At 41.6% G+C, this 57,671-nt stretch carries 54 protein-coding genes, 3 tRNA genes and 1 pseudogene (1 of these 58 running past the window's edge); 32 read left to right on the top strand and 26 right to left on the bottom strand.

Annotation, left to right across the window (positions count from 1 at the left end; all coding sequences use genetic code 11):
- On the bottom strand, window positions 1-108 hold the start of the coding sequence (trpS, locus tag ACF8FD_RS04500) for a tryptophan--tRNA ligase (protein ID WP_126037504.1). Its footprint begins 906 nt before the window's first position; only the first 108 of its 1,014 coding nucleotides appear in the window; its start codon is at window positions 106-108; the stop codon falls past the left edge of the window.
- 197 nt (window positions 109-305) lie between these two features.
- Here trpS and ACF8FD_RS04495 point away from each other — a divergent pair, with 197 nt between their 5' ends.
- A complete protein-coding gene (locus ACF8FD_RS04495; RefSeq protein WP_114836765.1) occupies window positions 306-1,232 on the top strand; it encodes a DUF808 domain-containing protein in 927 nt (308 codons plus the stop codon).
- A gap of 41 nt (window positions 1,233-1,273) precedes the next feature.
- A complete protein-coding gene (locus ACF8FD_RS04490) occupies window positions 1,274-2,179 on the top strand; it encodes a neutral zinc metallopeptidase (RefSeq protein WP_004695581.1) in 906 nt (301 codons plus the stop codon).
- A 53-nt stretch (window positions 2,180-2,232) separates the two neighbouring features.
- Here the strand turns inward: ACF8FD_RS04490 and ACF8FD_RS04485 are convergent, their stop codons facing one another.
- Window positions 2,233-2,790 (bottom strand): hypothetical protein, encoded by a 558-nt coding sequence (locus ACF8FD_RS04485; protein ID WP_005400421.1) that lies wholly within the window; start codon window positions 2,788-2,790, stop codon window positions 2,233-2,235.
- Between the two features lie 223 nt (window positions 2,791-3,013).
- Between ACF8FD_RS04485 and ACF8FD_RS04480 the strand changes: the two genes are divergently transcribed.
- Window positions 3,014-4,513, top strand: a complete 1,500-nt coding sequence (locus tag ACF8FD_RS04480) for a sodium:proton antiporter (RefSeq protein ID WP_004695584.1) — start codon at window positions 3,014-3,016, stop codon at window positions 4,511-4,513.
- A 114-nt stretch (window positions 4,514-4,627) separates the two neighbouring features.
- Complete coding sequence (locus ACF8FD_RS04475; protein ID WP_005400422.1) at window positions 4,628-4,951, top strand: MGMT family protein; 324 nt, start codon at window positions 4,628-4,630, stop codon at window positions 4,949-4,951.
- Window positions 4,952-4,994: 43 nt separating this feature from the next.
- Here the strand turns inward: ACF8FD_RS04475 and ACF8FD_RS04470 are convergent, their stop codons facing one another.
- Window positions 4,995-5,435 carry a universal stress protein gene (locus ACF8FD_RS04470; RefSeq protein WP_004695589.1) on the bottom strand — a complete coding sequence of 147 codons (441 nt, stop codon included), beginning with the start codon at window positions 5,433-5,435 and terminating at the stop codon, window positions 4,995-4,997.
- Window positions 5,436-5,830: 395 nt separating this feature from the next.
- Between ACF8FD_RS04470 and ACF8FD_RS04465 the strand changes: the two genes are divergently transcribed.
- Window positions 5,831-6,106, top strand: coding sequence for a hypothetical protein (locus tag ACF8FD_RS04465; protein ID WP_180079446.1), 276 nt, complete (start codon window positions 5,831-5,833; stop codon window positions 6,104-6,106).
- A 51-nt stretch (window positions 6,107-6,157) separates the two neighbouring features.
- Here the strand turns inward: ACF8FD_RS04465 and ACF8FD_RS04460 are convergent, their stop codons facing one another.
- The 5 genes and pseudogenes from ACF8FD_RS04460 to carA form a co-directional block, all read right to left on the bottom strand.
- A complete protein-coding gene (locus ACF8FD_RS04460) occupies window positions 6,158-6,802 on the bottom strand; it encodes a CatB-related O-acetyltransferase (protein WP_234304631.1) in 645 nt (214 codons plus the stop codon).
- 369 nt (window positions 6,803-7,171) lie between these two features.
- Window positions 7,172-7,285, bottom strand: a pseudogene (locus ACF8FD_RS04455) (antibiotic acetyltransferase); the annotation flags it as partial.
- 211 nt (window positions 7,286-7,496) lie between these two features.
- On the bottom strand, window positions 7,497-7,973 hold the full coding sequence (greA, locus tag ACF8FD_RS04450; protein WP_004695598.1) for a transcription elongation factor GreA: 477 nt from the start codon (window positions 7,971-7,973) through the stop codon (window positions 7,497-7,499).
- A 93-nt stretch (window positions 7,974-8,066) separates the two neighbouring features.
- Entirely contained in the window at window positions 8,067-11,300 is a 3,234-nt protein-coding gene (gene carB / locus ACF8FD_RS04445; RefSeq protein ID WP_010327274.1) for a carbamoyl-phosphate synthase large subunit, read from the bottom strand.
- 14 nt (window positions 11,301-11,314) lie between these two features.
- Entirely contained in the window at window positions 11,315-12,457 is a 1,143-nt protein-coding gene (carA, locus tag ACF8FD_RS04440; RefSeq protein WP_234304632.1) for a glutamine-hydrolyzing carbamoyl-phosphate synthase small subunit, read from the bottom strand.
- A 308-nt stretch (window positions 12,458-12,765) separates the two neighbouring features.
- Here carA and ACF8FD_RS04435 point away from each other — a divergent pair, with 308 nt between their 5' ends.
- The gene (locus ACF8FD_RS04435; protein ID WP_234304633.1) at window positions 12,766-13,212 is read left to right on the top strand and encodes a hypothetical protein; all 447 of its coding nucleotides are present in this window, start codon (window positions 12,766-12,768) and stop codon (window positions 13,210-13,212) included.
- Window positions 13,213-13,298: 86 nt separating this feature from the next.
- Here the strand turns inward: ACF8FD_RS04435 and ACF8FD_RS04430 are convergent, their stop codons facing one another.
- Window positions 13,299-13,838, bottom strand: a complete 540-nt coding sequence (locus ACF8FD_RS04430; RefSeq protein WP_004695605.1) for a DOMON-like domain-containing protein — start codon at window positions 13,836-13,838, stop codon at window positions 13,299-13,301.
- 12 nt (window positions 13,839-13,850) lie between these two features.
- Window positions 13,851-14,174, bottom strand: a complete 324-nt coding sequence (gene yhbY / locus ACF8FD_RS04425) for a ribosome assembly RNA-binding protein YhbY (RefSeq protein WP_004695606.1) — start codon at window positions 14,172-14,174, stop codon at window positions 13,851-13,853.
- Window positions 14,175-14,368: 194 nt separating this feature from the next.
- Here yhbY and rlmE point away from each other — a divergent pair, with 194 nt between their 5' ends.
- The 4 genes from rlmE to ACF8FD_RS04405 all read left to right on the top strand — a co-directional run bounded on the left by rlmE (window position 14,369) and on the right by ACF8FD_RS04405 (window position 18,503).
- On the top strand, window positions 14,369-15,019 hold the full coding sequence (rlmE, locus tag ACF8FD_RS04420; RefSeq protein WP_004695608.1) for a 23S rRNA (uridine(2552)-2'-O)-methyltransferase RlmE: 651 nt from the start codon (window positions 14,369-14,371) through the stop codon (window positions 15,017-15,019).
- A 132-nt stretch (window positions 15,020-15,151) separates the two neighbouring features.
- The gene (gene ftsH, locus ACF8FD_RS04415) at window positions 15,152-17,044 is read left to right on the top strand and encodes an ATP-dependent zinc metalloprotease FtsH (RefSeq protein WP_125273227.1); all 1,893 of its coding nucleotides are present in this window, start codon (window positions 15,152-15,154) and stop codon (window positions 17,042-17,044) included.
- Between the two features lie 135 nt (window positions 17,045-17,179).
- Window positions 17,180-18,031 (top strand): dihydropteroate synthase, encoded by an 852-nt coding sequence (gene folP / locus ACF8FD_RS04410; RefSeq protein WP_058870062.1) that lies wholly within the window; start codon window positions 17,180-17,182, stop codon window positions 18,029-18,031.
- Between the two features lie 160 nt (window positions 18,032-18,191).
- A complete protein-coding gene (locus tag ACF8FD_RS04405) occupies window positions 18,192-18,503 on the top strand; it encodes a DUF5713 family protein (RefSeq protein WP_004982696.1) in 312 nt (103 codons plus the stop codon).
- 55 nt (window positions 18,504-18,558) lie between these two features.
- On the opposite strand, the gene ACF8FD_RS04400 is transcribed toward ACF8FD_RS04405, so the two are convergent.
- Together ACF8FD_RS04400 and ACF8FD_RS04395 are read right to left on the bottom strand one after the other, a co-directional pair.
- Complete coding sequence (locus ACF8FD_RS04400) at window positions 18,559-18,927, bottom strand: hypothetical protein (RefSeq protein ID WP_234304634.1); 369 nt, start codon at window positions 18,925-18,927, stop codon at window positions 18,559-18,561.
- Between the two features lie 97 nt (window positions 18,928-19,024).
- Window positions 19,025-19,110: transfer RNA gene (locus tag ACF8FD_RS04395), tRNA-Leu, on the bottom strand.
- A 213-nt stretch (window positions 19,111-19,323) separates the two neighbouring features.
- On the opposite strand from ACF8FD_RS04395, the gene ACF8FD_RS04390 reads away from it, so the two are divergent.
- Window positions 19,324-21,093, top strand: coding sequence for an alkaline phosphatase (locus tag ACF8FD_RS04390; protein ID WP_234304635.1), 1,770 nt, complete (start codon window positions 19,324-19,326; stop codon window positions 21,091-21,093).
- A 38-nt stretch (window positions 21,094-21,131) separates the two neighbouring features.
- On the opposite strand, the gene ACF8FD_RS04385 is transcribed toward ACF8FD_RS04390, so the two are convergent.
- Entirely contained in the window at window positions 21,132-21,860 is a 729-nt protein-coding gene (locus ACF8FD_RS04385; protein ID WP_234304636.1) for a hypothetical protein, read from the bottom strand.
- A gap of 174 nt (window positions 21,861-22,034) precedes the next feature.
- On the opposite strand from ACF8FD_RS04385, the gene ACF8FD_RS04380 reads away from it, so the two are divergent.
- A complete protein-coding gene (locus ACF8FD_RS04380; protein WP_148825660.1) occupies window positions 22,035-22,547 on the top strand; it encodes a hypothetical protein in 513 nt (170 codons plus the stop codon).
- 48 nt (window positions 22,548-22,595) lie between these two features.
- Here the strand turns inward: ACF8FD_RS04380 and ACF8FD_RS04375 are convergent, their stop codons facing one another.
- The 4 genes from ACF8FD_RS04375 to ACF8FD_RS04360 all read right to left on the bottom strand — a co-directional run bounded on the left by ACF8FD_RS04375 (window position 22,596) and on the right by ACF8FD_RS04360 (window position 27,025).
- Entirely contained in the window at window positions 22,596-22,880 is a 285-nt protein-coding gene (locus ACF8FD_RS04375; RefSeq protein WP_148825661.1) for a hypothetical protein, read from the bottom strand.
- Between the two features lie 121 nt (window positions 22,881-23,001).
- On the bottom strand, window positions 23,002-24,342 hold the full coding sequence (locus ACF8FD_RS04370; RefSeq protein WP_234304637.1) for a CitMHS family transporter: 1,341 nt from the start codon (window positions 24,340-24,342) through the stop codon (window positions 23,002-23,004).
- Window positions 24,343-24,578: 236 nt separating this feature from the next.
- Window positions 24,579-25,907 carry a hemolysin family protein gene (locus ACF8FD_RS04365; protein ID WP_114393054.1) on the bottom strand — a complete coding sequence of 443 codons (1,329 nt, stop codon included), beginning with the start codon at window positions 25,905-25,907 and terminating at the stop codon, window positions 24,579-24,581.
- Between the two features lie 128 nt (window positions 25,908-26,035).
- The gene (locus ACF8FD_RS04360; RefSeq protein WP_005400438.1) at window positions 26,036-27,025 is read right to left on the bottom strand and encodes a LysR family transcriptional regulator; all 990 of its coding nucleotides are present in this window, start codon (window positions 27,023-27,025) and stop codon (window positions 26,036-26,038) included.
- A 646-nt stretch (window positions 27,026-27,671) separates the two neighbouring features.
- Here ACF8FD_RS04360 and ACF8FD_RS04355 point away from each other — a divergent pair.
- A complete protein-coding gene (locus ACF8FD_RS04355; RefSeq protein WP_178928302.1) occupies window positions 27,672-29,276 on the top strand; it encodes an isocitrate lyase in 1,605 nt (534 codons plus the stop codon).
- Window positions 29,277-29,379: 103 nt separating this feature from the next.
- Here ACF8FD_RS04355 and ACF8FD_RS04350 read toward each other — a convergent pair whose 3' ends face one another.
- Entirely contained in the window at window positions 29,380-29,754 is a 375-nt protein-coding gene (locus tag ACF8FD_RS04350) for a diacylglycerol kinase (RefSeq protein ID WP_178928303.1), read from the bottom strand.
- Between the two features lie 214 nt (window positions 29,755-29,968).
- Complete coding sequence (locus tag ACF8FD_RS04345; protein WP_279678632.1) at window positions 29,969-31,108, bottom strand: glycerophosphodiester phosphodiesterase; 1,140 nt, start codon at window positions 31,106-31,108, stop codon at window positions 29,969-29,971.
- A 256-nt stretch (window positions 31,109-31,364) separates the two neighbouring features.
- Here ACF8FD_RS04345 and ACF8FD_RS04340 point away from each other — a divergent pair, with 256 nt between their 5' ends.
- The 4 genes from ACF8FD_RS04340 (at window position 31,365) to ACF8FD_RS04325 (ending at window position 37,032) form a co-directional block, all read left to right on the top strand.
- Window positions 31,365-34,469, top strand: a complete 3,105-nt coding sequence (locus ACF8FD_RS04340; RefSeq protein WP_279678630.1) for a multidrug efflux RND transporter permease subunit — start codon at window positions 31,365-31,367, stop codon at window positions 34,467-34,469.
- 135 nt (window positions 34,470-34,604) lie between these two features.
- Window positions 34,605-35,951 carry a magnesium transporter gene (gene mgtE / locus ACF8FD_RS04335; protein ID WP_234304642.1) on the top strand — a complete coding sequence of 449 codons (1,347 nt, stop codon included), beginning with the start codon at window positions 34,605-34,607 and terminating at the stop codon, window positions 35,949-35,951.
- Between the two features lie 115 nt (window positions 35,952-36,066).
- Complete coding sequence (locus tag ACF8FD_RS04330; RefSeq protein ID WP_234304643.1) at window positions 36,067-36,660, top strand: DUF4112 domain-containing protein; 594 nt, start codon at window positions 36,067-36,069, stop codon at window positions 36,658-36,660.
- Window positions 36,661-36,666: 6 nt separating this feature from the next.
- Window positions 36,667-37,032 carry a bleomycin resistance protein gene (locus tag ACF8FD_RS04325; RefSeq protein WP_234304644.1) on the top strand — a complete coding sequence of 122 codons (366 nt, stop codon included), beginning with the start codon at window positions 36,667-36,669 and terminating at the stop codon, window positions 37,030-37,032.
- A gap of 72 nt (window positions 37,033-37,104) precedes the next feature.
- Here the strand turns inward: ACF8FD_RS04325 and htpX are convergent, their stop codons facing one another.
- Both htpX and ACF8FD_RS04315 read right to left on the bottom strand, forming a co-directional pair.
- Complete coding sequence (htpX, locus tag ACF8FD_RS04320) at window positions 37,105-38,010, bottom strand: protease HtpX (RefSeq protein WP_004695643.1); 906 nt, start codon at window positions 38,008-38,010, stop codon at window positions 37,105-37,107.
- 117 nt (window positions 38,011-38,127) lie between these two features.
- Window positions 38,128-39,000 carry a lytic transglycosylase domain-containing protein gene (locus ACF8FD_RS04315; RefSeq protein ID WP_234304645.1) on the bottom strand — a complete coding sequence of 291 codons (873 nt, stop codon included), beginning with the start codon at window positions 38,998-39,000 and terminating at the stop codon, window positions 38,128-38,130.
- Between the two features lie 502 nt (window positions 39,001-39,502).
- On the opposite strand from ACF8FD_RS04315, the gene ttcA reads away from it, so the two are divergent.
- Together ttcA and ACF8FD_RS04305 are read left to right on the top strand one after the other, a co-directional pair.
- A complete protein-coding gene (gene ttcA / locus ACF8FD_RS04310) occupies window positions 39,503-40,426 on the top strand; it encodes a tRNA 2-thiocytidine(32) synthetase TtcA (RefSeq protein ID WP_004695645.1) in 924 nt (307 codons plus the stop codon).
- Window positions 40,427-40,652: 226 nt separating this feature from the next.
- Window positions 40,653-41,036 carry an SCP2 sterol-binding domain-containing protein gene (locus tag ACF8FD_RS04305; protein ID WP_178928629.1) on the top strand — a complete coding sequence of 128 codons (384 nt, stop codon included), beginning with the start codon at window positions 40,653-40,655 and terminating at the stop codon, window positions 41,034-41,036.
- Between the two features lie 66 nt (window positions 41,037-41,102).
- Here the strand turns inward: ACF8FD_RS04305 and ACF8FD_RS04300 are convergent, their stop codons facing one another.
- Window positions 41,103-42,215 (bottom strand): transglycosylase SLT domain-containing protein, encoded by a 1,113-nt coding sequence (locus tag ACF8FD_RS04300; protein ID WP_159127311.1) that lies wholly within the window; start codon window positions 42,213-42,215, stop codon window positions 41,103-41,105.
- A gap of 365 nt (window positions 42,216-42,580) precedes the next feature.
- On the opposite strand from ACF8FD_RS04300, the gene greB reads away from it, so the two are divergent.
- The 5 genes from greB (at window position 42,581) to ACF8FD_RS04275 (ending at window position 45,600) form a co-directional block, all read left to right on the top strand.
- Complete coding sequence (gene greB / locus ACF8FD_RS04295; protein ID WP_168158123.1) at window positions 42,581-43,075, top strand: transcription elongation factor GreB; 495 nt, start codon at window positions 42,581-42,583, stop codon at window positions 43,073-43,075.
- 89 nt (window positions 43,076-43,164) lie between these two features.
- Window positions 43,165-43,254: transfer RNA gene (locus ACF8FD_RS04290), tRNA-Ser, on the top strand.
- Between the two features lie 219 nt (window positions 43,255-43,473).
- Window positions 43,474-43,563 (top strand) — tRNA-Ser (locus tag ACF8FD_RS04285).
- Window positions 43,564-44,119: 556 nt separating this feature from the next.
- A complete protein-coding gene (locus ACF8FD_RS04280; RefSeq protein ID WP_234304646.1) occupies window positions 44,120-44,698 on the top strand; it encodes a TetR/AcrR family transcriptional regulator in 579 nt (192 codons plus the stop codon).
- Entirely contained in the window at window positions 44,695-45,600 is a 906-nt protein-coding gene (locus ACF8FD_RS04275) for a DMT family transporter (RefSeq protein WP_242759423.1), read from the top strand. Before ACF8FD_RS04280 ends, ACF8FD_RS04275 begins: the two co-directional genes overlap by 4 nt.
- 122 nt (window positions 45,601-45,722) lie before the next feature.
- On the opposite strand, the gene ACF8FD_RS04270 is transcribed toward ACF8FD_RS04275, so the two are convergent.
- Entirely contained in the window at window positions 45,723-46,871 is a 1,149-nt protein-coding gene (locus tag ACF8FD_RS04270) for a DUF1624 domain-containing protein (protein WP_234304648.1), read from the bottom strand.
- A gap of 171 nt (window positions 46,872-47,042) precedes the next feature.
- Between ACF8FD_RS04270 and ACF8FD_RS04265 the strand changes: the two genes are divergently transcribed.
- The 3 genes from ACF8FD_RS04265 to ACF8FD_RS04255 all read left to right on the top strand — a co-directional run bounded on the left by ACF8FD_RS04265 (window position 47,043) and on the right by ACF8FD_RS04255 (window position 49,076).
- Window positions 47,043-47,675, top strand: coding sequence for a TetR/AcrR family transcriptional regulator (locus ACF8FD_RS04265; protein ID WP_234304649.1), 633 nt, complete (start codon window positions 47,043-47,045; stop codon window positions 47,673-47,675).
- A gap of 3 nt (window positions 47,676-47,678) precedes the next feature.
- Window positions 47,679-48,656 carry a zinc-binding dehydrogenase gene (locus tag ACF8FD_RS04260; RefSeq protein WP_234304650.1) on the top strand — a complete coding sequence of 326 codons (978 nt, stop codon included), beginning with the start codon at window positions 47,679-47,681 and terminating at the stop codon, window positions 48,654-48,656.
- A 66-nt stretch (window positions 48,657-48,722) separates the two neighbouring features.
- Window positions 48,723-49,076: a DUF1304 domain-containing protein gene (locus ACF8FD_RS04255; protein ID WP_224468609.1), complete on the top strand. Its 354-nt coding sequence runs from the start codon at window positions 48,723-48,725 to the stop codon at window positions 49,074-49,076.
- A 78-nt stretch (window positions 49,077-49,154) separates the two neighbouring features.
- Here ACF8FD_RS04255 and ACF8FD_RS04250 read toward each other — a convergent pair whose 3' ends face one another.
- The 3 genes from ACF8FD_RS04250 to ACF8FD_RS04240 all read right to left on the bottom strand — a co-directional run bounded on the left by ACF8FD_RS04250 (window position 49,155) and on the right by ACF8FD_RS04240 (window position 52,357).
- Window positions 49,155-49,850 (bottom strand): pirin-like bicupin family protein, encoded by a 696-nt coding sequence (locus ACF8FD_RS04250; protein ID WP_279678629.1) that lies wholly within the window; start codon window positions 49,848-49,850, stop codon window positions 49,155-49,157.
- 122 nt (window positions 49,851-49,972) lie between these two features.
- Complete coding sequence (locus ACF8FD_RS04245) at window positions 49,973-51,034, bottom strand: hypothetical protein (RefSeq protein WP_279678628.1); 1,062 nt, start codon at window positions 51,032-51,034, stop codon at window positions 49,973-49,975.
- 81 nt (window positions 51,035-51,115) lie between these two features.
- Window positions 51,116-52,357 carry a L,D-transpeptidase gene (locus tag ACF8FD_RS04240; protein ID WP_279678627.1) on the bottom strand — a complete coding sequence of 414 codons (1,242 nt, stop codon included), beginning with the start codon at window positions 52,355-52,357 and terminating at the stop codon, window positions 51,116-51,118.
- Window positions 52,358-52,559: 202 nt separating this feature from the next.
- On the opposite strand from ACF8FD_RS04240, the gene hemE reads away from it, so the two are divergent.
- The 5 genes from hemE to ACF8FD_RS04215 form a co-directional block, all read left to right on the top strand.
- The gene (gene hemE / locus ACF8FD_RS04235) at window positions 52,560-53,630 is read left to right on the top strand and encodes a uroporphyrinogen decarboxylase (protein WP_125273252.1); all 1,071 of its coding nucleotides are present in this window, start codon (window positions 52,560-52,562) and stop codon (window positions 53,628-53,630) included.
- A gap of 36 nt (window positions 53,631-53,666) precedes the next feature.
- Entirely contained in the window at window positions 53,667-54,464 is a 798-nt protein-coding gene (locus tag ACF8FD_RS04230) for a DUF817 family protein (protein WP_279678648.1), read from the top strand.
- 146 nt (window positions 54,465-54,610) lie between these two features.
- Complete coding sequence (locus ACF8FD_RS04225) at window positions 54,611-55,081, top strand: DUF3015 family protein (RefSeq protein ID WP_004695672.1); 471 nt, start codon at window positions 54,611-54,613, stop codon at window positions 55,079-55,081.
- A gap of 69 nt (window positions 55,082-55,150) precedes the next feature.
- Entirely contained in the window at window positions 55,151-57,034 is a 1,884-nt protein-coding gene (locus ACF8FD_RS04220) for a DUF4105 domain-containing protein (protein WP_279678626.1), read from the top strand.
- Between the two features lie 196 nt (window positions 57,035-57,230).
- The coding region (locus ACF8FD_RS04215) for a protoglobin domain-containing protein (RefSeq protein WP_392453239.1) at window positions 57,231-57,671 on the top strand (441 nt) is incomplete at its 3' end.

Below are 57,671 nucleotides of genomic sequence, written 5' to 3'. Positions count from 1 at the left end.
CTGCAAACCCACACGTGAACGTAAAGATCCGACAAAGTGCCCTAAATGAAGTTGTCCCGTTGGACGGTCGCCTGTCAAAATAACAGGACGGTTGTCTTGATTACTCATTATCTATTTCCAAAGTCGTCGTAGCGACATGCTATTTTCAAAGAATGCAGACATTGTACGGCATAATCTTTTTCAATGTCAGTCTTAAAAAAACTGCAGTGAAAAAATTATAAAATCAGTTAAATTTCAAAAAACAAATATTCAAAAGCTTAGATCACAGATTAAAATGTCAAAATTCTCAAGATGGATAAAAATAAATGGCGAGTAGCTTATTAATATTACTAGATGATATTGCCACGATATTAGATGACGTTGCAGTCATGAGTAAAATGGCAGCAAAAAAAACGGCGGGCGTTTTGGGCGATGACTTAGCACTGAATGCCCAACAGGTGAGTGGGGTTCGTACTGACCGTGAGCTGCCTGTGGTTTGGGCTGTGGCTAAAGGCTCTTTTGTTAATAAATTGATTTTAGTCCCTGCAGCGCTGTTGATTAGTGTGGTTGCACCGTGGCTGATCACGCCACTGTTGATGATTGGTGGTTTATTTCTATGCTATGAAGGGGTAGAAAAAGTCCTGCACAGTTTGCATCACAAAAAAGCCAAAACCGAAGAAGAAGCCAGCCAAGAATTAACTGCGATTGAAACCGATATGGCGACTTTTGAAAAAGATAAAGTCAAAGGGGCGATTCGTACCGACTTTATTTTGTCGGCAGAAATTGTGGTGATTTCACTGGGGACTGTAGCGGCAGCAACTTTTTCAACCAAAGTTATGGTGTTGTCTGTAATTGCTATTTTAATGACTGTCGGTGTGTATGGTTTTGTGGCGATGATTGTCAAAATTGATGATTTAGGGCTGTATCTAACTCAGCAAGCCTCTTCATTTAAGCAAACTATTGGCCGTGGTTTACTGGCTTTTGCACCAAAGCTGATGAAGACCTTAACTATCGTGGGCACTATCGCGATGTTTTTAGTGGGTGGCGGTATTATTTCCCACGGCGTGCCTTTATTGCATCATTTCACTGAAGGTTCAGTGGATTATGCTGAACATATTCCAACTGTGGGCAGTATCATTGGAGCATTAACCCCAACACTGATTAATTTAGTGATCGGTTTTGTGGCTGGTTTGATTGTATTGGCTATTGTGAGCTTGATTAAAAAAGTTTGGCCGAGCTCAAAAAAGGCATAAACTGGATCGGGTCAGCATGAATTAGAAGAAGGAAGAGTGCTATGCGTTGGAAGGGACGTCGTGTCAGTAGCAATGTCGAGGATCGTCGCGGTGGTGGCGGTGTCAAGGCGGGTGGCATCAGTATTTTAGGGCTGATCGTGGCCTTTGTGGCATGGAAATTTCTAGGAGTCGATCCGCAGCAAGCCTACCAAGCCACTAAACAAGTGACCGCACAAACTGGAGCGGCAGAAACTCAAGGTTTGGATAACCCAACGCCTGATCAGCAGGAAGCGATGGACTTTGTCGGTACTGTACTGGCCGATACTGAAGACACATGGAGTCAAATTTTCCAACAGCAATTGGGACAACAATATGTTCCGCCCAAGTTGGTGATGTTTTCAGGAGTGATCAATTCGGGTTGTGGTACCGCTCAGTCTGCAATGGGGCCGTTTTACTGTCCAGCAGATCAGAAGGTGTATATCGACACCGCTTTCTTTAAAGACATGCGGACTCAAATGGGTATTGGCGGTGAGCAAAACCAAACGGAGTTGGCGCGCCAAGATCAAGCGGGTGACTTTGCTCAGGCTTATGTGGTGGCACATGAGGTTGGACATCATATTCAGACCATTTTAGGTATTTCTGAACAAGTACAAAAAGCTCGTGCACAGGGCTCAAAAGCGCAAGGCAATGCTTTATCGGTACGCCAAGAGTTACAGGCTGACTGTTTAGCAGGAGTATGGGCGCATCATAACAATCAACGAACTCAGTTCTTAGAGCAAGGGGATGTTGAAGAAGCGATGGATGCGGCACATAAGATTGGTGATGATTACTTACAAAAGCGGGCAACAGGGCAAGTGGTCCCTGATAGCTTTACCCATGGAACTAGTCAACAGCGTATGACTTGGTTTGGCACGGGCTTTAAGTCGGGTCAAGTTGAAAGTTGTGATACTTTTAATCAAGCCATTTAAGCTATAAAAAAGAGGCGATTGATCGCCTCTTTTTTTATTTCAAGCAATTCATTCTAGCGGTTTAAGAACTGCTTAAAGTTTCGAGCAATACGGACACTCACATATAACGCAATACAGGCAAATAACAATACCCCAAACACCACATACTTTAAGTTGCTCATATCTGCGTGGTAAAACTGCTGAATTTGCTCAGGCGTATAACGCAATGTTTTAACATCTTGTGTCCGTGTATCGAGATAACTGACTTGCTGAATATAGTTAAACTGCCCCGCTTTGAGTAGTTCAATTGACTGAATTTGGCGGGTATGTTGTTCGTTGTAGTCATCTACACAAATGTCAGTTAAATAATGATCACAGCTGAGTTTGGCGATATAACCCTGATTGGCCACATGCAAATAAATATGATCATCGGGAGCTTTATTGTTTGAAAGTAGAACCAGTGTTTGATCGGGACGAGAGTTCATTTTAAAACTTTGGGCTGAGGCAAAAGTTTGCTCAGCCTGTAAAATTTCTTTGGTTTTCGCAAAGCAGGTTAGAAACAACGCAAAGGTCGTGAGGAAAATAATCAGTGCGAAGAACATCCGAAAGATGGTTTTAAAAGTGAATTGCATAGGAGATCAAACTTGGCCAAAGGGAAAGTTCACGCATAAAAAACATGCATATGCCCTATGTTAATTCATCATCAGGAGAAATGTTAAAAAAATTATTTTTTTCGGGCGTTGATGTGAAAAATGATTAAAATATTTCGAGCATCAATGTGTATGAAGTGAATTTTTATTCCATAGATAAGCACTGAAAGCCGCCATCTCCCCAACCGCCCAATTTGGAAGTTCAATGGGAAATTATTTTTTTCTACAAGTTTTTACCGTTATTTTTGCATTATCTATTGCAACGACTATTTTTAATAAACGTATTTTAGGTTTTCCTCAAGCCATTGGCGTACCCATCGTTTCCGCCATTTTTGTCTTTATTTTACAGTGGGGCGCGAGCCTGCTGAGTGGTAATCAGTTTATTACCATCAATATTCATAACATTGAAGAAGCGGTTCGTCACATTGATTTTTATGACTTTTTAATCAATGGCGTGATTTGCTTCATTTTGACCTCTTCTGCACTGAAGTTCAAAGTCTCAGATTTACGTAGTTATTGGAAGCCGATCAGCATTTTAGCCAGTATTGCGTTGGTACTGTGCGCCGTGTTCTTTGGGGTGGTGCTCTACGGTTATCAGTTCATTATTGGGCAGCATGTCGATTTATTGGTGCTTTTGCTGTTGGGGGCTGCATTGGGTGCAACGGACCCGATTGGGATCAAAGGCGTACTCAGTTCGGTACGTGCGCCACATCATTTAATGGTCAAGCTCGAAGGAGAATCACTGTTTAATGATGCCATGTGTATTGCCTTGTTTATGACGCTTTTAAACGTCTTACAAGGTGAAAACTTTACCGTCATGGGCGTGTTGCAGACCTTGCTCTATGAAATTTTTGTCGCCGTCATTATTGGTTGGGCCTTTGGTTTAGGGATCTTGCGACTGCTGCGTGGTAAGCACGAAATGGAGTCTCTCATTTTGACCACAGCACTCTTGGCCTGCGGTTCGTACTTGGTTGCACTGTTTGCGCATGCTTCAGCACCGATTGCATGCGTCATCGGTGGTTTGATTGTGGGGAATAAATGGAAAGAAATTTTACAAGAACGCGAAATACGGGAAGTAAACCATTTTTGGCATACGGTTGAAGGGATTATTAACTCGTTCTTATTCACCTTAATTGGCTTGGAACTGTTTATTTTAGATCTCAGCTTTAGTCTGATTTTTGGCGGCATCGTCGCTTTTATTATTCTGCATGCTTCACGTTTTGCAGCGAACTATTTATCTTTTGCCTTTTTTCCCTCTTTCCGTAAGAAAAGTTATAACGGAAGTTTGGCGATTTTGTCATGGGGCGGAGTACGGGGAGGGATTTCCTTAGCACTGATCTTAGCGGTAGCTAACGTACCTGAGTTAAGTGAATACAGCAGTATTTTGATTGGTTATACTTTTATCGCCGTGTTGCTTTCAGGTATGGTCTGCGGTCTAGGATTACCTGCTGTAATGAATGCGTTTTACTACAACCCGAATGAAGAAAAGACAGGTTTTAAAGGTTGGTATCAACGCCTGTGTAATAAAATGAACCGTAAAGGTTTCAAGTATATTATTGGTGAAGATGCACAGGGCTATGAAACCATTATTGTCTATCAACCTGAAGCATTGATTGATGTTAAAGCGGATGACGGCATTGCCGCGGTGCATAACCCTGAGCGAGTTCAGGAAGTGAAACGGCTGGAAAGTCCTGATAATTTTTAGTGATTTGCTCAATCAAGAAGCCCCTGTATTGGGGCTTTTTAGAATGAATGAGCTGGTTTATTTGAATCAAATAATGATGTCATTATGGAATACTTAGAATAGGGCACATTTGAAATGGCAGAATCGATAGTCAAAGAACTAGCCCCGATGATTTTTCAGGTGATCGCTCAGATTCCTTATGGGCGGGTAGCCAGTTATGGACAAATTGCACGTTTAGCAGGCATTCCCAAACATTCGCGTTTAGTGGGTTATGTGCTGAAACATATGGATGCAGATAGTAGTTTACCTTGGTATCGGGTAATCAACTCCCAAGGGAAAATTAGCCTAAGTAAACTGAATGATCAGGGACAGAACATTCAAGCACAGTTACTTATGGCGGAAGGTATTTTAGTGATTGGGGACAAAGTGAAAATGAAAGAGTTTCAATGGAATATTTAAAATAGAAATGCCCTACCTCCGTAGAAGTAGAGCACTCGATGTATTACTGGCGAACAACTAAAACAGGAATGTGCGCTTCACCTAAAACACTTTGTGCAACACTGCCTAGGAATAAACGTTTTAAACCTGTACGACCATGAGAGCCAATGACAATCAGGTCTGCTTTAGATGTTTCTGCTTCTTTGATAATTTCACGGTGCACCACCTGACCTTCAAGTAGTTTTGCTTCAACTGGAATGCCCAGATCGCTAAATTTAGCCGCAGCTTCCTCTAGCGTTTTCAAAACTGAAGTACGCGCACGTTCAATTAAGTCATTGGTTTGAGTTGCAGAAATGTATTCAGCCGCAATGTAAGGGTCAAGTGCAAGTACTTGAACGACTGTGATTTTTCCGCCAAATGCTTTAGCAAGTTCAGCCGCTTGCGCAACGGCTGCATATGATGTTTCTGAACCGTCTACAGGGACTAAAATGTTTTGGTATGCCATGGTTGTTTCTCCTTATTATCAACTGATTATACGTGCAGATTTCTGTTCTAATGTATTACGGGTTAAATACAGCTTATACCTTGATATTAGCTGTATTTTTTAAAGAATAAAACCTAGTAAATTCATATGGATATTTGCATATGAAATGCTAATTTCTCACTTCTAAATTAGCACAAAAGCGTGTGAATAATAATCAATTTAACACGGCTTTGTTGCACAAAGATTTCATAACTATATGATTTTAAAAGTTTTGATTATTTTTTGATCCAAAATTAAATTTATTTAAATCAGATGCTTACATATTTATGCAACAAAGCCAGTTCAAACTCAATGAGTAAATCTCATAGTAAGGAGTTTTTTATGAAATCAATAAAATTTATAGAGATGGAGAACCTATGAGGAAGCCCAAAGGTAAATTCCGTTGTATATCACAAACTTCTATTTGTCCTACATGCAAAGAAGCACTGCTAGGCAATCTCATTGTCTTAGGTGAACATTACCAAATCATACATGGCCGATTACCGACTGATGGGGAAATATATCAATTTAGAACATACAAAAAGAAAGAAATTCCTTTAGATAAATATGCTGAATATTCAGGAGCATATTGCAAAAATAGTTTTAATGAAGTTAGTGGTGGATTACCCTCATTAGGAAAAAAAAGGCGATGAGAATAAAACACTAATAAGTAATTAGTCAAAGGTTGTTAGATAAGCAAAAAATCACCTTACCAGATTATTTACAGGCTCTTCTAGAAAGTATTTTTCTAAAGCATCAATATCATTTGATTGAAACAAATGGCGTAAGCTTAATAATTTTTTTTCATCCAAGGCATAAATATTTAATCTTAATAATCTATCGATTTGCTCTGGAGAAAATCGAGTTTTTATAATTTTAGCAGGCACTCCCCCAACTATTGTATACGGAGGCACATCTTTAGTAACAACAGCACCTGTTGCAACCACAGCACCTTCACCAAGTGTGACACCTTGCATAATCATTGCACGAGAGCCAATCCAGCAACCATCTCCAATGACTGTATCGCCAGCAGGTACAAAACTGCGTGTATCAAACGGAAACGATGAAATCCAGTCGGTACGATGTAACTGGTTACCACCCATCATAATCACGCATTCTGCGCCAAAACAGACGAAATTACCGATATAAAGCTGGTCAATAGGCTTTTCTGGTGTAGCAGGCTTGTCATGCAAATATCGAACAACACAACGCTCAAAGCCAGAATCCCAATAAGCACTATAGTAACTATAATTACCTTTAATATGGATATTAGGATTTTTAACTGTTTTGGATATGAACTCAAATTCACACCAATGTTTTACTGGACTGTCACACAAGCTTCTATTCATAAAATCAAAAGTAAGTCGTCAATAGTGAACCGTACCGGGTTTGTCGGAGACTTTTTATTTAAGTTAGGCCACCTGACCTAACGGGTTAATCTTATCATAGTACATTGCTTCAAACTCAAAAGGCGACTTGTAACCCAATGCACTGTGTACACGCTTTTTATTGAACGGCTTTGTTGCATAAATATGTAAGCATCTGATTTAAATAAATTTAATTTTGGATCAAAAAATAATCAAAACTTTTAAAATCATATAGTTATGAAATCTTTGTGCAACAAAGCCATTTTGAAGTATAAAAATTTAATTTATTAAATTGTATAAAAAACAAAAGGATATAAGAAATTCCATATTTCTTAGTAATGTTTATTTTTTTGAATAGTAAGAGTAATTCCCTTTAATGTGAATATTCGGATTCTTCACCGTTTTAGAGATGAACTCAAACTCACACCAGTGTTTGACAGGAGAATTAATCAGGGGCTCAGACATAAAAAGACAGCGTTGAAGAGTGTGAGAAATTATAACAAATAAAAGTCTTGCTTTGAAAAAGAGGGGAAATGAATACCTTAAATCTATCTCATTCTTGGAGTGAAATTTCCCACGTGCATAAGAAGAGAGCAAAGGAGAAGTATTTGGGAAAATACAAAAACAAAAAACCCCTCAATCGAGGGGTTTCTACAGCCGTAAATATCAAAGAAACTTAGATATATGCAACTTTCACAATTTCGTATTCAACTTCACCCTGTGGAGTTTGAATTTTTACTTCATCACCTTCGCTTTTGCCCAAAAGGCCACGCGCGATAGGAGAGTTCACTGAAATTTTATTGATTTTAAAATCAGCTTCGTCATCACCCACGATCATATAGGTCTTTTGTTCTTCGGTGTCTAAGTTTTCGATAGTGACTGTCACCCCAAAAACCACGCGACCGTTCTGTTCAAGTTCTTTTACATCGATAACTTGAGCCGCACCCAATTTACCTTCGATGTCTTGAACACGACCTTCACAGAAACCTTGTTGCTCACGCGCAGCATGGTATTCCGCATTTTCTTTTAAATCCCCGTGCTCACGTGCTTCAGCAATTGCCGCAATAATACGTGGACGTTCAATACTTTTTAATTGATGTAATTCTTTCTCTAAGGCTAATTTGCCTTGGGGAGTCATAGGATAACGTTGCATTGTTGTCCCTCAAGTCTGTGAGTGTAAAAAATATAGGTTTATAAATGAAAAAAGCCCGCCACCGAGAGGTGACGGGACTTCTCGGTAAACGAATTAACCTACAGTTTGTAAATCTTGCAAACGGTATACATCCATTGGCAATTGAATCGCAAAAGCTTGGCATACAGCATCGGCACCGTTCAAGGTCGTAGTGTTATACACTTTCGCTTGAAGTGCTGAACGACGAATCGAGAACGAATCTTGTTGAGCTTGTTTGCCTTCAGTTGTATTGATAATGAGGTGAACTTCGCCATTTTTCAAGCGGTCCACGATATTAGGACGGCCTTCAGTGACTTTATTTACACGTTCACACTCAATACCCGCAGCTTTAATGAACTCATAAGTACCGCCAGTTGCAAGTACTTTGAAGCCAAAGCCTACCAGTTGCTTCGCAATACCAACAGCACGAGGCTTGTCTGAATCACGCACAGAGATAAATGCATGCTTCACTTCGCCTTCTGTAGGAAGACCTGGTACGCGTTCATTCGAGCCTAACACAGCTTTGTAGAATGCTTCACCAAATGTTTTACCAACACCCATTACTTCGCCTGTAGATTTCATCTCAGGGCCAAGAATAGGGTCAACACCCGGGAACTTGTTGAACGGGAACACCGCTTCTTTTACAGAGAAGTGAGTCGGGATGATTTCTTTAGTAAATCCTTGAGATTCTAAAGACTGACCCGCCATACAACGCGCAGCCACTTTCGCTAAAGACTCACCGATACATTTAGAAACGAATGGCACAGTACGAGACGCACGTGGGTTCACTTCTAGGATATAAACGTCTTCGCCTTTCACAGCAAACTGTACGTTCATCAAACCAACAACGCCAAGCTCTTTCGCCATAGCAACGGTTTGACGACGCATTTCGTCTTGGATTTCAACTGAGAGCGAGTACGGAGGTATCGAACATGCTGAGTCACCTGAGTGAATCCCTGCTTGTTCAATGTGCTGCATAATACCGCCAATCACAACGTCTTTACCGTCAGATACACAGTCTACGTCAACTTCGATCGCATCATCTAAGAAACGGTCAAGAAGTACAGGTGCTTCATTTGATGCTTGAACCGCATCACGTAAGTAGCGTTTAAGCTCTTCGTCGTTGTATACGATTTCCATCGCACGACCACCGAGTACATAAGAAGGACGTACCACAAGTGGGTAGCCTACTTTCGATGCTTCAGCCATACCTTCTTCAGCAGATTTTACGATGCTGTTGTTTGGCTGACGAAGTTGAAGACGTTGAATCATTTGTTGGAAACGTTCACGGTCTTCTGCGCGGTCAATCGCATCTGGTGATGTACCGATAATTGGCGCACCTGCTTCTTCTAAAGCACGAGCCAATTTAAGCGGAGTCTGACCACCATACTGAACGATAATGCCTTTTGGCTTTTCAGTACGAACGATTTCAAGTACATCTTCCAATGTGATTGGTTCGAAGTACAAACGATCAGAAGTGTCGTAATCCGTTGAAACTGTTTCAGGGTTACAGTTCACCATGATGGTCTCGTAACCATCTTCACGCATTGCAAGCGCAGCGTGTACACAGCAGTAATCGAATTCGATCCCTTGACCAATACGGTTAGGACCACCACCGATCACCATAATCTTATCTTTATCAGATGGGTTTGATTCACACTCATCATCGTAAGTTGAATACATGTATGCAGTGTCAGATTCGAACTCTGCTGCACAGGTATCCACACGTTTGTAAACTGGCGTTACGCCCAAGTTCCAACGGTGCTTACGGAATTGTTTTTGTGAAATACCCATCAAGTTCGCGATGCGAAGGTCAGATAAACCTTTACGTTTGAACGAACGGATGTTGTCTGCGTTTAGATCACCAAAACCTAAAGTTTTGATTTCATTTTCAGTTTTGATGATGTCTTCGATTTGGATCAAGAACCATTTATCGATTTTCGTCGCTTGGAACACGTCTTCTAAGGTGAAACCATGACGGAATGCATCAGCCACATACCAGATACGCTCTGGACCCGGAACTTTAAGTTCAACCAAGATCTTTTCTTTCGCGCCTTCAGTTCCTACAGCGATTTTTTCATCAAAACCACACGCACCCACTTCAAGACCACGAAGCGCTTTGTTTACAGACTCTTGGAAGTTACGACCAATGGCCATTACTTCACCCACAGATTTCATCTGTGTGGTCAGTGTTGCGTCTGCTTGTGGGAATTTTTCGAAGTTGAAACGTGGAATTTTTGTTACCACGTAGTCAATTGCAGGTTCGAACGAAGCAGGAGTCGTTCCGCCTGTGATGTCATTTTTTAATTCATCAAGGGTGTACCCAACTGCTAGTTTCGCTGCAATTTTTGCAATCGGGAAACCAGTTGCTTTTGAAGCCAAAGCAGATGAGCGAGAAACACGCGGGTTCATCTCGATGATCACCATACGGCCAGTATCTGGGCAAATACCGAACTGAACGTTAGAACCACCTGTCTCAACACCAATTTCACGAAGAACTGCTAAAGATGCATTACGCATCAATTGATATTCTTTGTCTGTCAATGTTTGTGCAGGCGCAACAGTGATTGAGTCACCTGTGTGCACGCCCATTGGGTCAAAGTTTTCGATCGCACAAACGATAATACAGTTGTCGTTTTTGTCACGAACAACTTCCATCTCGTATTCTTTCCAACCAATTAAAGATTCATCAATCAATAATTGTTTGGTTGGAGAAAGATCGAAACCGCGTTCACAGATTTCAAGGAATTCTTCTTTGTTATAAGCGATACCGCCACCTGAACCACCCATCGTGAATGACGGACGGATAATCACAGGGAAGCCGAAGCGCGCTTGAATCTCTAAAGCTTCTTCCATGTTTTCAGCAATCGCAGCTTTTGGACATTCAAGACCAATTTTACGCATTGCTTCATCAAACAGTTTACGGTCTTCAGCTTTTTCAATCGCTTCTTTGGTTGCACCAATTAATTCAACATTGTATTTTTCTAAAATACCGTTGGCATCCAGTGCAAGCGCACAGTTCAATGCTGTTTGACCACCCATTGTAGGAAGGACAGCATCTGGACGCTCTTTTTCAATGATTTGTGCAACAGTCTGCCAAGTGATTGGCTCGATATAAGTTGCGTCTGCCATCGCAGGGTCGGTCATAATGGTTGCTGGGTTAGAGTTCACCAAAATAACACGGTAGCCTTCTTCACGAAGAGCCTTACACGCTTGCGCACCTGAGTAGTCAAACTCACATGCCTGTCCGATGACAATCGGACCTGCACCAATAATTAAGATACTTTTAATGTCTGTACGTTTAGCCATGATCGCTTCCTTAATTACTTCTTAGATGCTTCGATAAGTTCGATGAAATGATCGAACAATGGTGCGCAGTCATGCGGACCAGGGCTTGCTTCAGGGTGACCTTGGAAGCTGAACGCTGGTTTGTCTGTACGATGAATCCCTTGAAGAGTTTGATCGAACAAAGACTTGTGCGTAGCTTTCACGTTTGCAGGAAGTGTTTCTGCATCCACTGCGAAGCCGTGGTTTTGAGAAGTAATCATCACTGTGCCTGTTTCCATGTTTTGAACAGGGTGGTTAGCACCGTGGTGACCATGCGGCATTTTCACTGTTTTTGCACCTGAGGCAAGTGCAAGAATTTGGTGACCCAAGCAAATACCAAAGACGGGTAGGTTGCGAGCGTCTTCTACAATTGTTTTTACAGCTTCAATTGCGTAGTCACATGCAGCTGGATCGCCAGGGCCGTTCGATAAGAACACGCCATCCGGATTCAATGCAAGCACGTCAGCAGCAGGAGTTTGTGCAGGCACGACAGTGAGTTTACAACCGCGGTCTGCAAGCATACGTAAGATGTTGGTTTTGACACCGTAGTCGTATGCAACAACATGGAATTTAAGTTCAGGTTGTGTGAAGCCTGTGCCTAATACCCAAGAACCTTCTGTCCATTCGAAACCAGTTGGGTCACAGCATTCTTTAGCTAGGTCTAAACCATTTAAACCACCAAATGCGCGTGCTTTTTCTAAAGCCTGCTCTTCAGTAATATTTTCACCAGCAAGGATGCAACCGTTTTGCGCACCTTTGTCACGTAAAATACGGGTTAATTTACGCGTATCAATATCTGCAATTGCGACAACATTATGTTCTTTTAAGTATTCGCCTAAAGATTGCGTTGATCGGAAGTTGCTATGCAATAAAGGTAGGTCACGAATGATTAATCCGTTGGCCCATACTTTATGAATTCGACCTGACTCAGCGTCTTCATCATTACAACCTGTGTTACCGATATGAGGGTAAGTTAAAGTCACAAGTTGCTGTGCATAACTCGGGTCAGTCAAAATTTCTTGATAGCCAGTCATGGCAGTGTTGAAAACGACTTCACCAGTCGTACTACCCGATGCACCAATAGACGTTCCTTTAAAGATCGTACCATCGGCAAGGGCTAAAATTGCTGGGGTGCTCAAACCAAAGCTCCTGAAATTTAGGCTGTAAAAAAGCGAGTAGACGAAAAAAAAGGAAGGCTATCTAAAAACCTACCCTCCCTATGTCTGCTCGCTTGAACTTAACATGGCACTATACGCAACTTCACTAACAAAGTCCATGCCAATAAGATGGAATTAACAAGATAAAGTGCTTTTATTTTGTAGCGGATACTGTTTCTAAGTTTTGTAAAGAAAAATGTAACAACAAATAATTGTCTAACAAATCAAAATCTAAATTTTATCGAATCACGCTAAGCTGTCGCTGTGTATATAACAACAGGAATAACATCATGACTGAACAAGACAAAGTGACCAAACCAAAGCCAGCGTTGAAAGAAGTTGTTGCAGAAAGCACTGAAAAGCTTGAGCAAGTGGCGAAAGAAGCAACAGAGCAGGTCACTGAAGCGGTAGTTGAAAGCAAAGAAAAGCTTGAAGCTGAAGCGAAGCAGTTAAATGCCAGTGTGCAAGAGCAACTCCGCCAATTTAAACAAGATCTTTTACTGCGCTTAGAAACCATTAAAGGGCAGCTATCGAACTCTCAAAAAGACTTAACTGAACTAAAAGAGTTTGTTAAAACTGAGTTTACGGCCGTTTTAGATGACTTGACCAAACTAGGTAAAGAGCTAAAAGGTGATGTCAGCGAAATTTCAGTAAAACATAAAGATCAGTTGACTGAAACTTTCAAACGTTCAAAAGAACACACCATAGATGCGTGGAATAAAGTTTCAAGCAAGTAATCTCGCTGTACGAGGCTCAAGATTAAGTGCATAAAAAAGTGAGGTCATGGCCTCACTTTTTTATTGTTCTGGTTTATTTGTCTGGATTAAAACTGATGCAACCAATCACGTTTATTGTGAAAGTCAGCTTGTTGACCACTATGCTGCATGGCATAGAACTGTTGACCTTGTGAAGTATTCAACACAGCGGATAAACCCAGATATAGGTCAGCCCATTTGAGTTTGTGTTGCAGCATAAATTCAGTCAGATCAATGCTGACATTTAAACCATAGTGGGTGCGCTTCAATTGATTGAGTTCAATATCGTAAGCGACCTGTGGCGGCATATCTTCAGGATAGCGATATTCCTCAAACTGATAGGCCTGCCAAGCTTGCGAAGGGGAGAGATTGATCTCGCGATAATAATCTTCGCCTTTTACCCCGATAAAGACTTCAAAACAGGTGTTTTCCCATAAAAAGTCTTGACGAGGATTTGCATTCACGACTTCGGGCCAGTGCATGTACAAATTGGGATCGCGTAACCAAAAGCCGATATTGAGAGCATATGGGCTTTGTTGTTCAATCGCACCAACAAGCGAAATTGCTTGAAAGCGACGATCAAATGCACTGAGTTCGTAACTTGCCATAAAAAACTACAATTATTTTGCTGCGTGAGCGAAACGAACTAAATTAGACAATTTGGCATTTTGTTTCGCCGCTTTTTTGTAAAGCAACGCAATTTTACCAATGGTCTGTACAATTTCTGCACCTGTAGTTGAGGCAATTTCTGCAATGATTGCAGCGCGCTCTTCACGGTCTTCACCCGCGACTTTGACTTTAATCAATTCGTGGTCGTTTAAAGCACGTAAAATTTCTTCAACGACATTTTCAGTCAGACCTGAACCGCCAAGCATTACCACAGGGTTTAAAGCATGACCGATTTGACGCAAACGCTTGCGTTCCTGAATGGATAAAGTCGCCATAAAGATAACCTAATTTTAAAAACGGCTTAGTATAACAAACTGCGAAATTAAACGCTTTATATTCTGTGGAAATAATCGATTTAGATAATAGAAAAAAACAACTAAAACCCAAGATTTGGATACAGATGTATACTGCAAGCCTAGAGAATTTAACGTACAATTAAGTTTAAGAAATTTTAATGTTTTAGAGAGATATGGCAACACGCATTACCAACCAAAAGTTATCCAAAAGTAGCCGTGCGTGGATGAGAGAGCACCTTGATGATCATTTTGTGAAAAAAGCGCAAAAAGAAGGTTATCGAGCACGTGCAGCTTATAAGTTACTTGAAATTCAAGAAAAATATAACATCATTCGTCCTGGCATGACCGTGGTTGACTTGGGTGCTGCACCTGGAAGTTGGTCACAAATTGCAGGAAAGCTGGTCGGTGATCGAGGATTGGTGGTTGCATCTGACATTTTGGAAATGGATGCACTTCCAGATGTGACCTTCTTGCAAGGTGACTTCCGTGAGCAAGAAGTATTCGATAAATTGTTAAATATTTTAGATGGACGTAAAGTAGACGTTGTAATTTCAGATATGGCCCCCAATACTTCAGGTAACAAGGCTGTAGATCAACCTCGCCAGATTTACCTCTGTGAATTGGCCATCGATTTTGCTACGAAAGTGCTCGGTCCAAATGGTCAATTTGTTGTAAAGGTATTCCAAGGTACAGGCTTTGACGAGTTCCGTAAGCAAGTAGTCGACAACTTTGATGTGTTAAAGACAGTAAAACCTGCTGCATCACGTGCCCGATCTAAGGAAGTATTCTTAGTTGGGCAAGGCCGTAAGAAGGCTTTCAAATAAAGTTTACTTGCCAAGTCGTTAAAAATTGTGCATTTTGTACCTTTTTATTATTTTGCGAAGCTGATCTTCAGCAGAAACTTTAAGGTCACCCGATAGGGCATGATCAAATTAGATTGATATGGGAATAAAGCTTTGAGCGATCTCTTCAAGAATGCCATATTGTGGCTAGTGATACTGGGCGTACTGATCCTCATTTTCAGTAATGTCAGTAGCAATGAAAAGCCGACAGCGATGAATTATTCAGAGTTTGTTGCTGCGGTGAATGCTGGTCAAATTAAGCAAGTGACAATTGATGGCGAACGAATTCATGGCCAAAAATCAAACGGTTCAGAGTTTGAAAGTATTCGTCCTGCGGTTCAAGACCCAGAGCTTATGCCTAATCTGATTAAAAATAACGTTGTCGTTGAAGGTACTGCACCTGCACGTCAAGGTTTATTGATGCAACTTTTGATCGCAAGCTTCCCTGTACTTTTAATCATTTTGTTATTCATGTTCTTTATGCGCAACATGGGTGGCGGAGCAGGTGGTAAAAACGGTCCAATGAGTTTTGGTAAGTCAAAAGCAAAAATGTTGGCAGAAGACCAAATTAAAGTGACTTTTACCGATGTCGCTGGCTGTGATGAAGCAAAGCAAGAAGTTGTAGAAATTGTTGATTTCTTAAAAGACCCTTCAAAATTTAAACGTTTAGGTGCAACGATTCCTAAAGGCGTGTTAATGGTGGGTCCACCGGGTACAGGTAAAACTTTACTTGCAAAAGCAATTGCAGGCGAAGCGAAAGTACCATTCTTTAGTATTTCTGGTTCTGACTTTGTTGAAATGTTCGTGGGTGTGGGCGCGTCTCGTGTCCGTGACATGTTTGAACAAGCGAAACGCCATGCACCATGTATCATCTTTATTGATGAGATTGATGCTGTGGGTCGTCATCGTGGTTCAGGTACAGGTGGTGGTCACGATGAGCGTGAGCAAACCTTGAACCAAATGTTGGTGGAAATGGATGGCTTTGAAGGCAATGAGGGTATTATCGTCATTGCTGCGACAAACCGTGCCGATGTACTGGATAAAGCTTTACTCCGTCCAGGTCGTTTTGACCGCCAAGTTATGGTTGGCTTACCAGACATTAAAGGTCGTGAGCAAATCTTAAATGTTCACATGAAGAAACTTCCTTCAGTGACTGGTGTCGATGTACAGGTGCTTGCACGTGGTACACCTGGCTTCTCTGGTGCACAATTGGCGAACCTTGTGAACGAAGCTGCATTATTTGCTGCACGTCGTAACAAGAACACTGTCGATATGCATGATTTTGAAGATGCAAAAGACAAGTTGTACATGGGCCCTGAACGTAAGTCGATGGTGATTCGTGAAGAAGAGCGTCGTGCAACCGCGTACCATGAAGCTGGTCATGCGATTGTGGCTGAAATTCTACCGGGTACAGACCCTGTGCATAAAGTGACTATTATGCCGCGTGGTTGGGCATTGGGTGTAACTTGGCAGTTGCCTGAACATGACCAAACCAGCCACTATAAAGACAAAATGTTGAATGAACTTTCAATTTTGTTTGGTGGTCGTATTGCTGAAGAAATCTTTATCAACCAAATGTCGACAGGTGCTTCAAACGACTTTGAACGCGCAACTAAAATGGCACGTGCAATGGTGACCAAGTACGGTATGTCTGACAAACTTGGTGTAATGGTGTATGAAGATGATTCTCAGCAATCATTCATGGGCAGCATTGGTAGTCGTACTATTTCTGAAGCAACACAGCAACAAGTAGATGCGGAAGTTCGTCGTATCATTGATGAGCAATACCGTGTTGCACGTGATATCTTGGAAAATAACAAAGATATCGCGCATGCGATGGTAAAAGCTTTGATGGAATGGGAAACGATTGATCGCGAGCAAATTCGTGACATTATGGAAGGTCGTGAGCCACAACCACCAAAAGTATATGTTGCAGAAAATCCTGTGATTGATGTAACTCCAACGGATGGTCCAAGCACACCACCACCATTACCATCTGCGATTTAATTTTAAAAAGTTAAAATAAAAAACCACCTTCGGGTGGTTTTTTATTGCACAGATTTTTCACTGTCGATGAAGAAAAATAGGCACTTAAAAGTGGGAACGCGTTAAGATAATGTAAATTGAACTGGAGAATATCACATGCAATTGATGGCTTTGCCGAAGAAAATCCTACGTTGTGGTGAGCTATCACTCGATCTATCGGTACCGCATGTGATGGGTATTTTAAATGTGACGCCAGACTCGTTCAGTGATGGCGGCAAACATAATGGCAAACTACAAGCGATTGCACATGCTCAGCAAATGATTGCCGATGGAGCGACAGTCATCGATATTGGTGGTGAATCGACGCGTCCAGGTGCATCTGTGGTTGAGGTTGAGGAAGAGATTCGTCGTGTCGTTCCAGTGGTGGAAGCCTTGGCTGAACTTGATGTGGTCATTTCGATTGATACCTCTCAACCTGAAGTAATTCAAGCTGCGGTCGCAGCAGGCGCACATATCTGGAATGATGTGAGAGCATTAACACGCCCGAATGCTTTAGAGATGGCAGCTGAACTGAATATTCCAGTGATCATCATGCATATGCGTGGTGAACCAACCACTATGAATAGTTTAGATCAATACGATAATGTCACTTTAGATGTGATGGCTGAGCTTTCCCAGCGTGTGGCGGATGCACTCAAGGCAGGTGTCAAAGCTGAAAATATCATTATTGATCCGGGTTTTGGCTTTGCTAAAAATGCAAAGCAGAACCTTAAGCTTTTAAACGAATTCCATCAGCTGAATCAGCTCGGGTATCCCATCTTGTCCGCATTGTCACGGAAGCGCTTTATCGGCGAAGCCTTAGGTGGGGCGGATGCAGGGCAGAGGGCTGTGGGTTCTGTAGCGGGACATTTGCTGAGTATTCAACAAGGCGCGTGTATGGTGCGCGCTCATGATGTCAAAGCCATGAGTGATGCGATCAAGGTTTGGCAAGCGATGAATATTGCTTAATGCGGCGGCGGAATGCTGGGCTAATGATTTAATTTGAAAATTTGATCTTTATCTGATTTTTAGACTAGCAGCATTTTGAGATGCTGCTTTTTTATTTGGTGATTTGTTCGGTTTATGTTATACAGACTCGTTTTTTAAGTTTCTCGTTTTGAGTGCCTGTATGTTTGCAGATTTACTTCTCCCTATGTTTGATGATGAATATTATCCCGATATTCTTGTTGCTGAAGTGAAGCAGCATGTCGAGACTTTTGCTAAAAAAATTGTAAAAGCAAAATCTGAGGGTGATATTTATCAATATGCCAATGCCACAGTGGCTGAAATTAATGAAATGAAGCCACATTTTGAAGATCTGGATTCGTCGTTAGATGATTCTGCTGCCGATTTTATTGCTGAAGCGATGATGATGGTGGTACAAGATGCTGGGTTTATGGATATTGAAATGGAAGAATTGGTGGTGAATAGAGAGTGGTGAGTCACTCTCTCATTTCAAGTGCAGTTGGTTTTTGTTTTAGACGCTGAGATTGCTGTTACAGTTCATCTAAAAGATCGGTGAGATGACAACTTTGGTTTAAATGCTCATCTTTAATCGTATCGACCGTCATCACGTATTCACCATCGACCATTTCAGCATTTGCACTGAGATTCAGCCAAAATTTTGGATGCTTTTTCATGAGCTCACGAATATGTTGCTCATCTTTAGTATGATTAAAGCTTAATTTAAAATGAGCATTTACTGATTTACACGCATGTAAATAGAGTTGACGGTCTTTTTCAATAATCGTGCCTGCAAACAAGTCATAAAAGGTATCGCTATCTGTTTGCTGTGAGGTGGGGTTTGCATGGCTGACGTTTGCAAAAACTAGGCTCAGGATGATAATGAAGATATTCTTTTTCATATTGTGATTGTTATGTGCTTCGATGCATAAATTATAGACATAAAAAAACCAGCATATTGCTGGATTTTTTATTGCACCATCTTAATTAGCTTAAGAATGGTGCCCGAGGCCAGACTCGAACTGGCACGCTTTGTGGGCGGGGGATTTTAAATCCCCTGTGTCTACCGATTTCACCACTCGGGCATGAGCGCAATAATAGAGGACGAAATAAAAGTTGGCAAGTCTATTTGTGATTATTTGCTTTCTTTTCAATCAATTCAGCGGTTTATGTTTAAAAAATAGCAAAATTATCTGTGCTGCACTCGTTCAGGCTTCATAAAAATGTCATCGACTTGAGATATGGATGTCATCTTTTTCGCATAAATTTCAAGTCCATATCGTCTTTAGGCAATCCACATGACAAAAAAAATGAACCGCCGAGAACTTATTCAAAAAACTTTGGCAGGATTTGGTGCTTTATCTTTACCTATTTCACTGACCGCTTGTGGTGATGACGCCGATTCAAACACACAGCCCACTACGCAAGTGCAGTTTTTGCATGGGGTTGCCAGTGGTGATCCTTTACAAACTCAAGTTATCATTTGGACACGCGTAACATCATCGGATAGGAGTGCGCGTTTAGAGGTGCTCTGGGAAGTGGCAAAAGATGCAGACTTTAAACACATTACAGCAACAGGAAAGGTGCTGACTACAGCTGCACAAGATTTTACGGTGAAAGTGGATGTGACGGGACTTGCTGCGGGGCAAGTTTATTTCTACCGTTTTAAATCGGCGTCGACATATTCAATCACAGGGCAAACCAAAACTTTGGCAACGCAAGTACAGTCGGTACAGTTTGCCGTATGCTCATGTTCAAATTATCCAGCGGGTTATTTCCATGTTTATAAAGAAATGGCCAAACAAGATGTGGATGTTGTGATTCATTTGGGGGATTACATTTACGAATATGGTATGGGCGGATATGCAACGGAAGAGGCTGTAGAGATGGGGCGTGCACTGGCGGATGATAATAGCTTAGAAATTATTCGCTTAGATGACTATCGCAAACGTTATGCTTTATATAGACTAGATCAGGATTTACAGGCCGCGCATCAACGCCATCCTTTTATTGTGGTATGGGATGACCATGAACTCGCAAATGATACATGGGAAAAGGGTGCTGAAAATCATCAGTCAGATACTGAAGGCGATTTCCTTGAACGTAAACTTGCGGCACTGGCGGCCTATTTTGAGTGGATGCCAATCCGTCCGCTTTCTGAAAAAGATCATTTGAATATTTATCGCCAGTTTAACTTTGGTAATTTAGTGCAGTTAAATATGTTGGATACGCGTATTCTAGCGCGGAGTAAACAGTTAGATTATGCAGATTATTTAACCGCATCGGGTTTGGATGCTGTGCGCTTTACTACAGATATGCAAGACCCAAATCGAACGTTACTGGGGTTGAATCAACGCGCATGGTTAACACAGCAACTTGCGAGCTCTAAAGCCACATGGCAAGTTTTGGGTCAGCAGGTGTTGATGAGCAAAATGCTTGTTCCAGCCGAGATGTTACAAGTGCTCAGTGCAATCAGTAGCGGCGCGGTGACTCCAGATGTTTTGGCGCAGGTGAATCAACTCATTAAAGAATTGGTGGAAATAAAACTTCGTTACTTAAATCATGATCCATCTTTAACAGTAGAGCAGTTGTCTCGTATTAAAACTGTGGTTCCTTACAATTTAGATGCATGGGATGGTTATGCGATTGAAAGGGAGACGCTGTACGGCACACTGCAGTATTTAAATAAAAAAGTCGTGGTCTTGGCTGGTGATACACATAATGCATGGGCATCGGACTTACACGATTTAACAGGGCAATTTGTGGGTGTGGAGTTAGCGACAAGTTCAGTTTCCTCGCCAGGTATGGAAAAGTATTTGTCTATTCCAATGCAACAACTCCAAGAGTTTGAGTTTGCTTTTACAACCTTGATTGATGAGCTGAGTTATTGCAATTTAAATCAGCGCGGTTATTTGAAAGTCCGTTTTACCGCAGAGCAGGTGCAAGCGGATTGGATTTTCGTAGATAGTATTAAGCACAAAGAATACATCGTTGACGAAACTCGCTCGCATCAAGTGATATTAGACTCGACATTATTGCCAGTCAGTGCATTAAAACAAACGGCATAAAATGACCTTAGAAAAACCGAGCATCATTGCTCGGTTTTTTATAATTTTTCATCGATATAACTGTCGAGATCGATGTGCTTAATCTGCTTACAGTAAGCATGCTCATACTTCAGCAGTTGCACGTATAAATCTGCTTCACGCCCCAGCTGAAGTTTTCGTGCCTGATAATCTTCAGATTGATGGGAGCTAAAGCGTAATTGGAGTCGAGATTTGACCGTTTGCTTATAGGCCCAAAAACAGACACGTCTGAGTTGTTGTAACTGGTGATGTTCAACCGACTGGCTGTGGTCTCGAAATAAATTTTCTTTATAGAAGCGCACAAAACCAAAGTTCACCCCAAAATAAAACAAGATCCACATCAGCAAACTGCTTTCAAGGAACATCAGATTTAGTCCACTTAAAAGAATCACTGTAGCGAGTTTGATGGGCGCATGGCGTTGCAGTTGATACAGGGAGTTTGATGAATGTTTAATTTGTTTAATGACAAAAGGTAAGACCCACATCAGCACCAATAAAATACTGATAATGGCATAACTATGACTTTGGAGCGGATCGATATTCTCCAAGTGAGTTAAGTAAAAATCTTTCAGAATTAAGCTGATTGGAATAAAAATCATCACCGCCAAAACCCACGGAATAATTTCACGTTGGTCATCTAAAATACCGCGTGTTTTGATTTGACTATAAAGCAAGTAATTACGTTTAAATGCGGCAGGGTAGCGGGTCTCTAATTGTTGCAGTAACAGTTGAACTTGTTTGGATTGCATCGTCAAAAAAGAGCGTATGAGAAAAATAGCCTTTACTATAGTAGATTTGGAAGGGGGATGGCTCAAAAAAATACGTGAAACAGAATATTCACAGAGAAAAGTACAACAATTTCGCTTTTTCGCTCTGAATTATGCGAAAATGTCGGATTCAATTTTTTTGTCTAAGGGCAGTTCATGACTGATCATTCTCCTGAATCTTTAAGTGATATCGAAATTTTAGACATTTTGCAGTCTATGAAAGACGATGAGCTTGATACAGAGGCAAAAGAAGAGATTCTTAAGGGTGGTAAAGCGGGTCGTCAAGAAGCACATAAACTTGCGATTGTGGCTTTAAACCAATCTTTTGAAAGTAAATTTGTTGAAGCTGTAGCTTTGGCGTTGGGTCTGAATGAAGGTCAAGCCAAAAAAATTCGTTATAAGAAAGACCGCATCCGTATTTTAAAAGTACGTGGGATTGATTACATGGCGATTGATGGTGCGGAAACAGCACAAGTCTTGTCACAAGTTGCACAAGCAATTGTACGTGAAGATGCGACCGTGACACATGATTTGCATAACATCTTCCCATTTTGGAAAGAAGGCTGGCCAATGGTTCAGTTTGACAGCGCATATAAAATTTTATCTGAAGATATTAGCATTCACTATCAAGCGACTTTAGATAAATTACTTGAATTGTATGGTCGTTAAGATCGCAGCACCAAAAGCACCTTCGGGTGCTTTTTTATGGGCTTCTATTTAACTATGGAAAATCCAAGACAGTAATAAGCTGATGGGCCAAATGAACAGTCGCCACCATGTAATCAGTGGATTCCAGAAATACTGTCCAAAAGACAGAGTCTCGTTAAAGCTTCGTTGCCCACGTTCATAAGCATAAGGTGTAATCCGCCATGCTAAAATCAGCAAAACAATCGCAGTTACGATCAGCAGCGTGTGGCTGTATTGGGCAAAATAATAATAAATCAGATAGAGCGCAGAATAAAAGAAAGTACATGCCAACACAGCGGGCAATGAAAAAGACATAAGCTTGACTCTATTGTATTGTTATATCAAGGCATTATAAATGAAAATACCCGATGTATCACATCGGGTATTTATCGGTTGTTGAGCTTAAGGTTCGTTATAACTCAGTGTGGGTATTTGATTAACCCAGCGTTGAGTAAAGTGGGAAAATACCAAAGACCATTGCTGTAACCAGCATCACTAAACAGGTAATCACCGCCCACTTGATGGTAAATTCTTGGTGTTCACCGAAGTTAATTCCTGCCAACCCACAGAGTAAGTAAGTTGATGGAACCAATGGAGACAGTAAGTGTACAGGTTGACCAACAATCGATGCACGAGCCATTTCCACAGGCGTGATACCATAGTGTCCAGCGGCTTCAGAGAGTACAGGCAGTACACCAAAGTAGAAGGCATCGTTTGACATAAAGAATGTCAGTGGCATACTAATCACAGCCGTGATTGGTGCTAAATACGGCCCCATACTTTCTGGAATAATGGCAACCAGTTCTTGAGACATGGCCTCAACCATACCTGTGCCTGACAAAATACCGGTAAAAATACCTGCCGCGAAGATAATCCCGACTACAGCTAGGGCACTGGCAGAGTGGTTACCAACCAAACGCTTTTGCATGTCTAAATCAGGATAGTTCACCACCAAGGCAATACACAGCGCTACCATGAACAGAATAGCCGCAGGTAAAACACCCATCACTAAGCAGACCATCAAGACCAAAGTCAGTAGTGCGTTAAACCATCTTAAGTGGGCACGGTTAGCTTCTGGTTCTTGCGAAATCTGAATACTGTCACCATGGCTAATATCTAATTTCACAATACCAATGCGTTTACGCTCCATACGGCCATACATAAAGCCGAGGAAGTATAACCAGCCAATTGCAACGAGCATTGGTAAAATCATCGGAACAAAGACATCGTTTGGATCGACATGTAATGCAGTTGCAGCACGTGCCGTTGGTCCACCCCATGGCGTTAAGTTCATGATTCCGCTCGCAAGCATCATCAGACAGGCCATAATTAAAGGGCTCATACCAATACGCTTATACAGCGGTAGCATTGCGGCAACACAGATCATATAAGTGGTTGAGCCGTCACCATCCAAGGAAACAATTAAAGTCAGCGTAATGGTGCCGAGGGTCACTTTTAAAGGATCGCCTTTAACCTGCTTTAAAATCCACTTCACTGAAGGGTCGAATAGACCCGTGTCGATCATAATTGCAAAATAAAGGATTGCGAAAAGGAGCATTACGCCCGTAGGAGCGAGCTTTTTAATGCCTTCCATCATTATATTGCCAAGTTCAGCAATATCAAATCCAGCAAGGTTGTCAACAAAGAGACTTAAAACATAAGTAAGTAATGCAAAAATGATAGGGATTAAAGTTAAAGCAACAAGAGCGCTCAGTCGTTTGGACATGATTAAGTACATGAAGCACATAATCATGCCTAAACCTAAAATGGTCAGCATGGATCAATCCTTTGAACGTGTTAAGTCTGTTTATTCAGCAAGTGACAGCGATAGTATGCAATTCAGCATGATTTTTAAATGCTCTTAAACATATGTGATTTTTCATTCTATTTTTCTAATAAATAATATATATCTGTAAAGTATGGTTAAGATACTTATTTTGTATAACTTCATATGGTTAAATCTGAAGCAAAAAAAACCTTGCAGTTGCAAGGTTTTAATTCAAGGCGATGTTTCTATTCCTCGACTGTTTGGGTTGCAGGCTGTAGTGTTTCTTCAAGTAAGCGCGTCACTAAAAGTTGGTCAATCTTAAAATGATCGACATCAACCACTTCAAATTTAAAGCCTGCGTATTCTACGGTATCGGCAGGGCGTGGAATTTTGCGTAGACGGTACATCATAAAACCAGCCAAGGTTTCATAATTTTCTTCATCTGGCATTTCATCAATGGCCAGTGCATGCTTCATGTCTTCAATCGGCGTGCTGCCATCAATCAGCCATGAATTATTATCACGTTTAATGATCTGTTGTTCGGCTTCAATTGGAGTAACCCAGTCGCCCATGACCGTAATCATAATGTCTGACAGGGTAATGACGCCCACGACCAAAGCATATTCGTTAATCACAACAGCAAACTTTTCTTTGGTGGAGCGGAAACGGTCTAATAACTCAGACAAGGTTAATGTGTCTGGAATGGTGAGAACATTACGAATGGTGCTTTCATTGAGTTGTAGTAAAGATTGATTATTCAGGATACGGACCAGAATGTCTTTGGCATCGACATAGCCAATTACATCGTCAATATTTTCACTACAGACTAAGAACTTAGAATAAGGATATTCAGCCAATTTTTGACGAATGCTGGCTTCGGATTCATTTAAAGTAAAATACACCACGTTTTCACGCGTGGTCATACTTGAAGGAACGTTCCGCTCTTCAAGTTCAAATACGTTTTCAATGAAATGGTGCTCTTGCTTTTGCAGCACCCCAGCTTGCGCACCCGCATCCATCACTGCAGAAATATCATCAAAGGTAATGTTGTCATCACGGGTGGTATTCACTTTAAATAGGCGGAATAACAAGTTGGCAAGAGCATTAATAATCCAAGCCAAAGGTTTGCAGACCTTAATAAATACCTGAATGGGGTTAATCACCGCAATAGAGATTTTCTCTGGGGCAATCATGGCCAAACGTTTTGGCATGAGGTCAGCAAACAAAATAAATAGAGAGGTGACTAAAGTGAAAGATAGAGCAAAGCTAATGGTTTCAGACCAAGGGCCAGTATAAAAACGAGAAACAAAGCTCATGAAGTAAGGACGAAAAGCCCCTTCACCTAAAATACCGCCCAAGATTGCCACTGCGTTTAAGCCAATTTGTGAAGCGGCAAAGAAGTCAGCAGAATTTTCTTGTAAATTCAAAACTTTCTGTGCGCGATCCTCACCCGACTCAGCCAAGATTTTCAGCTTGACCTTACGTGCTCCCGCCAGTGCAATTTCTGTCAGAGACAAGAAACCTGCCCCAGCAATCAGGACTAGAATGATAACTATGTTTTGAAAAAGGCTCACCGAATCCACCTGTGATTCATCGTTATTATGAATATTTTTAACACAAAAAAATAAAGACAGTAATTAGTTACTGTCTTCTATCATACCTGAGTTATTGATATGAATATGAATTATTTAGAACTGAATGCTTAATAATGTGAGAATTGCGAGTTATTGCCTAAAAACTCTCGATTTTCTTCCTCAATCATTTGACGTGCCACATACAAAATCAGCTGTCTGAGCCAGCGATGTGCAGGATGGTGATGCAACAGTGGGCACCATGCCATTTTCAACTCAAATTCTGGAATATAAAAAGGTGGATCTTTAATCAGGAGATTTTGACTTTTGGCTTGTAGGCGTGCAATACGGGTCGGTAAAGTCGCGACTAAGTCTACATTTGAAGCCAATAGTGCAGGCATTTGATAATGTCGAGTGAAGACCGAAATTTTACGTTTTTGGCCAATACGCTCTAACGCTTGATCAATCCAACCGAGACCTGCTTGTTTTTCAGGGTTAACGCCGAAACCAACGCCCATACCTGTTTTAGAGACCCAAATATGCTGTGCATCAAGGTAACTTTTTAGGTTTAAGTTGCTGGCAGCGGGGTGTTTACCGTTCAGCAAACATGAAAAACTGTCACGCCAGACTAAAACTTGATGGAAGCTTTGTGGAATTTCATTGAATCGGTTAATGGCTAGATCAACTTTACCCTGTTCCATATCACGATATGACACATCACTTGGAGTTAAGAAGTCTAAAACCACATTGGGTGCTTCAGACCGTAATGCTTTAACGAGGCGTGGAACTAAGGTTGCTTCGGCATAATCCGAAGTCATAATACGGAAAACCCGATTTGAGGTATAAGGACGGAACTCGGTACGAGGTTCCAAAATCATGGAGAGATCAGAAAGAGCGTCACGTATGCGGGGTTGTAACTCTAAAGCCCGTTCGGTCGGTGTCATACCTTCAGAAGAGCGAATTAGCAGGGGATCATTAAATAAGTTACGAAGACGACGTAGAATATTACTCATTGCTGGTTGGGTGACACCCAATTGTTCAGCTGCTCGGGTTACATTTTTTTCGCGTAAAAGTACGTCCAAGTAAATTAAGAGGTTTAGATCAACCCGCTCCAGATTCATAAAATAAATACCGAGAATAAAATCATGAAATTATTTGCATTATGCCATAAGCCACCAGTCTTGTGTAATAAACTGACGAAAAAAAAAGCATCGGGTTGTATAAAGAATACCCCCTTCATTTTCTCAGAAAATGTTTTTTATTTTTAAAAGCGGAGAGGATATTAGTCCTAAGCAATGTTTTAATATGTGTGAATTGAGGCTTAGAGTATCGCCTAGAAAATGGCTTGAGATGGCTTATTGTTGGTGGAATAAAAGCGTGATAAATACTCTTTTTGCTGAATATTGAACTTTTGTCATTTCGGTCACATTAAGTATTGATTTTCGGTTGGGACTCTTTTTTTCAACGGCCGAGACTTAAGTCTAATGAAGAAATATTCGACAAAGTATGTATTTTTTACGGTTTTCTTATTTTATTTAAGTTTAATAATAACAAATACTTGGTTTTAATTTGTCGAAATATAATTAGACTTTTATCTATGTATTTTTTAAATAAATACTGAAAATTAATGCAGAATATTGGATTAATTTTTTCTGTCAATCTAATCTGTATTCATCGCAACGAAGCGCTCTAAATCTAAGCAAAAGCTTGAGGGTCTGATTTTAGCTTTTCGTTGAAGAAAATCCTAATATTATTACAGGAAATATCATGACTACATATCAAACAGCGATTGATGCAATCCGCGAATTAAAAGCAAAATTCGGTAGCACTTGGGCAGACATCAGTCCTGAAGATGCTGCGCGTATGCAAATCCAAAACCGTTTCAAAACTGGTTTAGATATCGCTAAATACACAGCTGCAATTATGCGTCGTGATATGGCTGCTTATGATGCTGACTCTAGCAAATACACTCAGTCTTTGGGTTGCTGGCACGGTTTCATCGCACAACAAAAAATGATTGCGAACAAAAAATACTTCGGTACGACTGAACGTCGTTACATCTACCTTTCTGGTTGGATGGTTGCTGCACTTCGTTCAGAATTCGGTCCACTTCCTGACCAATCTATGCATGAAAAAACTTCAGTACCTGCATTGATCGAAGAAATCTACACTTTCTTACGCCAAGCTGATGCTAAAGAATTAAACGACCTATTCCGTGCGCTTAAAAAAGCTCAAGAAGCTGGTGATACTGCAAAAGCTGCTGAAATCACTGCGCAAATCGACGGTTTCCAAACTCACGTAGTGCCAATTATTGCGGACATCGACGCTGGTTTCGGTAACGAAGAAGCAACTTACTTACTTGCTAAGAAAATGATCGAAGCGGGTGCTTGTGCACTACAAATCGAAAACCAGGTTTCTGACGCGAAACAATGTGGTCACCAAGCTGGTAAAGTAACAGTTCCACACGAAGACTTCATCGCGAAAATCCACGCGCTTCGCTATGCATTCCTAGAAATGGGTCTTGACGACGGTATCATCGTTGCACGTACTGACTCTGAAGGCGCTGACTTGACTCAAAAAATCCCAGTGGTTAAAGAGCCAGGCGACATCGCTTCTCAATACATCAGCTACTTAGACACAACTGAAATCGACATTTCAGAAGCTCAAGAAGACGAAATCCTGATCAAGCGTGATGGTAAACTTCACCGTCCTAAACGTCTTGCTTCTGGTCTATACCAGTTCCGTGAAGGCACGCAAATCGACCGCGTTGTACTTGACTGTGTAACTAGCCTACAAAACGGTGCTGACCTTCTTTGGATCGAAACTGCGACTCCAAACGTTGCTGAAATCGCTCACATGGTTAACCGTGTACGTGAAACAGTTCCAAATGCGAAACTTGTTTATAACAACTCGCCTTCGTTCAACTGGACTTTAAACTTCCGTCAACAAGCATATGACCGTTGGGTTGCTGAAGGTAAAGACGTTTCTGCTTACGACCGTGCTAAGTTAATGAGCGCTGAGTACGATGCAACTGAACTGGCTGCTGAAGCTGACGAAAAAGTTCGTACATTCCAGGCTGATGCTGCTCGTGAAGCGGGTGTGTTCCATCACTTGATCACACTTCCGACTTACCACACAGCTGCGCTTTCTACTCATGAGCTTGCTCAAGGTTACTTCGGTACTGAAGGTATGTTGGCTTATGTTGCTGGCGTACAACGTAAAGAAATCCGTGGTGGTATCGCTTGTGTTAAACACCAAGCAATGGCGGGTTCTGACATCGGTGATGATCACAAAGAAATCTTCTCTGGTGACAACGCTCTTAAAGCGCACGATGATGCTAAAAACACAATGAACCAATTCGCTGCTCACTAAGCACTGAACTGATTCAAAAGAAAACCCTGCGAAAGCAGGGTTTTTTTATGACTTAATTTTAAGCTTGTTGAACAGCTTGAGTGTGAAATATTGAACAAAAATGTTAAGGCATCAGAATCAGTAGCCAAACAATAAAGATAATACTTAAAGAAACAAACTGTGCAGCACTGCCCATGTCTTTGGCATTTTTTGAAAGTTCATGCCGCTCCAGTGAAACACGATCCACAATCGCCTCAATCGCTGAGTTGAATAACTCAACAATAATTGCAAGTAAACAGACGGCTACCATGAGGGCTTGTTCTAAGCGACTGACATCACAGAAAAAACTTGTTGGAATCAGAATCAGGTTAATCAACAGGACTTGGCGAAAAGCAGCTTCGTGCGCAAATGCGGCCTTAAAACCTGAAATAGAATAATGTGTCGCATTAAAAATACGTCTAAAACCTGACTTGCCTTTGAGTGGGGAATATTGGCTCATACCATCAACCATTTTAAAATTTCAGCCACAATACATGATCTATATTAAAAGTCACTTAATTATAGTATTCAAAAAGTGCTTAATCTATGTATACCTAAAATAAGAGAAAAGAGATTAAAAAGCCTGCTTTTTAATCTCTATAGTTAAAGGGTGGATATGGGTTGGAAGTAAACGAGATGCTCAGTTGTCTGGTTTGCTTCGTAGATGATCTATTCTATTTTTTCAAAAAAGCATCGGCGGCTTGACGACCTAAAGCGGGATCATCGGTAAAGACACCATCCACTCCCGCTTTAAATAAAATCTCAAACTCTGCCAGTGCGCCTTTTTCGCACTTTTCAGCGGCAATGGCGCTACAGTCTAAATAGTCTGGCAAGGAATTGTTTTCAGGGCGTAGGGTATAAGGATGTACTTTTAAGCCCACTGCGTGTGCATCGTTCACAAAACTGGACGGGGTCGCTGGCTGAGTATTCGGCACGATATAGGTTTTGCTTGGTCCGACACCATGCGCATAGCTTGCGACGTCTTTCAGTCCTTGAGGTGTTGCCATATCACTATAGCGGAGTGTTGATTTGGCAAGCACAGCATCGGCAGGTTGTTCGGACTTGCCACCATAGAGTTGAATAATTTTGGCATGTCGAATCGATTTTAATTGATCCAACTGTTGACGCATCTGTTTTAAGTTGCTGACTTCAAACGACTGGATATAGACTGGCGCAATGTCACGACTATAGGTGTGTTTGGCCAGCGTGGTTAATAAGCGTTGCTCCATGGCCAAATTGAGACCTTGGAAATAGCTGGGATGTTTGGTTTCGATATACAGGCCCACAATTCTTCCTGTCTTTTTATAGTGCGCATCTACGAGTTCAATAATTTCATCTAAAGTAGGCAGATCAAATTGATCATTATATTGGGCATTTGCTGGACGAATCTCTGGAATACGTTCTCGTGCCTTCAGTTGCTTCAGCTCGTTTAAAGTAAAGTCTTCAGTAAACCAACCTGTGTAAGTCACGCCATCAACGACTTTACTCGTCTTCCGTTCTGCAAACTGCGGCAAGCTGCTGACATTGGTGGTTCCTCCGATTTCATTTTCATGGCGAGCGATTAAATAACCGTCTAGAGTTGGCACCAAATCAGGCTCAATAAAATCTGCACCATCATCAATTGCTTTTTGATAAGCGGCTAATGTGTGTTCAGGGCGTAGCGCGCTGGCGCCGCGATGTCCAATGATAAGCAATGTAGGCTCAATGTATTCGGCGTTGTTTGGCGGTGCTTGGGACGCGGCATTGTCTTTCTCATCATGATGACAGCCCAATAAGCCTAAAAAAATCAAACTCAATAATGTTCTTTTTAACATGTGTTCCTCAACATTTTATTGTGGTGTTGCGGATTCAGTGTTCAATTTTAATATCTCAGATCAATGACAAATTGCGAAAAATTACAGGATGTCATCAATTGGTCAAAAAGCTTTCTTCATAGTTTCTTCATATTTAGCTCTAATGTTCTATTTCATGTTGTTAAGTCTTGTTTTTTAATGATTCGTCATAGAAGATCAAGCATAAAGTGATACCAGTTTCTAGATCTAGCCTCAGACCCAAGAGTACCGCAGACCCATGCTGTCTAAATTTTTTATTCATCGTCCAATTTTTGCTGGTGTGCTGGCGATTATCGTGATGGCATTTGGTTTATTTGCCACCTTTCAGTTGCCTGTAGAGCGCTACCCCGATATTGCACCTCCGCGAATTACGGTGAGTGCAACATATACAGGCGCGTCGGCAGAGACGGTGGAGGAGAGCGTTACTCAGGTTTTAGAACAGCAAATTAAAGGGATTGATCATTTACTGTATTTTAGTTCGAGCAGTGACTCGAATGGCCGTAGTCGAATCAGCATTAGTTTTGAAAATGGAACTGACCCAGATACCGCTCAGGTTCAAGTTCAAAATGCCATCAATGGGGTGATTAACCGCTTACCAGAAGATGTGCAGCGTCAAGGGGTCAATGTTTATAAGTCGCTTGGCGATACGCATATGGTGATTGGTCTATATGACCAAACAGGCAAAAGTAGCAATATTGCACTGTCTGATTATATGATGACGCATTTGGAGCAAGATTTAGCCCGTATTGATGGGGTTGGTGAGGTTGATGTCTTTGGCGCACAGTATGCCATGCGCTTATGGCTGAATCCGCACAAATTGCGTCAATATGGACTGATGCCGAGTGATATTCGTGCGGCGGTTGAAGCGCAAAACACGCAAGTGGCCGCAGGGGCAATTGGCGAGTTACCCAGCCTGTCAGACCAATATTTAAATGCGAAAGTCACCTCTGGTACACGTCTAAAAACCGTTGAAGAATTCGAAAACATCATTGTCAAATCGACCCGCGATGGCAGTTTTATTTATTTAAAAGACGTCGCACGGGTGGAACTAGGCGCGGAAAATTACCAGTCGTTTAATACCATTAATGGTTTTCCTTCAGCGGGGATGGGCATTTCACTGTCTTCAGGGGCTAATGCCTTAGCGACGTCTGCATTGATTAAGCAAGAGGTTGCCCGTTTATCTTCTATACTGCCTGAAGGCTATCAAATTGTTTATCCACGTGATAACACGCCTTTTGTGCAAGAGTCGATTAAGGAAGTGGTCAAAACACTGTTTGAAGCAGTGCTTTTGGTGATTGTGGTCATGTTTGTATTTTTGCAAAATTGGCGTGCAACGTTGATTCCGACTATCACAGTACCTGTTGTAATTTTAGGTACGCTCGCCATTCTGTATGTGCTCGGGATGAGTATCAACACCTTAACCCTATTTGCATTGGTCTTAGCCATCGGGCTTCTGGTGGATGATGCGATTGTGGTGGTGGAAAATGTTGAACGGCTGATGCATGAACAGCAGATGAGTGCTCAACAAGCCTCGATTGCATCGATGCAGGAAATCAGTGGGGCATTAATTGGGATTACTTTGGTGTTAACCGCAGTGTTTATTCCCATGGCCTTTTTCGGTGGCTCGACAGGAGTGATCTACCGTCAGTTTTCAATGACTTTAGTTGCTGCCATGGCGCTATCGCTGCTGGTCGCATTGATTCTGACGCCAGCGTTGTGCGCCTTAATTTTAAAACCCAATGATAAATCGGCACGATGGGCAACTTGGTTTAATCTGAAGCTAGATCAGCTAAAACAGCGTTATTTAAAGTTGAGTACTCAGACCATTCAGCACAGTAAAATCATGCTGGTGGTTTTTGTGGCGTTAATTGCCGTCTTTGCATTATTTTATCGTGCTTTGCCGACCAGTTTTATTCCCAGTGAAGATCAGGGTATTTTAAGTGTCCAGTTTAAACTGGCCGATGGTGCACCGCTGAGTCAAAGCCGTGTAGTTGGGGAAGAAATTCGCCAATATTTTTTAGACCAAGAACAGGCCAATATCAATTTGGTGATGATCCGCTATGGTCGTAATTTCTCAGGGACGGGACAAAATTTAGGTCAGGGTTTTATTGCATTGAAACATTGGGATGAACGTAAGGGGAAAGAAAATTCCGCACAAGCGATTCGAGAACGAGCGATTGCTCATTTTAGATCGCATCGAAATGCGCAAATTAATGTAAATATGCCGTCTTCAGTCAGTGGCTTAGGGCAAACCGATGGAATGGAGTTTTGGATACGTGATATCAATGGCGAAGGTCGTGCCTATTTAGAAGCACAGTTCAAAACTTTGCAGGACGCATCCAAGCAGTATTCTAGTTTTAGCAATTTAGATAAACGTTCTAATCCAGATAAAGCGGAACTCAAAGTGGATGTGAACCATAAGCAAGCTTTGGCTAATGGACTCAGCCAGACCGCCATTAATAGCACTTTATCTAGTGCTTGGGGAGGAAGTTATATCAATGACTTTATTGACCGTGGTCGGATTAAGCGGGTAATTATGCAAGGGGATGCCGAATTTCGTTCAAAACCTGATGATCTTCAAGCGTGGACCGTACGTAATGATCTGAACCAAATGATTCCTTTTACAAATTTTGCTCAAGTATCTTGGAGTGGAGGCCCTGAGGTGGTGAATCGCTTTATGGGCTATACCGCACTAGAAATGGAGGCGGATACAGCACAAAATGTCAGTTCGGGACAAGCCATGCAAGACGTACAAAACATGGTACGAGGGCATGATGGTATTGATCTAGCATGGAGCGGGTTATCGTTCGAGGAAAACAAGTCCAATAACCAAGCATTGCTGCTGTATTTGGTCTCCATAGGCTTTATCTTTTTATGCCTTGCTGCACTTTATGAAAGTTGGAGTATTCCAACTGCAGTCATGAGTACGATTCCACTTGGTATCGGTGGCAATATTCTATTCAGTTATCTGACGGGTTTTCCGAATGATATTTACTTTCAAATTGCCTTGCTGACCACAATTGGTTTGTCCTGTAAAAATGCGATTTTAATTGTGGAATTTGCTTCATTGGCGCAGCAAAAAGGCCAAACCGCAATTGAAGCAGCGTTGGAAGGAGCAAGCTTACGGTTACGCCCGATTTTAATGACGTCTTTGGCTTTTGGCGCGGGTGTTACACCTCTGGTCTTTGCCTTTGGTGCAGGGGCCGCAAGCCGTAAGGAAATTGGGGTGAGTGTACTCGGTGGCGTGATTTTTGGTACGGTGTTGGTATTGCTGTTTATTCCTTTAATGTATGTCTTGGTTCGCCGTGTGTTTCATGGACGAACACCTCAGGAGGAAGTCTAAGATCGAATCTGAAACATTCGTGTGCAGTATGAATAGGCAAAGCGAACCTTTAATCCAATCAGGCTGAAAGGCCTGACATTTAAAGGTCCTTTGCTATACTCGGACAGATAAAGAAAAACAATATTTGAGTGGTGTATGCCAAATCCGTCATTTTCACAGCAAGATTTCCAAGCGCAATTAAATCAGCCCGATAACCATGCTTTTATCCAAAGTTTGAAACAGTACAGCACTGCGGATTTAGCTGATATTTTAATGGCCCTGCCTATAAATGACCAAATTCGGCTATTGGAACAATTACCACAAGCCAGTTATGTCTTTGAGTTTTTAGCATTAACCGAGCAGCAGCAGCTAGCAGCGAAATTGCCTCAGGCTTTGTTGCTGAAGCTACTGGCTCATATGCATTCGGATGACCGTACCGATTTATTTCAAAGCTTGGCACAAGAGGTTCAAGGTCAGATTTTTCCGCAGCTAGATGCGCATGTTCAAGCTCAACTGAAGATCTTGATGGATTATCCAGCCGAGTCTGCGGGTGCAATTATGAGCACCGAGGTCATTACGGTACATGCCGAAATGACCATGCAAGAGGCGATTCAACATATACGACAGCATGCAGCGGAAAGTGAAACTTTATATCTCATCTATGTGACCGATGCCTCGCGTTATTTACACGGTGTGATTTCGTTGCGACAAATTATCCAGTCTCCGCCTGAGCAATTGATTGGACAGGTTATGACCAGCCATGTCATCACGGGTTTAGTCAGTGAGGATCAGGAAAGTATTGCACAGAAACTGGCTCATTATGATTTTATGGCTTTGCCCATTGTCGATGAGCAGCAGCGTCTATTGGGGATTGTGACTTATGACGATGCAATGGATGTGGTGCAACAAGAAACCACAGAAGATATTCTAAAAAGTAGTGCGGTTGCGGCCAGTCCGCAGATGAGTATTAAAACGGCTCCAATCCTCTTACTGTATCAGAAGCGGGTGTTTTGGTTGGTGTTTCTGGTTTTTGGCAGTTTACTCTCGGGGCTAGGAATTGCACACTTTGAAGACTTGATTGCGGCACATATCGTTTTGGTATTTTTCCTTCCTTTACTGGTGGGAAGTGGGGGAAATGCGGGGTCACAGTCCGCCACTTTAATGGTACGTGCACTGGCAACTGGCGACGTACATTTTAAAGACTGGTTTTATTTGCTAGGGCGTGAAAGTCTGGTTGCGCTGTGTCTAGGCGGAACTATGGCAACAGCTGTTTCCATTTTGGGCTATTTCCGTGGGGATATTCTGGTCGCTGTAGTATTGGCACTGAGTATGATGGGCATTGTGTTGATGGGTTGTTTGATTGGTATGAGTCTGCCGTTTATCTTAAACCGCATGAAACTCGACCCAGCCAGTGCATCCGCACCTTTGGTCACCTCAATTTGTGATGCGTCAGGCGTGGTGGTATATCTGCTGATTGCGTCGCAAATTCTGACCTTGTCTTAAGCTTGTAAGCAATTGTTTCAGCACAAAGTTAGCACAGAAAAAAGTCATAAAAACCAGCATAATTCAGCGGATTTATGATGTTAATGTGGTTGAAATGGTGGAGGTCAGTAACAACATGCCTGAATCCTTAGAACAAAAAAAAATGAGCCAGCAAGATGTCATTCGTTTAGAGCGTGATTTGGCCAAATATGCCAATATGATGGATTCTGTGGTGCGTATTCCATTCACCAAGCAGGGTGTCGGTGTCGATGCTGCGTTGAGTACTGTTCCGATTGCTGGTGATATCGCAGGTTTTGCCCTAACGTGTTATGCCATTTATAAAGCCAAGCAAATTGGCGTGCCGCAAGAAAAATTGAGCCCTGTATTGAAGCTGGCTATGATTGACGCTGTGGTCGGTTTTATCCCTGTGTTAGGGACATTGTTTGATATTTTTATACGTCCGAGTCGTAAAGCACTGGATGTGGTTCATGACCATATTCGGGAAGAATACCAAATCCATTCCGAGCATCATGTGACTCATCCTTTTCTCCATGAAAAATTGGAAAAGAAACAGCAACAGTCCGCATTTTGGCGAAACCCAGTAGTGGCATGGCTTTGGCTACACATCCCCGATTTGTTTGGCCTGATCTTTTTGGTGTGTTTTATGGGCTTATTGTGGTGGGGTGGCAGTGTGATGTGGCATTGGTTACAGGGACTAAACTTAGGATAGCCACTCATGAAATTTGAAGGTCAGATTACGGCAAATTTGCCAGCGATTGATTTGGCGTGCACTGCTTCATTTTATCAAAGCTTGGGCTTTAATCTGGTTTATCAGTCCGCAGAGTGGATGATTCTGCGTTTGGGCGAAATGACACTGGAATTTTTTCATCATCCGCATTTAGCCCCAAATAGTTCATGGCATAGTACCTGTATTCGCGTAGCGGAAATTCAACCTTATTATGAATACTGGTCTAAAGTGAATTGGTCGTTGTGGGAAAGCGCTCGTATGACCGATATTCAGGATTTTGATGAGATCCGCCAATTTTGCATCATTGACCCAAATGGCAGTCTATTGCGCTGTATCCAAGTGACGATTGAATGAAAATGTTCTGTTATGCCGAGTCACAAAAAAGCCTCCAAGTGGAGGCTTTTTAAAATCTTGTGAACAAATTGTTTATGGACAATCGAGCTGTTGTAAAGCAGCAACACGTTGTTCAATCGTCGGGTGAGTTTGGAACAAAGCGGCTAAACTGAAGCCTTGCTCTTGACCTGCCGCAATCGCAAATGCTTTCATTTCTTTAGGCATCGCATCTGGAAGTTGTGACTCCGCTTGTAAACGCAACAAGGCAGAAATCATTGCTTGTTTGCCTGCAAGACGCGCGCCTGCTTCATCTGCACGATATTCGCGGTAGCGGGAGAACCACATCACGATTGCAGAAGCTAAAATACCAAAGACAATATCAAGCACGATGGTAATGGCAAAATAAGCTAAACCTGGTGCTTCACCGTCTTCACGACCAAAGACATTACGATCAATAAAATCACCTGCAACACGTGCAAAGAACATCACAAAGGCATTCACGACACCTTGAACGAGCGCTAAAGTCACCATGTCACCATTGGCCACGTGACCAATTTCGTGAGCCAAGACTGCACGAAGCTCGTCTTTATTCATACGCTCAAGTAAGCCGGTAGAAACGGCAACTAATGCATCGTTCTTGTTCCAACCTGTAGCAAAAGCATTAGATTGGTAAGACGGGAAAATACCGACTTCTGGCATTTTAATACCAGAACGTTGCGCCAATTGAGCGACTTCTTGTAACAACCATGCTTCTGCTTGGTTACGCGGGGCATTTGGGTCAATTAACTCTGTACCAGTTGTTTTTTTCGCCATCCATTTTGACATGAATAGAGAAATCATTGAGCCAACCATACCAAAGACAAAACAGATAACCAGTAGGTTACCTAGATTTAAGCCACCCGCGCCATGGTAACTACCGACACCGAAGAGTGACAAGATAATGCCAGCTACAACCAGTACCGCGAGGTTGGTTAGCAAGAACAAACCAATCCGCATCATTGAGAAAATCCTCTTATAATAAAAAAATAATCTGATTTATAAATCGAAAATCATTGCTCTCAATATGAGGTGAAATTCTTCAAAATTCAAGAAAAAATAATAAAACTGCTATAAAAATTATTCTGAAATTTGAATGCGGGCAGAGGCGGTTGCATTGGCTGTGGCATAGGAACCCGGCGCATCAGTAAAACTGCCATCGGCTGCGAGGATAATTTGGCGTGAAGGTGCGCTACGATTCACACTGAGTTGTGTGCTTGAGGAAGAGTCTGCATTGTAATGTGCAGATTGCGCAATGACTTGAGCATTGGCTGGTGTGTTATTCGAGCCTGCAGAGATGTTGATCCCGCCCGCATATAGATTGCTATAACGGCTACTCACCCGGCGAACATAGTCTTGAGTTTCACGGAAGGGTGGAATACCGCCGTACTTTTGTACATTGCCTTCGCCAGCATTGTAGCCTGCAAGCGCAAGACTGGTGTTGCCGTTAAAGCGTTTCATCAGCCATGCCAAATACTTGGCACCTGCATTTATGTTCTGCTGTGGATCATACGCATTAGACACATTAAAGCGCCGTGCTGTCGCAGGCATGAGTTGCATAAGCCCCTGAGCCCCAACAGGTGAGCGTGCATTCACATTAAAGCCTGATTCGGTATGCATAACCGCTTTAATTAAGCCTTCAGAAACGCCGTGGGTTTGAGCCGCTTGGCGAATAATGTGGTCAAAAGCATTTTTGTTGCGACTATAACTGGGCAACACGGAAGATTCAGAAGCCCCCCAGTTACTATAACTGTGGATATTACTGTCTGGATAATAGGTTTTCTTTTCGACTTTTAAGTTGCTATAACGACTTTGTTTATTGGTTAACAAGGTCGTGCCGTTGGAATCTCTCAATTGGTAGATGGTTTGACCCGCGTGACAATCTAGTGCCATGAACGAAATCGTCATACACCCCAAAACGTAAAAACGACTCAAAAGCAGCTTATTTTTCATTATCTATTATTAATCGTAAAAAAATCGATTTCAGTGACTAGAAATGAGTTTAGCAAAAAAAGAACCGTCTGAAACTATTTTAAGTTCAAAAAATCCATGTCTTTGTAAAAATCAAGTCAAATTGTTGAGCAAGTAATCAAAAAAAATAATTAATTTATTTTTAATGAGGATTGCTTGACTGGGTTAAGTTGTTGAAATTTAATGGTAAATAAATTGATCAAAAAATGATCAATTTAAATAGAAGCCTTAAAGAGTGGGGGGAACACCCTGTCAAGTCGATTAGAATCCACAAAGTTATCCCCAGCTTTTGTGGAAAAATGTGGAAAAGTCCAAAACATAAGCAGTTCAGCTAAAATATGAACGCAATCGTTCAAAGTTAAACCGATTTCAATACATGAATATGACAGCAATGACAATTTATGAGAATTTACATTCTTTAGGTGCGAGATAGCTGTGAATCGGATAAAATTGCGCGGTATTTTTTTTAAGGTTTAACTCGTCTATGTTCTCGCCAGTTGAGTCCAATCAGGGATTTAATTTTAAACCAGAACTACCCACTAGCTCTGCGTATTATCGTCTGTTGAAAAAGTTACGCCGTCAGGTGGGTCATGCCATTCGCGATTTTAAAATGATCGAAGAAGGCGATAAAGTGATGGTCTGCATTTCCGGTGGTAAGGACAGTTATACCTTGCTCGATATTATGTTGCAGTTTAAACGCATTGCACCGATCAATTTTGATGTGGTGGCTGTGAATTTGGATCAGAAGCAACCAGGTTTCCCTGAGGACGTGTTACCACGTTATTTAGAAGAGAATAATATTCCCTACTATATTTTAGAAAAAGACACCTACAGCATCACCAAACGGTTAACGCCTGAAGGCAAAACTTACTGTGCAGTTTGTTCACGCTTACGCCGTGGCTCTTTATACGGCTTTGCGCAAGAAATTGGCGCGACCAAAGTGGCGTTGGGGCATCACCGTGATGATATCTTGGCGACTTTCTTCTTGAACTTATTCCATGGCGGCAGCTTAAAGGCGATGCCTCCTAAATTGTTATCCTCAGATAAAAAGAATATCTTGATTCGCCCACTGGCTTATGTGGAAGAAAAAGACATCATTAAATATGCTGAAATGCGTCAGTTCCCGATTATTCCGTGTAACTTGTGTGGTTCTCAGGAAAATCTGCAACGTGCCATGTTAAATGACATGTTGCGCGAGTGGGATAAAGCACATCCAAAGCGTCTACACAGTATTTTTGGTGCTTTACAAAACGTCTCGCCATCACAGTTGGCGGATCGTGAGTTATTCGACTTTGAAGCGTTAGATAGCGAACGTGAATTCGACTTTAAAGGTGAAAGTTGTTCAACGGAAGATGAACCTGAGAACAAACGCATTAACATGGTTAATCTTGGCTTTGCAGCAGACTAATTTTGTCAGTTAGGCCAATGCAAAACACCAATCAATGATTGGTGTTTTTTTATGTGGATGATTTTGATAAACTTTGTATAAGAAATATAAAATATGAACGGTACGTACAAAAAACTTTAGGCACATGTAGGATATACATGCTATAACAATCTCCGAGCATATTTAGCTTCACAATGATGCCGTCTGGATAGGCAGCACACAACGAACAAAGAATTGAGGAAACATCATGCCTGCTTTTTTAACTGATGATTGGTTTTCAACTGTAGAAACATTAACTGCTCAAGCGGGTAATCTGAACCTGCCGCCAGCACTTGCGAATCTTGCAATTAACTTAGTTGTTGCTGACAATGCGGGTAATACCGAATTATCTTTAGATGGTGGCGCAATTAAAAAAGGATTGTCTTCAAACGCGAAAACAACCTTGAACATGGATGCTGAAACACTACGTAAAGTGTTCCTTGAGTTTGATATGGCTGCAGCAATGCAAGCATTCATGACGGGTAAAATAAAAGTTCAAGGTGATATGTCACAGTTGATGGCATTGCAAACAGCGAAGCCAAGCCAAGAGCAAAAAGATTTATTTAAGAAAGTGCTTGAGCAAACGGTTTAAGTGTTCTGAAATAAAAAAAGCTTACCTTTATAGGTAAGCTTTTTTTATGCCACTAGAGATGATCTTTTAGATATTGACCAGCTGCGGCGTGGTTTTAATGTGCTCAAGATAAGCACGGATACGTGTCACATACTGTAGTGCTTGACGGTAACGGCCATTCTTTGCTTGGTTCTGTTGTAAGTAAGCATACAAATTGAGCCAGTTATTTGGGTCTTTACCTTGTGCCTGAATGCGTTTTTGAATCTGATTCACCGCACCCGGTCCCATATTGTACGCAACCAATGCGTACCAGTTACGGTCAGGGAAGGGAATATCCTCATAGCGACTTAGCATTTGGTCGTAGTACTTAGCACCACCTTGAATGCTTTGCGCAGGATCGGTACGGTTACTCACACCCATGGCTTTGGCTGTGCTATTGGTCAACATCATCAAACCACGAACACCCGTGGGAGAAACGGAGTTTGGTTTAAGATAAGACTCTTGATAACCAATCGCTGCTAATAAGTGCCAATCTAAATCGTACTTTTGCGCTGTGCTTTTAAAACTGGCCTTATAGATCGGCATACGCTGACGCAAATCACGTTGAATCGTATTCCAGTTTTCAGGCTTCACGACATTACGGTTGTAAAAAGAGGCCAATTGACCAATTGAACCAGATTGTTTACCACGGCAGACAAATCCACTCGCCGTTTGCGTCAATGGATCATTCGCATGTTTAAATACCCAGTTCAGCTCAGTATTGAGGCCATTTTTACGTAAAACGTTTAAATCACCACAAGTAGCAGAAAAGGTTGCGAGACTTTTTTGCTCAATCGTTTGAACACTTGCCGTCGTCATTGCAAAATTTGCTTTGCCCTGTGCTACCCATTTCAGTGCTGTAGCGTTATCGGGGACGGTTTTGAAGTCTAGCTTTACATTTAAGCTGTCTGCATAGTTACGTGCAAGGTCATAACCAAAACCATGCAAATGCTGACCATCTTTAAAAACGGTCGTTGGGTTTTCCACTGAAACGACAGTCAATTTATTATGATTGACGACGTTATCATATTGGTAGGTCTTACTTGCATTAATACTATGAAATGGAATTAACAAAGTACTTAAAGCAAGGGCTTTCAACGGGAGAGAGAAAGTTAATGAATTAAGGCAAAGCCTCGATCCAGAAGTTGAACTACTGTGCATGTTGTCTCCGCTACAAGTAATTTATGCCCTAGAACGCAAAGGCAAAAACATGCCTTAAAACGAGTTCAAGTTGTCTAAATTCAATAAGAGGTTGGGCATTCATGACGTCATTCAAAATGACATGGGATTAAGAAGATTATGTAGAAAAACTACATAGATTAAAAAATAGGCAACTAATTTAAGATGTGCGCATAATATATAGCAATTTTAAAAGTGTCAAATTTTGTGCAATATTTTTTAGAAAAATGTAACATAACGGTTTAATTTAATTCAGGAATTTATTTTATAAACTTCTGTTGTGGAGAAATAAGGGATAAAATAATCCTTTGTTGTAAATCAATAAGCAGATTTAGATGGCATTCATCATGAAATCAAACTTAATTACACGTGCAGGTCACGACAAATTGGTGGCGGAATTAAAGCAGCTTTGGCATGAAGAACGCCCTGAAATTACCAAGAAAGTAAACTGGGCGGCGAGCCTTGGTGATCGTAGTGAAAACGCGGATTATCAGTACAACAAACAGATCTTACGTAAGATTGATCGACGGGTTCGCTACTTGGGAAAACGCCTCGAAGAACTTCGTATTATCGACTTTTCTGAAGAGCAGGCTGGCAAGATTTATTTTGGCGCTTGGGTCGAAATTGAAAATGACGCAGGGGAACACAAAACGTTACGCATCGTCGGGGTGGATGAAATTTACGATCATCACCCGCAGCACATCTCGATTGACTCACCGATGGCACGTGCTTTACTGTCCAAACAAGTCGATGATGAAATTGAAGTGTTGACGCCAACTGGAAAAAAACACTGGTATGTCAATTCAATTCGTTATGACAGACCTGAAAGTTCAGAGAACTAAAAGATTTTGTTTTAATTTTAGCCACTTGGTGTGATTTTTGAAGAAAAGTATTTGCCAAGTAGATTGAATGTTTATATGATATCGCCCATGGAAGCGTGGCAGAGCGGTTTAATGCACCGGTCTTGAAAACCGACGAGGGTGTGAGTCCTCCGTGAGTTCGAATCTCACCGCTTCCGCCAAATTCAAAAAACCCTGACTGAGTCGGGGTTTTTTTATGCCTTTTTAAAATTAATTTCTAAAAGATGCCAGAGTTATTGATCAATTTTCCATCCTATAGAGGCTGTAAATTTAATATCTTATTGAGATTGAACATTTTTTAGCTGAATAGTGGCTTTTTGCAGGCCGTGAGATGAAAAATATTTGCCAAAAAATATTTTTATTTATATGATAGCGCCCATGGAAGCGTGGCAGAGCGGTTTAATGCACCGGTCTTGAAAACCGACGAGGGTGTGAGTCCTCCGTGAGTTCGAATCTCACCGCTTCCGCCAAATTATTTTTAAATACAAACTAAAATTAATCAGTAATCAATAACCCAAGTTTAAGTTGGGCCATTACGGCAAGTAGTGTGGGGCACACCACATAGATCGGCAGTGATCAAATTCTAAAAAAAGCAGTTAGACTTTCTCTTACTGCTTTTTTTTATTTAAGGTATTTAACCTTCTTTTATAACTATTGAGCTGTCCAACTTGATCCCTTTTTAGATTCGCTATTCGTTTTCAGACAAGCAGTTATAGAGACTACACTGTTGTGCTATGTAGTAGTCGTTTTGGTAGATCAGTTTTTCGAAAGTTTCTCAATTTCATCTGAACGGTTCTTAGCATCCTTCGTTTGGTTTATCTAGCAACTTCTTACCTATAAGTTGGAACTACATATGATTTGTAAAAGTATAGAGCGATAGTTCCGTTTCGCTTTTTTTCTACCGCCATTGCGATGGGTCGATTGAAGGGTATTCTCCCGTATTTCCTTCATTAAATAAGCAAAGGTGTCTTGTATATTTTTACAGATTCTATAAATTGGGTAGATCGGTCTACTTAGTTGAGTTTGATGAATACGAAAACTGCGAAACAGAAAATTTTAGATGCAGCCGCAATTTTGTTTTATAACGATGGCATTACCGGTACAGGGATTAATAGCATTACCGATAAGGCCAAAGTTGCCAAAATGTCCTTATATAATAATTTCCCGACCAAGGCTGACCTGATTACCTCTTATATAGAAGCACGGCACCAAGAGTGGTTAGATTTGTATGCGCTTCGAAACCAACAAGCGCATACCCCTATTGATAAAATTGTCGCGGTTTTTGAAGCCTATCAAGACCATGCTGAGTTTGCCTATGAAAAAGGTTTTCGGGGCTGTGGTTTGTTGAATGCTGCTGCTGAGTTCCCAGCGCACAGCGCCGAGCGCTTGGCTGTAAAACGGCATAAGGATGAAATTGAAAACATTATCTCTACACAGCTTGCCCTTATCATTTTGGACGTAGATAAGGTCAAACAAATGGCTTTGTTGTTGTCTTTTATTCTAGAGGGATCGATTGCGCGAGCGGGCTTGGAAAGCTCGAGTGAAAAAGTACAAGCTGCAACGGCGATGGTGAAAACACTTTTAGCACAGGAAATTAGTACGTGAATCAGTCTGTTTCTGCGGTACCGAATTATGGTTTCATCGCGGTGCTGTTCGCTGCTTTTCTATGGGGAACGACGGGCACAGTGGCATCTTTTGCACCTAATTTGAGTCCTTTGGCTATTGGCGCTGCTGCGATGGGTGGTGGTGGACTGTTACAGGCACTTTTGGCGCGAAAAAGTATTATCTACCATCTGGTACATGTCAAAGCCAATGCAGTGATGCTCGGTGTAGGTGTAATTGCGGTTTTTATTTATCCTTTGGCCTTTTATTCATCGATGCACTATGCAGGCATCACCATTGGTACGGTCGTGTCGATTGGTACGGCGCCTTTATTTACTGCACTTTTAGAAAGGGTGTTTGACCGAAAAGCACTTTCGATGACATGGCTGATGAGTTTCGTATTGGGAGTGACGGGCGTTGCGCTACTTTCTCTCGGGGAATCACATGCTGTAGCAACCACGGAGCATTTGTCCCAAAATCGACCAATGTTGGGTATTGCTTTAGGGGCGGTTGCGGGATTGACCTATGCTTTATATTCTTGGGCGGCAAAACGAATGATTGACCAAGGAATGGATGCAAAAGCGTCAATGGGGCTCATCTTCGGGCTTGGTTCTTTATTATTACTTCCGACTTTATGGATAACAGGTTCAAACTTGTTTGAAGAAAACATCAACCTTTATGTCGTGGGTTATATGATGTTGATCCCCATGTTTTTGGGCTATGTTTTATTTGGATATGGCTTAAAAACCGTGACTGCCAGTAAAGTTATTACTTTGACCTTGTTTGAGCCTTTGATTGCCGCTGTATTTGCAATCCTGTTGGTGGGAGAACAACTTGCACCAATCGGCTGGATTGGGATGGTTTTAATTTCAATCTGCTTAGCATTGCAGGCTAAAGCAAAGTAAATTTTTTGCTTCAGACATTCGTTGGCGCATAAAGCATATTTGCCGAGTGTTGGGAAATCTGATGCCTAGTTGGACTAAGCATCAATGTTATTTCAGTGAAATGGGTTATACAGCTTAAACCCTTAAAGGTATTTAAGAATGCGAATGTGTTTGTTTTTATGTTTAAAGGCTGAGAATTTTAACATCAACGGATAGAGAGCCACAGTTAAAATAATCGAAATGAGCCAGAGGGTGGAGACATGATCGACGCCGAAGTATTCGCCATGGGTCGTGCCAAACAGTGTGACCGCAGTGAGATAGAGGGCTTTCAGCACATATAAGTGTACGATATAGAAGAACATCGGCACGGAACCAAAGACAATCAAGGGTTTGATCCAAGGTTTACTTTCAACCTTTTGAAGTAACACTAACAGGACTAAACCTAGTCCGACATTCCACAAAATAAACAGCAGCGATGGCGGATACTTGGTCAAGTTCAAAAAATTCATAACGGTTTCAGTGCTGGTCGGCATGATTGACCATGCTTGGTCGCCATAGAGATTGATCATTCTTAAAACGATAAATAAACTGATACTGGCAAGCCCGAAGCCTAACAAGATTTGATTTCTTTTTGCGACATCGTGTGTGCTTTTAAATACGGTATGACCGATGCAATAGCCGAGGGTAATTACCCCAATCCAAGGCAGTACTGGGTAAGAGGTTCTAAAACGAATCAGATCTCCAAATTCGATCCAACCACGTTCATGTAAAATAAACCACAGATTTTGCAGGGTCGGCATCTGCGAAAATGACACTTGATCCAGCGCATTATGTCCAAAAATAATGCTGAGACTGATCACCCAGAGCCATTTTTGCGATAGCCCAATTAAGCCTGCTAAAACCACCATACTCAGACCAATGGCCCAAATCACTTGTAAATAGATGACATCGGGCGGGAACTGTCCAGTCCAAGCGAAGTTGATAATGATCAGTTCGAGAAAAATTAGAAATAGACCGCGCTTGAGTAAAAATTCACGGGTCATTTGAACACTGTTGTTTTTTGCTTGGTAAAGATAAGCCGATAAGCCTGTTAATACCACAAAAACAGGGGCACATAAGTGAGCCAAGATCCGGCTAAAGAAAAGGGATTCTTCAGTTCCTGGAATCAGCATCGGGTCGGGGACTTGCTGGTGGAGATAAAAAGTTTCTCTGACATGGTCGACCATCATAATCAGAATAACCAATCCTCTGAGGGCATCAATCGCTTGTAAACGTTGTGAAGGTGTAGACATAAGATGAATTGAAAATTATCGTTATGGTATAATATAACATTTATTTCAATCATTTATATTTAAAATTTAATCAGCAAAATTTATATGTAATCCAATGATTCGAGATGAAGTATCAAAGGTAGATGCATTATTTTATAGACGACTGGTCTATTATTGATTTATAGTGTGGATATGAAACGATCAGACAAAAGCGAAGCAACACGACTACACATTTTAAATAGCAGTTTTCAACTGGTATTACATAAAGGTTTTGTCGGAGTGGGCTTACAGGAAATTCTAAAGAATTGTGATGTGCCGAAAGGTTCATTCTATTACTACTTTGCTTCGAAAGAGGCTTTCGGCTGTGCGCTACTCCAGCAGTATCTGGCCGACTATAAAGTCAAAATCGATCAGCTGATACAGCAAGAACAGCGAAGCGCCTATGCAAGCCTGATGGCACTTTGGCAAGCATGGATTGATAACTCATCACATATTGAAAGTGATATTGAACATCATAGCGATGGGGGATGGGCGGAGAATTGTTTAATCGTTAAATTGGCAGCAGAAGTCTCAGATTTATCTGAAGATATGCGTCAGATTTTGAACTTCGGGGTGCGTAAGTTAACAGAACGTATTTCGGGTCTAATCCAAGCCGGGCAGCAAGATGGTTCAATTCCAGTGTATATTGATGCTGAAAAAATGGCACAAACCATGTATCAATTGTGGTTGGGAGCAGCTTTATTGGCAAGACTGGCTCGAGATAAGCAGCCCCTTTACCTCGCTTTGGAAACTACCCAGCAACTATTACAGCAGATAAAGGAATAGCAAATGCAAAGTATTATTCATCACCAGTTTGGTGAACCTGTTGACGTCTTGGAAGCTGCAGATATGCCGCAACCTGAACCGAAAGCGGGTGAAGTACGTATTAAAATGATTCTATCGCCAATGCATAACCACGATGTGTGGACAGTGCGTGGTGGTTATGGTTATAAACCAACACTGCCTGCAATTGGTGGTAGCGAAGCTGTGGGTGTGATTGATGCGCTTGGTGAGGGTGTACAAGGCGTATCGGTAGGGCAGCGTGTAGCAGTTGCTGCAGTTCATGGCAGTTGGGCCGAGTATTTTATTGCGCCAGCGCATGGCGTCGTGCCTTTAACTGACGCGATTAATGATGAAACGGCAGCGCAGTTGATTGGGATGCCGATCAGTGCACTGATGCTTTTAGATTTTATCGACTTACCAGCAGATTCGTGGTTGATTCAGAACACTGCCAATGGTGCGGTGGGTAAAACCGTGGCAATGATTGCAAAAGCGCGTGGTCAAAAGGTAATTCATTTGGTTCGCCGTACTGAGGCTGTAGCTGAAATGCAGGCCTTAGGCATTCAAAATGTGGTAGCAACAGACCAAGCTGATTGGAAAGAACAAGTCAAAGCGATTCATACAGATCAGCCACTGATTGCGGGTGTAGACTCCATTGGTGGTCAGGCCAGTGGTGAAATGTTGGCTTTACTGAGCAAAAATAGTCTATTGGTTTCATTTGGTAGCATGACAGGTGAGACCATGCAGATTTCTTCGGGAGATCTGATTTTTAAACAAGCCACAGTCAAAGGTTTTTGGGCAAGTGTGGTGAATAAGCAATTGTCTGCTGAACGTAAAAAGGCGTTAATTGTGGAGTTATTGACGCTTGCTGCACAGAAAAAATTACTGCTACCTGTTGAAGGTATCTTCAGCTTTGCACAAATTAAAGATGCTGCACTGAAAGCGACGCAAGGCGCACGTCAGGGTAAAGTACTTTTGAAACCCTAAGAGTTTTGACCTAGATCAGTTGTGAAGCTGATCTAGCATCATTCATCAAAAATAAGGATAAAGCGTATGATGGGACAAATTTTGATTGCTTTAATTGCACTGTTGCATGTGTATATTTTAGTTTTAGAGATGTTTTTATGGGATAAGCCCTATGGTTTAAAAGCCTTTGGCAATACGCCCGAAAAAGCACAACTGACCAAAGTTATGGCGCAAAATCAGGGTTTATACAATGGTTTCTTGGCTGCAGGTTTATTTTGGGCGTTATGTGCACCTGAAATTTATGCACTGCCACTGGCCAACTTCTTTTTAGGCTGCGTTTTGGTTGCTGGGATTTATGGTGGCCTGACCGCCAGTAAGAAAATTATCTACATTCAAGCCTTACCTGCTGCTGTAGCGTTACTTGCGGTGAATTTTCTCTAAGCCAAATGAAACAACTGCTTGAGTTCCACATTAAAAAAGCCAACGTCGAGACGTTGGCTTTTTATTGTGAGTGATGACTTATTTGACTTCAGGCAAATCAAACCAAATCACTTGTGCATCTTCTAAGGCTTTAACGTCACTTGCTTCTAAGAACGCAATTGCGTCACCTGCATGAAGAGTATGTTCTGCAACTTGGATTGAACCTGAAATCACATGCACGTAGTTAATATGCTGTGTAGCTTTAACTTCTAGCATTTGATCTTTTTCAATCACAGCTGTTTTGACTTCAGCATCTTGACGAATATGCATTGCAGAATTGTCATTTGGACCACAAATCACATGCCATTGATTTGGCTGCTCATGTGGATCAAGACGAATCTGCTGATAGGTTGGTGCTGCATCTCTTTGATTTGGGGTAATCCAAATTTGTAGCAAATGTACTGGCTCATCACCCTGATTCATTTCACTGTGCTGTACACCCGTACCTGCACTCATCAGTTGCCATTCACCTGCAGAAATACCACCATGGTTGCCCATGCTGTCTTTATGGGTGATGGTACCTTTAAGCACACAGGTCAAGATTTCCATATTGTCATGGGGGTGTTGACCAAAACCTTGATGGCCCGCGATCACGTCGTCATTAATAACACGTAAGGCACTCACGCCGATATATTTAGGGTTATACCAACTGCCAAAAGAAAAGCTGTGTTTAGACTCTAGCCAACCGATATTGACATGACCACGGTCTTGACTGCGATGAATGAAAGCATCCATTTTGAACTCCAATCTTATTTTTAATCTATGGAGTAATTTTAGCGTTTTATATTTATCGCTAAAATAGTGAATTTGCAATGTTGCGTTTCAATATTGAAATGATTAAATACAACATTGCAGCCTCAGTCTAAATCACAATACCGTATGCGGAAATCTTTCCAGACGTAGTTTTTGCTTTGTGCATATTCAGCTAAAAATTGTTGATGTAGCTTCGGCTGCTGTTGCATCCAGTTATTGCCCCATTTCATACCAAGTGGAGGCGCTTTGTCTTTAAAAACAAAATAGTCATCGAGGCAAGTACTGCTTTCAACGGAGAGTGGTACATCTTGATCATCGAGATAATTTTCATAGTTAATCGAGTTGGGTGGATTCTTTAAGAACACTTTGTCACTGGCGGTGAGCAGAATTTTCTGTTCAAAGTGCTTCAATTGACCTTGTCTGTATTCATAGCGGGTTTCAAGGTTATAAGGGTGTACGGTTTGGTAGTCGCCTGGAGACTTGGTGCTGTATTCCAGTATTGCATTATTATAATCTAATAAGTCTTCATCCCATTTGGGGCCAAAACTCATCCCATCTTCAATGGCTGGAGCCACAAATTGTTCGCGGTGGAGATGTTTTCCATTCGTGTCGATTTCAATAATTTCATAGCTGTATCGGTAGCGATTGTTGGTATAGATGGGGTTCATGGCCGCATTGGCTTTTAACTCTGTAGGAGTATAGGCATAGCGAGTACGAAAAATCAGTGCGAGATTTTTAGCGACGGGTATAATCGAAAACAGTTCATGATCTTTGACAGTGTTGTTGAGTTGGGGCTGTAGGGTGATTTTTTCTCGATTTTCAGCATAAGCCTCGCCTATTGAAAAAACTGCCGAGTGGGGCGAGTTTAAATAAAGCAGTTTAGGCTTTTGCCCCGTTCGAATCGCGTAATAGTGAATCGGAGATTTGCCTGCGATGACATAATAGAGTGCATTCAAAAGTGGATCTTTGAGGCTATCTTGCTCTGGAATGTATTGCGGATGACGGATTTTTTCATGATCATCCAGACTGTCAAATGGATTGTCAGATTCGACTACATATGCAGAAGCATCTACGCTGGTCACGATTTCTTCATCTAATTCGGCAAAGCTATAAGTTGAGAAAGATAGTAAGCAGGCCACGGGCAGTATTATTTTTAAAGCGTTCATCGTCATTTTTATATTGTTGTAATTGAAAAAAGGTGCTCTCAAGAGAACACCTTTTATAGCGTAAATAACTTAGAAAGCCAATTATTCTAAGAATTTAACCGTAACACCTGACTTCACTTTTTTGCCAAGATCATTAGCATCCCAGTTGGTCAAACGGATACAACCGTGCGATGCTGTTTTAGAAATAGCTGAAGGGTTTGGTGTACCATGAATACCAAATGATTTTTTGCTTAAACCAATCCAGATATTCCCTACAGGACCATTTGGACCCGGTGGTAGAGAAAGTGGTTTTAAGTTTTTGCCCTGTACAAAGTTACTTGGTGAGTAGCTATACCAAGGATTTGGCGCAACACCAGTGACTTTATAAGTACCCGTTGGAGACGGAGTATCTGAGCTACCAATGGTTGCAGGGAAAGAACCGATCATTTGGTTGCGGCTGTTAAATAAATACAGCTGTTTTGCACCTTTGTGCGCAACGATCAAATGAATGTCTTCTGGCACTTCATTGCGGATATTGGCCACAATAAGTTTTTCGCCCGCTTTTTTGAAGGTCGCTTTTGGATTTAACTTCTGCAAGAAGTCTTCATCCATATGGAACTTTTCACCCAACATTTCAGTTACGCGAGTGTAATACAAACCTTTCATTTTGGCTTGTAGTGCATAATCGCGTGGAATTGATGCGGCATAAGGACCTTTTAGGTCTGCTTCGGTAATGGTGTATTCAATAAATGCAGGCTTAGAACCTTGACTTGCCAGTAGGGCATCCCAAGTTTCTTTGGTTAAGGTGCCTGTTGCTTTTAAACCGCTCATTTGCTGGAACGAAGCAATGGCTTTGAGGGTGTTTTTACCGCTCATGCCATCAATTGCACCCGGAGACGCATGTGCATTATTGAGCATCACGTGAGCACGTGCATAGACAGGGAATTGGCCTTTATCAATATTGTCAAACCATTCTGCACTGTTTAAACCATTTAATGTCCACGATGCTTTTGCTGCCGCAGGATTGGTCGTCGTGGTGGTCGGTGCAGTGGTGGTTTTGCTTGGTGCAGCACCAACGTCAGCTGTTTTATCTTCAGATTGTTCAAGTTGATCTAAAGTTTGCGAAGCTTGGTTTAAGTCTGCTTGTTCTTTTGCTGTAATTTGGCTATTTGCAACCGCAGTAGAAGCTGAAGCGACATCTGTTGCTAAAGGATCAATAGGATCTTGAACTGAAGTACCAATGATCTTTTTGGGCGTCAAAGGTTGTTCAGTAGTAGATGCAGCAAACGCTGTACCAGCAAGAATGCAACTTAAACTCATCGCGAGTATTGTGCGAACGAACATGTAATTCAACCTTAAGAATTATTCATTTACAAAGTAAAAACTAGTCAAGTATTACAGAAAAAAGATGGAGATGCAGTATTTGTTTTGTGTAAATATTCGTTTGCATCTTTGTCCTGATCGAATTTTAGTGTTATGAGAAGTTATTAAAAATTCGACCTTTTTGTTATGATGGTGAGCAAATTTAATTGAGATGGGAAAGTAAATGACGACGCTTAAAAATGATCGTTTTCTACGTGCTTTATTACGTGAACCTGTAGATACCACACCCGTCTGGATGATGCGTCAAGCAGGGCGTTATTTACCTGAATATCGTGCAACCCGTGCACAAGCGGGTGATTTCCTTTCGCTGTGTAAAAATAACGAATTTGCGTGTGAAGTAACTTTACAGCCTTTACGTCGTTATGAGCTCGACGCTGCCATTTTATTTTCAGATATTTTAACTGTACCCGATGCTTTGGGTTTAGGGCTTTATTTTGAAGCTGGGGAAGGGCCTAAATTTCATAAAACGGTTCGTACTGAACAAGATGTGGCGAATTTACCTCAGTTTAATGCTGCATCTGATCTCGACTATGTGATGAATGCGGTCAAGACGATTCGTTCAGCGCTTGGCGGCCAAGTGCCTTTAATTGGCTTTTCAGGTAGTCCTTGGACGCTGGCAACTTATATGGTTGAAGGTGGTTCGAGCAAAGATTTCCGTTTCACCAAGCAAATGATGTATGCGCAACCTGAGGTTTTACATGCGCTGCTCGATCGTTTGGCTGATGCGGTAATTGACTATCTAAATGCGCAAATTGATGCAGGTGCTCAAGCCGTACAGATTTTTGACAGCTGGGGCGGGGCATTGGCACACCGTGAATATTTAGAATTTTCTTTAAAATACATGCAAAAAATTGTTACAGGTTTAAAGCGTGAAAATGAAGGACGTAAAGTGCCTGTGATTTTATTCACCAAAGGTGGCGGTCAATGGTTAGAGCCAATGGTGGCAACAGGGGCAGATGCTTTTGGTCTAGATTGGACGACGCCATTAAATGTGGCTCGTCAAACGGTGGCTGGCCGTGCGGCACTGCAAGGCAACTTAGACCCTGCAACATTATATGGTTCGCATGAGACCATTGTGAAAGCCACCAAGGCCATGCTAGATGACGCTTATGCAGGCGGTGAGAAAACGGGTTATGTTGCAAACTTAGGTCATGGCATTACTCAGTGGGTTGACCCTGAAAACCCGAAAGCCTTTATTGATACTGTGCATGAATACAGTGCCAAATATCTCTAAGTTTCACAGCTTCAATTCAATTAGGGTTCATGCGTGATCACGATTTTAAAATCATGTTTTGAGTTCTCATCTAAGGCAGCTTCGGCTGCCTTATTTGGGATATTACTGTTATTGGCTTTTGCCTTCACAGCCAGTATGGGGAGTCAGGAATATTTCGGTTTTTTCCGTTATGACTATCTATTGTTTTATGCCGTGCTGATTCAAGTTTGTCTGCTGTATTTAAAACTTGAGTCTTGGGCCGAGGCCAAAGTGATTGCATTATTTCATGTGATGGCAATGGTGATGGAAATCTTTTTGACCCATCCGCAAATTGCATCTTGGCAGTATCCGCATCCCGCCGTGTTTAAAATTTTAACAGTGCCTTTGTTTGCAGGTTTTATGTATTCGGCTGTGGGCAGTTTTTTTGCGCGTTTATTACGTCTCTATCACGTTTCTTTTGAACACTTACCCCGTTTCTCTTCCATGCTAACCTTGGCGGTGTTGTCTTATATCAACTTTATGTCCAAGTTTTTTGTTCCCGATATTCGCTATCTTTTGTTTGCTTGGAGCATAGTGCTGTTTTGGAAAACCAAGATAGGCTTTGAATTGCAGAAGCATCGTTTTCAACTGCCGATGTTACCCGTACTTTTACTGTTGGCTTTTATTATTTGGATTGCGGAAAATATCAGTACGTTTTACCAAATCTGGTTGTACCCAAGTCAAGTCGATGCATGGCATATGGTCGGTTGGGGCAAGTTGGGTTCTTGGTATTTATTGCTACTGCTCAGTCTGGTGTTGGTGTTAAAGATTTTAGGGAAACGAGATCTACGTGGCAGTTGGTCCTTATACCGCTAAAGCACATTTTTAAATATTCACTTCACTTTAGTATAAATTGTTTTGCGTTATGCGCTTGTTACGGCTATCTTACAAGGGTGTAGCTCAAAATACACACAATGGGAACAATAAAAATACTCGGAGATAATCGAGTCTGGAGAAACCTTATGTTGAAAAAAATAGCATTGGCTGCGGTTTTGGCTGTTGGTTCTACCGCTACATTTGCAGATAATGACGTCGGTTGTGGTATTGGTTCACAAATTTGGGCTGGCCAGTCTGGTAAAGTCGCTAAAATTTTAGCGGGTACAACCAATGGTCTTTTTGCTAACCAACTTTTCGGTATTACCTTTGGTACTTTAGGTTGTAGCGGTACAGGTACCGTGACTGCTCAGGCAGTAACATTTACCAACGAAAATGCGGAAGCATTGGCGCGTGATATGGCAGTTGGTGAGGGCGAAAGTCTAAATGTACTGGCTGAATTACTGAACATCCAGTCTGAAGATAAAGCACGTTTCTTTGAAGTGTCTAAACAAAACTTCGCAAAAATCTATTCAGCTGAAAACCAAGATGCGCTTCAAGTATTAGCATCTTTACAAGCAGTCATGGCAACGGATAGCGTATTAAAAGCATACGTTTAATTGCACCATAAAACCCTGCCATTCAGGCAGGGTTTTTCATATCTAAAAAAGAAGAATAGCTAACACTGCATGAAATCTGTTGTCCTCCTCTTTAGTGTGCTATTCAGCACCAGCATCTTTGCTCAAGCACCTAGCTCAGCAGAGTTTTATATTGAAAAAGCACAGCAGCTGAAGCTAGCCTCAAATGTGACTTGGCAACGTTTGATGTATGCCAATGTCTCAGGACAAAGTAAAGTCACTTATCGCCCATTTTTTTATAGCGAACACGGACAAACTCAGCTCAAACAAGAGCTTGATGCCAATATTTCAGCACTTTTTACCCCAGCCGAAGCCAATCAATCGATTCAATGTCGCTTTCCGGCACGTTCAAAATGGCTCATAGGACAACTGAATATTGTATCAAACCAACTGCCTAAAGCCTCATGTCCTGAGCTGGATGAGTGGCTTGGGCAAATTAAGCCGTATAAGGCGACTTTAATTTACGCTACGGACTTTATGGGCAATCCCAGTTCGATGTTTGGGCATACCCTGTTAAGGCTTGATCCTAAAGACCAAAAACAGCTGAACTTAGTTTCTTATGCCGTGAATTATGCAGCGACAGTGGCCAATAGCGACAGCTTTTCTTTTGCATGGAAGGGCTTAACCGGGCAGTACCCAGGTGAGTACTCACTCATGCCGTACTATCGAAAAGTGAAAGAATATGGTGATTTGGAAAGCCGCGATTTGTGGGAGTACGAGTTAGCCCTGACGCCAGAAGAAACCAAAACCATGGTTGAGCATATTTGGGAACTCAAGCATGTGCAATTTCCTTACTATTTTATCAGTGATAACTGTGCCTATCGTTTACTGGGTTTAATTGATTTGGTACGGCCAGAGGTCAACCTACAAAAACAATTTAAAACCGCTGCGATTCCTGTTGAGACTATTAAGGCGGTCGATGAAAACCATCTAATTGCAGAAAGTGTTTACCGTCCAGCTTTAGAAACTCAGTTGTTGGCACAAGCCAAACAACACGGACAAGCCTTGGCAGCGGCTGCGCATCAGGTTGCGCAACTTAAACCTGCTCAAATGCAAGATTATTTGAATCGCTATGCCTTGGTGGATCAGGCACGTATTTTAGAAATGGCCTATGACCATGTGTATTTACAGTTAATTGCACAAAAGATTGCGGCAGAAGACGCCCAACCGCGTATTCGACAACTGCTGGGTTTGCGGAGTCAGATTGACTTGGAAAAGCAACGTCAAGTGGTCGAAGCGCCAAAAGTAGATCCAGTAAAAGGCCACCATGCGCGAACCGTTCAGCTTGAAGCAGGTGAGATACAAGGTGACACTTATTTCCGACTGAGCCATCGTCAGGCCTATCATGACTTGATTGACCCGCAAGGCGGTTTCCGTTTGGGTACACAGCTTAAGTTTCTAGACGGCAGTCTCGAATACCGTGATGATCGACTAAAACTGCAAGAACTAAATGTGCTGGAGGTCAATGCCTACAGTCCACTGACTGCCTTTAAAACACCATTAAGCTGGGGTTTTAACATGGGTTGGCAACAAGAGGCACTAGATCGAGATGGTACATTTAGTGAACAAGATCAACACGGCGTATTTAATCTATCCAGTCAGTTTGGCTATAGTGTGGCAGATCAGGCGCGTCAACATTTATGCTATGCACAATTGCAAAATCATGTTCAAGCAGGCAAAGCTTTAGAGCGAGGTTGGCGCGTGGGACTTGGGCCAACGGTAGGCTGTCAGAACATCTGGAGCGAACATATCAATAGTTTGGTACAGGTCGAGCTGCCATATTGGGAAGATAGCCATCAATGGCAAGTCAGACTGAATACTCAGTTGCAATATTTATTCAATCAGCAAAATGCCTTGAGGCTTCATTGGCAGTATCAACAGCAAAAAGGCAAAGATTGGGATCAGATGGGTTTGAGTTATCTCCATTTCTTTTAGTTCGATCCTCTTTTCAAAGCCCCATTAATGGGGCTTTTTTTATGGAAGTCATTGCTGTTAAAACAACAAAACGTGAGCTTTACTTTTTATAAAGCGCTGAAAATGAAAGCTGATGGTGAAAATAAGTATTGAAATTTGCTATATTAATCACATAAATGTCTAGTAAGTCTAAAAAATATATAAATAGGTAATTTTTATGAATGATGAATGCATGGCTAAATTGGCCGAGCAGTGGGGGAAAATTTTCCAACATTATTCAGTGAATGATCACGTTAAAGCGCAAAATTTTATTCAGCAGCATTCGTCTGTATTGGTCAATGAATTTTATAGCAATATTGTCTTGGAGCCTGAGGCTGCAGATTTTTTTAAAGATGACATCATTCAACAACGTTTAAAAAACAGTTTAAACCAATGGCTCATTGAAAGTTTCGACGTGGCTGTGAATGAAGCTTATTGTGCAGCAGTTGAAAAACAACAAAAAGTTGGGCAGGTACACGCGCGGGTGAGCATTCCTTCTTGGTTGATCATGTGCGGTATTCGTGAGATTGAAAACAAAATTTTGGAACTCTTGGCTGAATTTCCGCTAGAAAATAACCACCACATGCTAAGTTATATGCTGCAAATTATGGGTTTTGCG

This window comes from Acinetobacter sp. TYF_19, assembly GCF_043105125.1.
GTDB lineage: Bacteria > Pseudomonadota > Gammaproteobacteria > Pseudomonadales > Moraxellaceae > Acinetobacter > Acinetobacter johnsonii.
The sequence above is the reverse complement of the archived record's forward strand: the minus strand, read 5'-3'. Positions and strand labels throughout refer to the sequence as shown.

Bases quoted from the DNA above. Each gene is read 5' to 3' on its own strand.
- ACF8FD_RS04495 (WP_114836765.1), top strand. From the start codon at position 306: ATGGCGAGTAGCTTATTAATATTACTAGATGATATTGCCACGATATTA.
- ACF8FD_RS04490 (WP_004695581.1), top strand. From the start codon at position 1,274: ATGCGTTGGAAGGGACGTCGTGTCAGTAGCAATGTCGAGGATCGTCGC.
- ACF8FD_RS04485 (WP_005400421.1), bottom strand. From the start codon at position 2,790: ATGCAATTCACTTTTAAAACCATCTTTCGGATGTTCTTCGCACTGATT.
- ACF8FD_RS04480 (WP_004695584.1), top strand. From the start codon at position 3,014: ATGGGAAATTATTTTTTTCTACAAGTTTTTACCGTTATTTTTGCATTA.
- ACF8FD_RS04475 (WP_005400422.1), top strand. From the start codon at position 4,628: ATGGCAGAATCGATAGTCAAAGAACTAGCCCCGATGATTTTTCAGGTG.
- ACF8FD_RS04470 (WP_004695589.1), bottom strand. From the start codon at position 5,435: ATGGCATACCAAAACATTTTAGTCCCTGTAGACGGTTCAGAAACATCA.
- ACF8FD_RS04465 (WP_180079446.1), top strand. From the start codon at position 5,831: ATGAGGAAGCCCAAAGGTAAATTCCGTTGTATATCACAAACTTCTATT.
- ACF8FD_RS04460 (WP_234304631.1), bottom strand. From the start codon at position 6,802: ATGAATAGAAGCTTGTGTGACAGTCCAGTAAAACATTGGTGTGAATTT.
- greA (WP_004695598.1), bottom strand. From the start codon at position 7,973: ATGCAACGTTATCCTATGACTCCCCAAGGCAAATTAGCCTTAGAGAAA.
- carB (WP_010327274.1), bottom strand. From the start codon at position 11,300: ATGGCTAAACGTACAGACATTAAAAGTATCTTAATTATTGGTGCAGGT.
- ACF8FD_RS04435 (WP_234304633.1), top strand. From the start codon at position 12,766: ATGACTGAACAAGACAAAGTGACCAAACCAAAGCCAGCGTTGAAAGAA.
- ACF8FD_RS04430 (WP_004695605.1), bottom strand. From the start codon at position 13,838: ATGGCAAGTTACGAACTCAGTGCATTTGATCGTCGCTTTCAAGCAATT.
- yhbY (WP_004695606.1), bottom strand. From the start codon at position 14,174: ATGGCGACTTTATCCATTCAGGAACGCAAGCGTTTGCGTCAAATCGGT.
- rlmE (WP_004695608.1), top strand. From the start codon at position 14,369: ATGGCAACACGCATTACCAACCAAAAGTTATCCAAAAGTAGCCGTGCG.
- folP (WP_058870062.1), top strand. From the start codon at position 17,180: ATGCAATTGATGGCTTTGCCGAAGAAAATCCTACGTTGTGGTGAGCTA.
- ACF8FD_RS04405 (WP_004982696.1), top strand. From the start codon at position 18,192: ATGTTTGCAGATTTACTTCTCCCTATGTTTGATGATGAATATTATCCC.
- ACF8FD_RS04400 (WP_234304634.1), bottom strand. From the start codon at position 18,927: ATGAAAAAGAATATCTTCATTATCATCCTGAGCCTAGTTTTTGCAAAC.
- ACF8FD_RS04390 (WP_234304635.1), top strand. From the start codon at position 19,324: ATGACAAAAAAAATGAACCGCCGAGAACTTATTCAAAAAACTTTGGCA.
- ACF8FD_RS04385 (WP_234304636.1), bottom strand. From the start codon at position 21,860: ATGCAATCCAAACAAGTTCAACTGTTACTGCAACAATTAGAGACCCGC.
- ACF8FD_RS04380 (WP_148825660.1), top strand. From the start codon at position 22,035: ATGACTGATCATTCTCCTGAATCTTTAAGTGATATCGAAATTTTAGAC.
- ACF8FD_RS04375 (WP_148825661.1), bottom strand. From the start codon at position 22,880: ATGTCTTTTTCATTGCCCGCTGTGTTGGCATGTACTTTCTTTTATTCT.
- ACF8FD_RS04370 (WP_234304637.1), bottom strand. From the start codon at position 24,342: ATGCTGACCATTTTAGGTTTAGGCATGATTATGTGCTTCATGTACTTA.
- ACF8FD_RS04360 (WP_005400438.1), bottom strand. From the start codon at position 27,025: ATGAATCTGGAGCGGGTTGATCTAAACCTCTTAATTTACTTGGACGTA.
- ACF8FD_RS04355 (WP_178928302.1), top strand. From the start codon at position 27,672: ATGACTACATATCAAACAGCGATTGATGCAATCCGCGAATTAAAAGCA.
- ACF8FD_RS04350 (WP_178928303.1), bottom strand. From the start codon at position 29,754: ATGAGCCAATATTCCCCACTCAAAGGCAAGTCAGGTTTTAGACGTATT.
- ACF8FD_RS04345 (WP_279678632.1), bottom strand. From the start codon at position 31,108: ATGTTAAAAAGAACATTATTGAGTTTGATTTTTTTAGGCTTATTGGGC.
- ACF8FD_RS04340 (WP_279678630.1), top strand. From the start codon at position 31,365: ATGCTGTCTAAATTTTTTATTCATCGTCCAATTTTTGCTGGTGTGCTG.
- mgtE (WP_234304642.1), top strand. From the start codon at position 34,605: ATGCCAAATCCGTCATTTTCACAGCAAGATTTCCAAGCGCAATTAAAT.
- ACF8FD_RS04330 (WP_234304643.1), top strand. From the start codon at position 36,067: ATGCCTGAATCCTTAGAACAAAAAAAAATGAGCCAGCAAGATGTCATT.
- ACF8FD_RS04325 (WP_234304644.1), top strand. From the start codon at position 36,667: ATGAAATTTGAAGGTCAGATTACGGCAAATTTGCCAGCGATTGATTTG.
- htpX (WP_004695643.1), bottom strand. From the start codon at position 38,010: ATGATGCGGATTGGTTTGTTCTTGCTAACCAACCTCGCGGTACTGGTT.
- ACF8FD_RS04315 (WP_234304645.1), bottom strand. From the start codon at position 39,000: ATGAAAAATAAGCTGCTTTTGAGTCGTTTTTACGTTTTGGGGTGTATG.
- ttcA (WP_004695645.1), top strand. From the start codon at position 39,503: ATGTTCTCGCCAGTTGAGTCCAATCAGGGATTTAATTTTAAACCAGAA.
- ACF8FD_RS04305 (WP_178928629.1), top strand. From the start codon at position 40,653: ATGCCTGCTTTTTTAACTGATGATTGGTTTTCAACTGTAGAAACATTA.
- ACF8FD_RS04300 (WP_159127311.1), bottom strand. From the start codon at position 42,215: ATGCACAGTAGTTCAACTTCTGGATCGAGGCTTTGCCTTAATTCATTA.
- greB (WP_168158123.1), top strand. From the start codon at position 42,581: ATGAAATCAAACTTAATTACACGTGCAGGTCACGACAAATTGGTGGCG.
- ACF8FD_RS04280 (WP_234304646.1), top strand. From the start codon at position 44,120: ATGAATACGAAAACTGCGAAACAGAAAATTTTAGATGCAGCCGCAATT.
- ACF8FD_RS04270 (WP_234304648.1), bottom strand. From the start codon at position 46,871: ATGTCTACACCTTCACAACGTTTACAAGCGATTGATGCCCTCAGAGGA.
- ACF8FD_RS04265 (WP_234304649.1), top strand. From the start codon at position 47,043: ATGAAACGATCAGACAAAAGCGAAGCAACACGACTACACATTTTAAAT.
- ACF8FD_RS04260 (WP_234304650.1), top strand. From the start codon at position 47,679: ATGCAAAGTATTATTCATCACCAGTTTGGTGAACCTGTTGACGTCTTG.
- ACF8FD_RS04255 (WP_224468609.1), top strand. From the start codon at position 48,723: ATGATGGGACAAATTTTGATTGCTTTAATTGCACTGTTGCATGTGTAT.
- ACF8FD_RS04250 (WP_279678629.1), bottom strand. From the start codon at position 49,850: ATGGATGCTTTCATTCATCGCAGTCAAGACCGTGGTCATGTCAATATC.
- ACF8FD_RS04245 (WP_279678628.1), bottom strand. From the start codon at position 51,034: ATGAACGCTTTAAAAATAATACTGCCCGTGGCCTGCTTACTATCTTTC.
- ACF8FD_RS04240 (WP_279678627.1), bottom strand. From the start codon at position 52,357: ATGTTCGTTCGCACAATACTCGCGATGAGTTTAAGTTGCATTCTTGCT.
- hemE (WP_125273252.1), top strand. From the start codon at position 52,560: ATGACGACGCTTAAAAATGATCGTTTTCTACGTGCTTTATTACGTGAA.
- ACF8FD_RS04225 (WP_004695672.1), top strand. From the start codon at position 54,611: ATGTTGAAAAAAATAGCATTGGCTGCGGTTTTGGCTGTTGGTTCTACC.
- ACF8FD_RS04220 (WP_279678626.1), top strand. From the start codon at position 55,151: ATGAAATCTGTTGTCCTCCTCTTTAGTGTGCTATTCAGCACCAGCATC.